The sequence below is a fragment of the Ruminococcus sp. genome (assembly GCF_024691275.1).
Lineage (GTDB): Bacteria > Bacillota > Clostridia > Oscillospirales > Ruminococcaceae > Ruminococcus.
On the sequence record NZ_JAILNU010000039.1, the window covers coordinates 1 to 43552 of the forward strand.

Annotated in this window: 33 protein-coding genes and 1 pseudogene; 16 read left to right on the plus strand and 18 right to left on the minus strand. The window is 43.6% G+C overall.

Annotation, left to right across the window (positions count from 1 at the left end; genetic code table 11):
• The 4 genes and pseudogenes from K6G33_RS04660 to K6G33_RS04675 all read right to left on the minus strand — a co-directional run.
• A pseudogene (locus K6G33_RS04660) lies at positions 1-4181 on the minus strand (hypothetical protein); the annotation flags it as partial.
• A gap of 16 nt (positions 4182-4197) precedes the next feature.
• Positions 4198-4668 carry an SMI1/KNR4 family protein gene (locus K6G33_RS04665; RefSeq protein ID WP_296776786.1) on the minus strand — a complete coding sequence of 157 codons (471 nt, stop codon included), beginning with the start codon at positions 4666-4668 and terminating at the stop codon, positions 4198-4200.
• 415 nt (positions 4669-5083) lie between these two features.
• Entirely contained in the window at positions 5084-5275 is a 192-nt protein-coding gene (locus tag K6G33_RS04670; RefSeq protein WP_296776787.1) for a hypothetical protein, read from the minus strand.
• Between the two features lie 70 nt (positions 5276-5345).
• Positions 5346-6569 carry an MFS transporter gene (locus K6G33_RS04675; RefSeq protein ID WP_296776790.1) on the minus strand — a complete coding sequence of 408 codons (1224 nt, stop codon included), beginning with the start codon at positions 6567-6569 and terminating at the stop codon, positions 5346-5348.
• A gap of 480 nt (positions 6570-7049) precedes the next feature.
• Between K6G33_RS04675 and K6G33_RS04680 the strand changes: the two genes are divergently transcribed.
• A complete protein-coding gene (locus K6G33_RS04680) occupies positions 7050-8117 on the plus strand; it encodes an NAD-dependent epimerase/dehydratase family protein (RefSeq protein ID WP_296776792.1) in 1068 nt (355 codons plus the stop codon).
• A gap of 69 nt (positions 8118-8186) precedes the next feature.
• On the opposite strand, the gene K6G33_RS04685 is transcribed toward K6G33_RS04680, so the two are convergent.
• From K6G33_RS04685 to K6G33_RS04720, 8 genes are all read right to left on the minus strand, one after another.
• Positions 8187-9941 (minus strand): bifunctional diguanylate cyclase/phosphodiesterase, encoded by a 1755-nt coding sequence (locus K6G33_RS04685; RefSeq protein ID WP_296776795.1) that lies wholly within the window; start codon positions 9939-9941, stop codon positions 8187-8189.
• 628 nt (positions 9942-10569) lie between these two features.
• Positions 10570-10881, minus strand: coding sequence for a hypothetical protein (locus K6G33_RS04690; RefSeq protein WP_296776797.1), 312 nt, complete (start codon positions 10879-10881; stop codon positions 10570-10572).
• On the minus strand, positions 10878-11264 hold the full coding sequence (locus tag K6G33_RS04695; RefSeq protein WP_173450029.1) for a hypothetical protein: 387 nt from the start codon (positions 11262-11264) through the stop codon (positions 10878-10880). Before K6G33_RS04695 ends, K6G33_RS04690 begins: the two co-directional genes overlap by 4 nt.
• Before the next feature lie 15 nt (positions 11265-11279).
• Positions 11280-13412: an anaerobic carbon-monoxide dehydrogenase catalytic subunit gene (cooS, locus tag K6G33_RS04700; protein ID WP_296776801.1), complete on the minus strand. Its 2133-nt coding sequence runs from the start codon at positions 13410-13412 to the stop codon at positions 11280-11282.
• 164 nt (positions 13413-13576) lie between these two features.
• Positions 13577-14347, minus strand: coding sequence for an ABC transporter ATP-binding protein (locus K6G33_RS04705; protein WP_296776803.1), 771 nt, complete (start codon positions 14345-14347; stop codon positions 13577-13579).
• Complete coding sequence (locus tag K6G33_RS04710) at positions 14347-15108, minus strand: ABC transporter permease (protein WP_296776806.1); 762 nt, start codon at positions 15106-15108, stop codon at positions 14347-14349. Before K6G33_RS04710 ends, K6G33_RS04705 begins: the two co-directional genes overlap by 1 nt.
• A 15-nt stretch (positions 15109-15123) precedes the next feature.
• On the minus strand, positions 15124-16047 hold the full coding sequence (locus K6G33_RS04715) for an ABC transporter substrate-binding protein (RefSeq protein WP_296776809.1): 924 nt from the start codon (positions 16045-16047) through the stop codon (positions 15124-15126).
• A gap of 447 nt (positions 16048-16494) precedes the next feature.
• A complete protein-coding gene (locus K6G33_RS04720) occupies positions 16495-22068 on the minus strand; it encodes a lectin-like protein (protein WP_296776812.1) in 5574 nt (1857 codons plus the stop codon).
• Positions 22069-22688: 620 nt separating this feature from the next.
• On the opposite strand from K6G33_RS04720, the gene K6G33_RS04725 reads away from it, so the two are divergent.
• From K6G33_RS04725 to K6G33_RS04745, 5 genes are all read left to right on the plus strand, one after another.
• Complete coding sequence (locus K6G33_RS04725) at positions 22689-26501, plus strand: glycoside hydrolase family 11 protein (RefSeq protein WP_296776814.1); 3813 nt, start codon at positions 22689-22691, stop codon at positions 26499-26501.
• Positions 26502-26810: 309 nt separating this feature from the next.
• On the plus strand, positions 26811-27329 hold the full coding sequence (locus K6G33_RS04730) for a cysteine hydrolase family protein (protein ID WP_296776817.1): 519 nt from the start codon (positions 26811-26813) through the stop codon (positions 27327-27329).
• A gap of 66 nt (positions 27330-27395) precedes the next feature.
• On the plus strand, positions 27396-28376 hold the full coding sequence (locus tag K6G33_RS04735; protein WP_296776819.1) for a 2-hydroxyacid dehydrogenase: 981 nt from the start codon (positions 27396-27398) through the stop codon (positions 28374-28376).
• 10 nt (positions 28377-28386) lie between these two features.
• On the plus strand, positions 28387-29580 hold the full coding sequence (coaBC, locus tag K6G33_RS04740; RefSeq protein ID WP_296776860.1) for a bifunctional phosphopantothenoylcysteine decarboxylase/phosphopantothenate--cysteine ligase CoaBC: 1194 nt from the start codon (positions 28387-28389) through the stop codon (positions 29578-29580).
• A gap of 2 nt (positions 29581-29582) precedes the next feature.
• Positions 29583-30077 (plus strand): DUF3592 domain-containing protein, encoded by a 495-nt coding sequence (locus K6G33_RS04745; protein ID WP_296776820.1) that lies wholly within the window; start codon positions 29583-29585, stop codon positions 30075-30077.
• Positions 30078-30128: 51 nt separating this feature from the next.
• Here K6G33_RS04745 and K6G33_RS04750 read toward each other — a convergent pair whose 3' ends face one another.
• The 5 genes from K6G33_RS04750 to K6G33_RS04770 all read right to left on the minus strand — a co-directional run bounded on the left by K6G33_RS04750 (position 30129) and on the right by K6G33_RS04770 (position 34548).
• The gene (locus tag K6G33_RS04750; RefSeq protein ID WP_296776822.1) at positions 30129-31166 is read right to left on the minus strand and encodes a dockerin type I domain-containing protein; all 1038 of its coding nucleotides are present in this window, start codon (positions 31164-31166) and stop codon (positions 30129-30131) included.
• Positions 31167-31415: 249 nt separating this feature from the next.
• The gene (locus K6G33_RS04755) at positions 31416-33047 is read right to left on the minus strand and encodes a recombinase family protein (protein WP_296776824.1); all 1632 of its coding nucleotides are present in this window, start codon (positions 33045-33047) and stop codon (positions 31416-31418) included.
• An 89-nt stretch (positions 33048-33136) separates the two neighbouring features.
• Entirely contained in the window at positions 33137-33349 is a 213-nt protein-coding gene (locus tag K6G33_RS04760; protein ID WP_296776827.1) for a hypothetical protein, read from the minus strand.
• A 270-nt stretch (positions 33350-33619) separates the two neighbouring features.
• Entirely contained in the window at positions 33620-34114 is a 495-nt protein-coding gene (locus K6G33_RS04765) for a methylated-DNA--[protein]-cysteine S-methyltransferase (RefSeq protein ID WP_296776830.1), read from the minus strand.
• A 29-nt stretch (positions 34115-34143) separates the two neighbouring features.
• The gene (locus K6G33_RS04770) at positions 34144-34548 is read right to left on the minus strand and encodes a hypothetical protein (RefSeq protein WP_296776832.1); all 405 of its coding nucleotides are present in this window, start codon (positions 34546-34548) and stop codon (positions 34144-34146) included.
• A 697-nt stretch (positions 34549-35245) separates the two neighbouring features.
• Here K6G33_RS04770 and K6G33_RS04775 point away from each other — a divergent pair.
• Positions 35246-35935 carry a flavodoxin family protein gene (locus K6G33_RS04775; protein ID WP_296776834.1) on the plus strand — a complete coding sequence of 230 codons (690 nt, stop codon included), beginning with the start codon at positions 35246-35248 and terminating at the stop codon, positions 35933-35935.
• Between the two features lie 57 nt (positions 35936-35992).
• Here the strand turns inward: K6G33_RS04775 and K6G33_RS04780 are convergent, their stop codons facing one another.
• Positions 35993-36850 (minus strand): GNAT family N-acetyltransferase, encoded by an 858-nt coding sequence (locus K6G33_RS04780; RefSeq protein ID WP_296776836.1) that lies wholly within the window; start codon positions 36848-36850, stop codon positions 35993-35995.
• 207 nt (positions 36851-37057) lie between these two features.
• On the opposite strand from K6G33_RS04780, the gene K6G33_RS04785 reads away from it, so the two are divergent.
• The 9 genes from K6G33_RS04785 (at position 37058) to K6G33_RS04825 (ending at position 43456) form a co-directional block, all read left to right on the plus strand.
• Positions 37058-37267, plus strand: coding sequence for a hypothetical protein (locus tag K6G33_RS04785; RefSeq protein WP_296776838.1), 210 nt, complete (start codon positions 37058-37060; stop codon positions 37265-37267).
• 12 nt (positions 37268-37279) lie between these two features.
• Positions 37280-37609, plus strand: a complete 330-nt coding sequence (locus tag K6G33_RS04790) for a single-stranded DNA-binding protein (RefSeq protein WP_296776839.1) — start codon at positions 37280-37282, stop codon at positions 37607-37609.
• A 13-nt stretch (positions 37610-37622) separates the two neighbouring features.
• Positions 37623-37757 carry a hypothetical protein gene (locus K6G33_RS04795; RefSeq protein ID WP_296776842.1) on the plus strand — a complete coding sequence of 45 codons (135 nt, stop codon included), beginning with the start codon at positions 37623-37625 and terminating at the stop codon, positions 37755-37757.
• Between the two features lie 297 nt (positions 37758-38054).
• Entirely contained in the window at positions 38055-38555 is a 501-nt protein-coding gene (locus K6G33_RS04800) for an N-terminal phage integrase SAM-like domain-containing protein (protein WP_296776844.1), read from the plus strand.
• A gap of 53 nt (positions 38556-38608) precedes the next feature.
• Positions 38609-39142, plus strand: coding sequence for a site-specific integrase (locus K6G33_RS04805; protein WP_296776847.1), 534 nt, complete (start codon positions 38609-38611; stop codon positions 39140-39142).
• A gap of 186 nt (positions 39143-39328) precedes the next feature.
• A complete protein-coding gene (locus K6G33_RS04810; protein WP_296776850.1) occupies positions 39329-40888 on the plus strand; it encodes an SNF2-related protein in 1560 nt (519 codons plus the stop codon).
• Positions 40889-40963: 75 nt separating this feature from the next.
• Positions 40964-42424, plus strand: a complete 1461-nt coding sequence (locus tag K6G33_RS04815; protein WP_296776852.1) for a C-terminal helicase domain-containing protein — start codon at positions 40964-40966, stop codon at positions 42422-42424.
• Positions 42425-42436: 12 nt separating this feature from the next.
• Entirely contained in the window at positions 42437-42697 is a 261-nt protein-coding gene (locus tag K6G33_RS04820; RefSeq protein WP_296776855.1) for a hypothetical protein, read from the plus strand.
• A 162-nt stretch (positions 42698-42859) separates the two neighbouring features.
• The gene (locus K6G33_RS04825) at positions 42860-43456 is read left to right on the plus strand and encodes a hypothetical protein (protein WP_296776858.1); all 597 of its coding nucleotides are present in this window, start codon (positions 42860-42862) and stop codon (positions 43454-43456) included.
• Positions 43457-43552 lie beyond the last annotated feature (96 nt).

Below are 43552 nucleotides of genomic sequence, written 5' to 3' on the forward strand. Positions count from 1 at the left end.
AAGAGCACGTCCTTACCGTAATCCTTGCCGTAGATATATGTATCGTTGCCTGCTCCGCCATAGAGGCCGTCATTGCCTGTGCCGCCGTCGATTGTATCAGCACCGCCGTTGCCGTTGAGGGTATCATTTCCTGTACCGCCGCTGATATAATCGTTGCCGCCTGTACCGTGGATAATATCATCACCCTTATAGCCGTATGCTGAACCGCCGCCAAAGAACATCGGGATAGTCTCTTTCTCATCTGTTCCTCTGATATCAAGGAATGGACTGCCTTCCTCTGCAACGTCAACGACCTTATCCTCAAATATGAGTTTAAAGTCTCTGTAGCTTGACGAGTATCTGAAGTCCTGGATAGTGAGTGTCTCGCCTGTCTCGATAACGTGAAGTATAGCATCATAGCCTGAGCTTGGATATACTACATATACATCTGTGCTCTTGAGATCCTTGAATACGATCCTGTTCTTGCCTGAATTATCAAAGAGAACATCGTTGCCGTAGCCCTTGCCATAGATATATGTATTGTTGCCTGCTCCTCCGTTAAGACTGTCGCTGCCTATACTGCCGTCGAGAGTATCATCTCCGCCGTTGCCGTTGAGAGTGTCGTCTCCTGCACCGCCGTAAATATTATCATTTCCGCCTGTGCCGTTAATAATATCGTCACCCTCATAACCATTTGCAGTACCGCCGCCGAAGAACATCGGGATAGTCTCATCAGCATCTGTTCCTCTTACATCAAGGAATGGGCTTCCTGCTTCTGCAACACCAACAGTCTTGTCTTCAAATACAAGAGTAAAGTTCCTGTAGCTTGAAGAGTATCTGAAGTCCTGGATAGTGATAGTCTCACCTGTCTCGATAACGTGAAGTACAGCATCATAGCCTGAGCTTGGGTATACTACATATACATCTGAGGTTCTGAGATCCTTGAATACGATCTTGTTAACTCCTGAATTATCAAAGATGACATCGTTGCCGTCGCCCTTAGTATAAACATAGGCATCATTTCCTGCTTTACCGTAAAGAACGTCGTCGCCCTTGCCGCCTTCAATATAGTCACTTCCGCTGTTACCGTTGAGAGTATCATTCTCATCACCGCCGATAATAACGTTGGTATTAACTATCATATCCTTTAAGTTGCTATACTGTTCATATTTTTCAGAAAGATCAGCTTCATACTTTGATAACGCATCATAAGAATTTGTATAGTCATAAGTTTGCAACCATGAGCCAACACCTATAACAATGTCGTCAACATCTTCTCCCTGAGCTATCTGATTGTCTATAACAAATCTAAACAATGAGAAGTCTAATGTCTTATTTCCTTCTTCATCTTCTTTTACATAAATAAATCTAAGGTAATCACCGACAGCTGTTTCCTTATTAAGAAGATTAAAGTAAGTAGTCTCAATATTATTATATAATCTCTTTAATATAGATGCTGCACTGCTGTTAGGAGTTGAACTGCCTTCTGTACCGATAAAGCCACGTCCCATGAACTGCTCGACAACATTCAGTTCACGCGCATCAATATTACCGCCTCGGCTGTCAGGTAATATCTCCTCGGAATTAGTCATACGGAACAGGATCTTCTTTATGATAACACGCTTTTCCAAATAACTGTTTGAAGTCTGGAATTCATCTACAAGTTTTCCAAGCAGACCTGTTTCATCATCTTTAATAGCAGAAGCAAGATTTCTTACATTACCAAATGATTCTATTGAATCACTATGGATCGTCTGTCCGTTACCATCTCTTTCCACCGTATCATATGTTTTTGCTTCAAACCAGTGTTCACTGATATCACGCTGTGAACCGTCCTTAAAGCTGACATTAGCTGATTCGGTAACCATTGTTCTTGTTTCTTCATCAACGATGTTCTTATCCGAGTGATCCAGACTAATGGAAGTAATTCCGAGCTCATCAAGAGTTTTCAGTTCATTCTCTTCAGAAATACCATTCTGGTTTTCATCTATCCATACTCTCAGATTTTCAAACTCAGAATCATTTGCGTCAATAACTCCATCACCGACTTTTCCTGTTTCTTCGTCAACATTATCATCGAGCTCGGCAAGTGCCTCAAATCCTGACTTAGACACCTCGCCGTTCTTTAATGCTACCTGATCGCTGAACAGTTCGCCGCCGTCATCAATGAATCCATTTTCATTTCTGTCAAGTGCAAGGAATCCGTCTTCTTTTCCGATCCATCCGGTCTTTTCTGCAAAGCCGTTTTTATCAAGGTCGAAGTGGACACCGTTAACTACAGAATTGAGCTCTATGCCAACAGCACCAAGGTCAACTACAAGCGGATCACGAGGTGGGTTTGCTTCGCAGGCATCTCCGAACAGACTATCAAGCCAGCCGCCGAGCTTCTGGATCAGTTTATCTGCTGCTCCGCCAATCAAACCTGCAACACCATAGCCGATAACACCTGCAAGTAATCCACCTACAAGAGCACCTACAGGGCCGCCTACAGCCATACCAAGGCCCATTAAGTACGGTGCGATCGCTCCTGTCAATGCTTCTCCGCCAATGAATGTTATAGCCATATTAGCACCTGCACCGACTATATAAGATCCGGCAGTAAATGGCTTTCCTTCATCTAAAGCCTTAGCAGCATTATAGATAGCGATACCTGACTGAACAGCAATTGTTACACCCATAGCAACATTGCCGATCTTTGAAGCAGCTGAAGAAAACTTAGCAAGCTTTCCTGATTTCTGTGCTGCTTCCAGGAATCCGTTTGCTTTTTTTACAAATCCCAGATCTGCGACCTTTCCAAGATTTGCATTAGCACAGAAATTGATAAGAGCCTTATCTACAGCATTTAATGACTCCGCTGTTTTTCCTGAACCTTCAATGTACTTAGCTGCAGCTTCCAGAACCTTAGCTTCATTCTTGCATTCGTTGAGTGAACCGCTGAGATAGTTTAGCTCCTTAAAATCCAGTTTTTCTCTTGGTGATGCATTCTTATACTCATCACCATACCTCATGATCATCTCAAGCTCATCAGCGTGTTTATCTAAATTATAATTCTTGGCTTCTGCTTGACTTAGTTTAAATTCATATTCACCAGGTACTTCCGATTCAATATACTTTCCAAGTTTAGTGCCTTCATAAGACTGACCGACTTTATTTCCCTTTGAATCAAAAAATGTAAACGCTTTTTCTTCTTCGCCCAAATCAGCCAGAAGCTTTTCTGAATTATTACGTGCATATTCTGATACAATCTTTTGTCCGCTTTCTGACATTTCATTCATCAGCTTAGATGATGCTTTTTCGCCATATCCATCTGAAGATTTAAATTTCTTGCCAGCATCACTTTCAATCAAGTAATCCATGAAGTTATCAGGAATATCAGAATTACCTTTTCCTTGTTGTGCACGCACATATTCCATTCTTTGTGCTATAATTTTACCCTCATCGTCCAAAGAATCATAAAACGGAATTTTCTCAGAAAAATTCGTATGTTCCGCATTTTTAAAAGACTCCATTGTTTTAACTTCTTTACAAGGGTCAGTAAGTTCAATTTTCGGTGGATAACCATCATCAAGATTTGACGTAGAAAAATCAGTCATACTTTTCAAAGCATCATCATAGTAACCTTTTGTTGTATTAGAAGGATTACCACCATGTGCAGCATAATGAGATGAGGTTTTTGTAAGTGCATCTCCGTCAACCGGCTGTATATTCCTATAATCACCTGCATACTCAGGAAAATCATGTGCATCAAGCATATGATGACCTTGGAAAGTTTCTCCTGTAGTCAGATTTTTAGGTCTGCCCGCATTTGGCTGCTCAACGCCATCAACTATATTAAGAATTTCTCTTTGCTGGTCGGGAGTCCAATTATATGTTCCTTTTCCCTGCTTAATTAGCTCCCTTTCATTATTCCAAAAGTCTTCAACTGCATAATCTCTGATACTATTTCTAAATGTCTTAACAGCCTCTTCGCTTCCCAGTGAATTAATATACTCTCTTCTTACTTTAACATCAGCAGCAGTAAACAAATTATTCTGAGCTCTTGCCGTTAAAACATCTTTGTTCATTATATCTGCTCTTTGAGTAGGAGTAAGATTTTCAAAAATACTTTTTCTTTCTGCTTCACTTAAAGAGTTTACATAATCACTTTTCTTCTTTTTAGATGATAATTTATCTAATTCCTCAATAAATTCTTCAACCGTCATGTTAACACCTCTTAAATTAATCTTCTAACAAATAATCTTCTTCAATAACTTTTATATGATCTATTATGTTTACTAATGCATCTTTAAAAGTATTGAACTCTGTCTCTTCGCCACCATAATAGCGTATAAATTTTCCTGTTTTACTTGATATGCACAAAACTTCACCATCACCAATTAAAAACGCTAATACAATATAGTCGCTTGGAAAACTATCTGCCTTTTCCCTATCATAGAAATCAATTACTTCTTTTGTGCTAAAAAACTCAGCTGTAAATCCATTAAGAGTCATTCCATTAGAAAACTTCAAAAAATCCTTATATTCTTCTGGCAATGTATATTTTAGATGCTCTTCAAGTGCATCTATTTCAACATTTGTTGCTGGTGGATTGAATTCATATTTTTTTATGCTCTCTAATTTTTTTGTAATTTCCATAATTTCAATAAACTCTTTTTTTAAGCTATTATCTGGTATATCTGGAATATACATATTACACTCTCCTTTTATTGTTTAAGTAAACTGATATTGTATATCTGCAACTTTGCATCAACTCTCTATTATTGATGCTTGCATTATACAAAATGCTCGAAACAAAAAATGAACTAATTACTTTATTTTTTCTGACCTCTTCTTCCATCGTTATTTGATTAAACAAAAGATGCGTTCAACCAAAATACATTATACAATAAATATTCTAAAGAATCAATACCCTTATTTACATTTCTTGACCATTTTTTGCCATATTCAATGCACTTATACTATATATCTTAAAGAAGCAATTAGAATAATGAAATAAAAAAACAGCTCCTGAGAGCTGTCTCTTTCAAACATATAGAACAAAAGCAAATGCTGGTATATAGCCGATAAACGCCTCTATTACGTCATTTCAAGGATCAGAAACAAACTATGTTTTAGTTGACGCACCATGTCCTGCGTCCAGAACAATTATAGGCTTTTCATTATCGAGATCACTCAGCGATACAGGAAGAGCTCCTTTCTCACTTTTCTCCGCAACAGTAGATGCACCATACAGCGCAAACAGCGAACAGCCGCACAAAAGTGCTCCGCTGATGATCTTTCTGTATACCTTTTTCATATTATCTTCTCCCTCCGAACTGGAATTTCCTACTGAATGATATTCGGAGGAACAAACATTTATTACACCGTCATGCAGCGTTATTCGTTGCCTTTGCGCGGCTGTCAGACTTCTGCAAAAATGAAAATACGACCGCAAATCCAAACATGAACATTATTGTCATGAGCTTGACAGGGATAACATCTGTGTGATTCCTGATGCAGATCCAGCTTATAACAGCTGTGACAGTAAATCCGAACAGTGTACCGATAGTCATTATCTTGTTATATTTAGCGACAAGACCGCGTTCAGCTCCTGCTGAACTAACATAATAACGGCTTCCGGAAAGGAACACACCGTTCCCGAAACCACAGAGAATAGCATAAAGTGCAAGTGCAGGCGCACTGCTGCTCCTGATAGTCATTATAAAAATTATTGCCAATATAAACGAAACAGGCGCAAGTACACGTATTTTCCACTGGTTTACCGCAGGTATCATTACGATCACTATGACCGATACAAGAACCGTTCCTGCAAGGAAATAGCTGCTCTTTGTGGTGAAATTTTCGACCATGAGGTAATCCTTCATAAGATAAGCAATGGAAGGCGTAAGTGAATTTGTAGCGCAGAACATCATAAAGCTGTACATAAGAGCTATTTTATCAGCATTCCGCGTAGCTTCATCTGCTGCATGAACGCCCGACGCAGGCTTCTTTTTTTCGGAAAGCTTGTTTACTTTGTTCATTGACATCAATATATATTCGCGGCTTGCAGGGAAAAAGCATATAAAGAGCAGTACTATTGATACGCCTATAAACATGATTATCTGCTTGGAAAAGAACGAATACAGCAGGGGTCCGACTATATAGCCCAACATCTGATACGCTACGAGTATTCGTACATTCTTCTCTTTTTCCTCATGCGGAACATTTCCGCTTATGAACACATCGAAAATATTATATATAAAGTTCAGGAAAAAGCTGAAGATGCTGAAGATAATTATGTAGACCAGATAGTTCTTAACACAGAAAAGTGCGGTAAATGACACGCTTATCGCAAGAACTACGCCGATAGTCATCAGGAACTTGCTGGTTTTTGTCATTTCCGATTCCATATTTTTCCTCATCAGCTTTGTCGAAGCCATTATTCCAAACATTGTAAATAACGTACTGAAAAACAGCGCAAAAGCCACAAGTGTTTCTTTTTTATCAGGATAATAGTCATCGAAGAATGCCTGTGTCACAAGATTCCTCATTTCTGCAAGGAATACCGCTTGGTACAGATACATCAGGTCGCGTATGAGGTGTTTTGTCATTATAATCTCCCTTCCTTTTTCAATCGTGAAAACATCGCTTATTCCTACTGCAATACAAAGGCTGCTCATGCTTCTGTATCCGAGCCGACCGATCTTCCCCCGATCCTCTATTATCAAAAGCGCATCATTGTTAAGTATGTTGCGTTTAATAATGAGAACAATTTACCACGTAACAGTATAACATAATTTTTACCGAAGTGTCAATATACTGCTATACGGAGAACTACACGCTGTTTCGAGCTAAACTGCTATTTTTCGGCATTGTAGCTTATTGAATACTTTGTAAATTTTGCCTGTATTTGTATATTTTTTCAAAAAATAAATAAAAGCAGTCGATATACGCTTTCCCGCTGCTCCGCAATCCCCTTAAAACGTACAAATATTGACTTTCCATGCCGCTTATGCTATAATGTTTTTGTAATAATTTCAAACGTATATCCGCAAAGGGTTACATAAAGAACTGTTCAAGAGGAACTGCACATGAAAAAAGTAAAGATCGACCTTAATGGAAAAAAAATACTCGTTACGGGGTCTCCCGGATTTATTGGTGCAAATCTGGTATTAAGGCTGCTTAAAGAGATGAACTGCGGCACGATAGTATCTCTTGACAATATGAGTGCCTATTACAACCCGAAATTAAAAGAATACAGGCTTTCACTCATAGAAAAAGCGGCGGAGAAAGCGAATACTGAGCATATCTTTGTGAAGGGCTCGATAGCTGACAAAGCATTGCTGACACAGCTTTTTGAAGAGTATCGCTTCGATATCGTTGTCCACCTCGCTGCACAGGGAGGCGTGAGGTATTCCATAGACCACCCCGACGTATATATCGAGAGCAATATCATAGGCTTCTACAATATCCTCGAAGCCTGCCGACAATATCCCGTCGAGCACCTTGTGTATGCAAGTTCAAGCTCAGTATACGGCGGAAATAAGAAAGTTCCGTTCAGCGTAGATGATAAAGTCGATAACCCTGTATCACTTTATGCTGCTACGAAAAAATCCGATGAGCTGCTCGCTCATGCCTACTCAAAGCTATACAATATCCCTGCTACAGGACTGCGCTTCTTCACGGTATACGGCCCCGCAGGCAGGCCCGATATGTTCTATTTTTCTGCAACAAACACACTCGCAAAAGACGGGATCATCAAAATATTCAATTACGGCAACTGCGAGCGCGATTTCACGTATATCGACGATATAATTGAAGGCGTTTACCGCGTGATGCAGGGAGCTCCCGAAAAAGCCAACGGCGAGGACGGTCTGCCGCTGCCGCCATATGCTGTGTACAATATCGGCGGAGGCACCCCCGAGAATCTTCTCGATTTTATCAACACTCTACAGGAGGAGCTTGTCAACGCCAAGGTTCTTCCCGCTGATTATGATTTTGAAAAGCACCGCGAGCTCACTGCGATGCAGCCGGGCGATGTCCCTGTGACCTTTGCAGACAGCAAAGCACTTGAAGACGACTACGGTTTCAAGCCTCATATCGGCATCAGAGAAGGACTTAGGAACTTTGCTGAATGGTACAGCCAATATTATAAGTAATGTTAATTGAAATGGGCAATAAAAAACCTCGGTAATACCGAGGTTTTTTCATATTCTTTTCATTATGTATCATACAGTCGTCAGATTACATTCTTCCATAGCAAGCTTTTCTGCTTCCTCAGCAGACATAGGCTTGCCCCAGAAGAAGCCCTGTATGTAATCACAGCCGATCTCCCTGAGAGTATCTACCTGAGCCTGCTGCTCAACTCCCTCGGATACAACGCTATATCCCATAACGTGACCCATAGAGATGATAGCTGCAACATACTGCTTTGAAGAATCGCTTATATTCATCTTATCAATGAAGGATTTGTCGATCTTCAGCAGATCAGCAGGGAAATTATTAAGGTAGCTCAGTGACGAGTAACCTGTTCCGAAATCGTCTATCGCTATCTTTATGCCCATTTTCTTGATATCTTCAATGCATTTCAGAGCCTTGTCCGCCGAATCTATCATTATTGATTCGGTTATCTCGATCTCAAGCTGATTTGCTGGTATATCCCTGTTTTCAAGCACTTCCCTCAGCTCATCGAGGAACCCGTTTTTCATAAGATGCTTTACAGAGACATTAACGCTGAGTGTTATATCGGTATCTATCTTCTTGATAAGCTCTCCGAAGAATTCCGTGGACTTTCTTATTACAGCGTCGTCCACCTTGTCAACAATGCCGACCTTTTCGGCAACAGGAATGAAATCTCCAGGGCTGACTACATTGCCGTTCTCATCTTTCATACGTGCCAGAGCTTCAAATCCGCGAAGCTTATGGTTTATATCATACTGCGGCTGAAGATTGAAGTACATGGTATCCTTTTGCAGCGCCAGTTTAAGCTTGCGTTCAATGTCGATTATTCGCTCTTTTTTGAGGAGATCAGGTGTAAAGCGAATAATATTGTTGCATGAACCAAGTTTTTTTCCTGATGCAAGTGCCGCATCTGCATAAGAGAACAGATTATCTGTCGTTTTTGCGTCATTCGGATATTTCGCGTATCCGAAGGAAGCTGTGATGTAAAGGTCACAGCCGTCGATAGTAAGTCTGCTTCCGAGAGCTGCTTCGTACTGTTTAATCGTATTCAGAACGTCTTCATTTGAATGATACTTTCTTATTATCAGTGCAAATTCATCGCCGCCCAGACGAGCGATAAAGTCATGGGTCGAAGTAAGATCCGAATCCGCAACGTTCCTCCAGCGTGATGCGATCTCTATAAGCACTTCATTTCCCACGTTAAAGCCCATCGTATCGTTTATGCTCTTGAAATTCCTGAGGTTGATGAAGACGATCGCAAATTTTTCACTGCGTTTGATGAGGTTTTCAATAAGCTCTGTACAGGCAAACCTGTTCGGCAGACCTGTCAGAGTATCCGTCAGAGCCTGCTCCTGTAGTCTTTCCTGATATCTGCGCACTCCCTCACCGTTCTTAAACAGCATCGTAATGGCAACTATCGTAAAGACATCGGTAAACAGACCCGGGATATTTGTAAGAGTTTTATGATTTACAACAGTCAGGATTATCACGGGCATCTGGACAACAAGTGCAAGAAGCGCGGTAAAATAGCCCAGTCTCTTATAATATACGACCATAAAAATAACGCACATATTATTTAATGATGCCAGAACGCCTGCAAAAGAACTAAAAGGCAATATTGAGCCCGAAATATTAAATACCTTATCCGATCTTGATAACGTATTTACGATAACACAAGCAGCAACATAGACCAGCACTAAAATTATGTACCCACACATTGACCCTTTTGTATTTTCGGAAAGACCATCTATCGTTTTCTCGATGATCTTCTTTTTCCCGACCTCGGCTTTGCTTTTTTTCATAATATTTCTCCTCTTAATTTAATGCATAACATTCCCCCGTTATGCTATTGCTCTTAACACTCTGAATCGCGCAGCCGTATGAAATTTCAAAGCCACCGCAAGGGTATAACAGCGCTTGAGCTTACATTCATACGACGACGTATAAAATCATTCTCTTAATACTATCTCTCCGATAATTATCGGTTCCCACCTTTAATGTTTTTTCTTTAACGCACATTATTTTAATTATACTTGATAACGACTCAAAATGCAATAGACAAAATATGAAATATCATTAATATATCATTGAAAATCCTTGAACATAAAAAACAATTCGACATACAGTCTTGTTATATTTAACAAAATCACCGAATATAGCCGTAAACCCGATATTTTAAGCTCAAATGCCGAAAAATCAGTATACTTTAACCTCCTTTCAGTGCGATTCACAGTTGTTATTTCTTTTTACCAATCTGCAAAAGTGATAATATAATAAAATTATATAATATTCTGCGCCAAAAATCAAGCTTTTAATCATTATTTCCGAGAAAAAATAAAAAAATCTACTTACTTTATACCTCTCCACGAAAAAAAGACGGCTGCACCGATATTTGGTGTGCCGTCTTCTGAAAACCGCCGATCTCAGCGTTCATTTTTTTCTTATGCTTTCTCTTACAGTATGCTTCGGGTCTTTTATAAGCACATATACCACCCATACTACCAGAGCAAGCGCAACCACAGATACTCCGAGAAATGCATCATTGAGCATATCTTCTGCCGCAGGTGTGAAGTATTCAGCGCCTACCTCGATATATTCAACAACTGCGTCAACGAGCCACATAAGTGAAGCTCCCCAGAACATATAGAGAAGTACTCCCACTTTAAGCTCACGGGCGTTGGCATTGGTATACCAAACAACAGTAGATATCACAGCCGCAATAATAGTTATAAGCAATGTCATGTCGTTACACCTGCTTTCTTTTCATTTGCAGGCTGCGAAGCCTCTATCCTGCTTGTAACAAAGACCACTCCCAGCCATGCCAGCGTTACCAGCACAGCCATAGCTGTTCCTGATGTTGCCATTTCGTGCAGCATCTCGGCTCTGTCCGCAGGATCGCTTGCAGCTGTGAGGAACGGGAAGAACGGTGTTACCTCGCCGTGCCAGAGATGCTCGAAAGCAAGAAGTCCCGAGCCGCCCCAGAGCATTCCGTTGAGCCACTTGAGCTTATCGGAAAAACGAAGCTTTGTCTCGCCTTCTTTTTTTTCGCCTTCCTTCTTCTTGACTACCTTCTGCACAACTGTTGTAACTATAGCTTCAGTTGTTGGTACTAAAAAACAAGCCATTTTTACTCCTCCTAATTATTTATCCCAGCCAAGAGCTTTTCTCTTAGCTTTCATATCAGCAACTATCTTCTCGCCCAGCTTAACGGGATCGGTGTCCACGTTCATTGACGAGCCGAGTGTTTCAAGTGTACCGTATTTCAGAAACTCGATAACATTCTTTGAACCGTATATCTGTGCTTCAACACAGTGATATGAGCTAATACCGTTAAGTCTGAATCCAAGTGCGGCATCTATGCCCTTTTCATTGCCCCATTCAGGCGATGAAAATGCAAACGGCATTTCATATATCTTATGTCCGAGAGCTCCTGCAATGCCTGCGAATATTCCCGAAGAACGGGTGTTGTCGATACATTCGCCGACGTGCCATACAGGCGGCAGATCAGGCTCTAAGAACTCTCTCAGGCTGTCCCCTGCCTTTTCCTTGCCCGATACAGCACAGTATCCCAGCTTCATCAGCGGGAAGGAAGCACAGCCGTTGGACAGGATAAGCACATTGTTTTTGAGGAGCACGTCCACAACATCAACTATACATTTCTCATACAGCACCTTCGGATTGTTGCAGCCAACCATATTTACTACGCCCAGTATCCTGCCGTCCTTGATAGCCTCGGCAATGGGCTTGAAGCTGCCGAAGCGCTTGCAAAGGTACTCAACGGAGAAGCCCACCTCCGCTTCCACCTCATAAGGCGGTATGTATACAGGTATGCCCTTTCGAGCTTCAAAGCTCTCGATAGCACGGCGTACTATCTTCTCGGCAAGAGCCTTTGTCTCGCCTATATTTGCATGGTGATGATCGTACTCATAGCGCTCGGCACCGGGAAGCCTTGCGGATTCGCTGGTGGTGACAACTGTGGTCTTGAAGCAGTGTGCGACCTCCATGATGGACGGGAATACGTCCTGAACGTCGGCTACCCATAAGTCCAGTGCTCCTGTTCCGAGAACAAGCTCGGCAGATACGGCATTTGAAAGCGGTATAACGCCTGCATAGCGGTACATTGCCGAAAGTCCCGAGCAGCATATGCCGTAGAATCTTATGCCCTTTGCGCCCTTTGACTTTGCAAGCTCGATAAGGTCTTCCCTCTTGCCTGCTTCAACTATCTGACTTACGAGCAGCGGCAGATGTCCGTGAACTGCTATATTTACGTAGCCCTTTTCAAGAGCGCCTATATTCACCTTTGAGGTAACTCTGTCACCAACGCCGAAAAGGCTGTCCGTAGCAATAGAAGCGCCCACAACTCCCGAAAAAGTAAATGCAAGTCCGCATCTGAGGAACTGCTGCATTATCGACTTCCAGTCGCCGTCAGTAGCGCAGCCCGACTTGTGGTAAGCCTCAAAAACTTCGTGATATGCGCTTATGGGCAAGATATCGAGCTCCTTCCACACCTTCTGTCTCTCGGGAACAGCACAGGCTGATATCGTCTTGTACTCGCCCGGAACAGTTCTCGACAGATCCTCAAGGAGAGCGTCCGCAAGGTCACGGGCAACATTTTTCAGCCGGCGGTTCTTCTGCTTGATGCCGAAAGCTTCTGCTGTAGCGCGGATCTTCTGCTCGCCGAGAATAGGCACATCGAGCTTGCCCTCAGCTGCCCATTTAAGCGCAAGCATTACCTCTCTTGCGTGCATACCGTGCTGTGCAGCACCTGCCGCAGCCGAACGGAGAAGATTTCTTGCAACTATAAGATCGGCATCAGCTCCGCAGATGCCCTTAGGTGCCTTTGCCGTGATACGGCAGGGTCCCATGTTGCATATCTTGCAGCATATACCTGCAAGTCCGAAATTGCACTGAGGCTTCTGCTTGTCAAAGCGGTCAAAAGCAGTATCTATCCCAAGCTGCTCCATACGAAGAAGCATTTCCCTTACGGCAGGGTCGGGAGTCTGCTCGATAACGTCCTGCTTAGTGGGGAAAGTCTTTCTGTACTCGGAAACAGCGTTCATATAGTCCTTTATGAATGCCTGCGGATCGTCCTGTTCTCCCTCACCGTGACTTGCTTTCAGTATGACCGTGGGGATACCGTGCTCGTCAAAGCCTATGATATTTCTGTGTGAATGGATATGCGCAGGTGAATCACCGTGCGAATGATGATGTCCGTGAGTATGCTCATGCTCATGTTCATGCTCATGACAGTGTTCATTATCTTTTTTGCTCATAGTATCAGCTCCTAAACGATAATATGTACAAATTATATCACATTACTATGAAAACTTCAATACCTGAATAAAATATGCCCTGTTTTTTCAGGTCAGAAATAATGCCCCCAAACCGAAACGGGAGCGTTTACAGGCGTATTCAGAGCGAAATCCGCTCCTATAGATCAGATAATGTATTCGATATATTCGTTCGACTTCATATTGAAAAGATCAAATATCTTGTCGCGGACATACAGAAAATTCTCGCTTGTTCTGTCACGGTGATCTCCGAGCGGGACTTTTACCACGCTCTTTATCCTTCCCGGGTCAGCCATCATTACCACTATCCTGTCAGCAAGAAAAACTGCTTCTTCAATATCATGGGTAACAAAAATTATGGTCTTTTTCTCCTCGCGTGATATCCTGAGTATATCCTCCTGAAGCTTCATACGTGTGATAGCGTCGAGAGCACCGAAGGGTTCGTCCATGAAGATGATATCGGGGTCGACCGCAAGTCCTCTTGCGATAGCCACTCTCTGCTGCTGACCGCCTGAAAGCTGCTTGGGATAGCGCTTCTCATAGCCGCTCAGACCTACAAGCTCAAGATATTTCTTTGCGATCTCAGCACGTTTCTCTTTCGGAACTTTTTTCGACTCAAGCCCCAGCTCCACGTTCCTGAGCACGTTTCTCCACGGCAGAAGTCCGTAATTCTGGAAAATAGTGATATTGTTTATGGAAGGAGCTGTTACCTCTTTGCCGTCTATCTTTACGCTTCCGCTGTTGACTCTTTCAAAGCCTGCCAGTGCGTTGAGCAGTGTACTTTTTCCGCAGCCCGACGGTCCGAGAAGGCATATGAACTCGCCTTTTTCAATATTAAGGGAAACATGGTCGAGAGCTGTGAACTCCTTGCCGTCCTGAACATAGTTCTTGCAGGCATCTTTTATCTCGATATACATTACACTGCACCTCCCCACGACTTCATTACAGCCTTTTCTATTAGTTTAAGGATACCGTCCAGCAGTATTCCTATGACACCGATAACAAGTATAGTTGCAAGAAGTATATCCGCACGGATATTGTTTCTTGCGTCGATTATCTGATAGCCCAGTCCCGACTGTGCGCCGACCATTTCGCCTGCAACGAGGAATATCCACGCCGTACCCAGTGCAAGATGGATACCGTTTGCTATCTGAGGGAAAGCCGCCGGAAAGATGACCTTCCATGTCAGTGACGGCTGCTTTATGCCGAAATTCTTTGATACTTTCAGGTAGATAGGGTCGATATTTCCCACTGCCGACACAGTCGAGAGCAGCACAGGAAAAAATGCAGCGATGAATATGATAACGATAGCGGGCACATCGCCTATGCCGAATAACAGTACAATAAACGGCATCCATGCTGTCGGCGAGATAGGTCTCAGGAGCTGAACGGCAGGATTTACATACTGGAACACCTTCGGTATCCTGCCCAGAATAAGTCCAAGAACTACAGCCACTATGACAGAACTAAGGTATCCTATGCCGAATCGGTACATACTTGTTTTGATATTTTCAAACAGCCTGCCGTTGTCTATCATCTCCAACAGGGCATCGAACGCCATTTTCGGCGACGGGAACAGTGCCTTATTGTAACTGCTCACGGAAAAGAGTATCTGCCATATGAGTATAAGTATTGCGATCGAGATCACAACATTTTTTAATGAAAGTAGCTTTTTCATAGATATCACGCCTTATCAGAAATCATTTTTTACAAATTCCGCATAGGTGGGAGGATTATCGGAAAGACCGTACTCCTTGACCTTTTCTGCGAGGGTGTTGTATTCTTCTTCTGTTATTTCGAGATCGTTGTATGATATCCACTGAAGGGATATATCAAGCACTTCGTCGCTCTGGGTGAAGTATTTCTTTGCAGTCGCCTTTGCCTTGTCCTTATCAAGGGAATTTCCTGCCTTTTTGTAATTCTCGACAAATGACTTTGCATCATCGTGACGCTCGTCAATGAACTTATCTGTGAGCACAAGTCCGCAGCAGAGGGAATTCTCCCACAGTTCCTCGGAAGTGAAAAGAACCTTTCCTGCGCCAAGATTTACTCCCATTGCACCGAATGGTTCAGCCACACAGTAGCCGTCTATCTGACCGCTTGCAAGTGCAGAAGGCATCTCTGTGGGAGCAAGCTCCGTAACATTCACATCATTTATGGTAAGTCCTGCTGTAGCCAGCGCATCATTGAGCAGGATATTGTGCGACGACTGTCTGTGAGGTATCGCAAAGGTCTTGCCTTTGAGATCGGCTGCTGTATCAATATCATTAGATACTATGATAACATTTCCGTCATGATGTCCGAGAGCAACTGCCTTTATGCCGATACCCTCCTGCTTTGACTTCATTGCCAGCTCGATGAGTACAGATGCTCCGTCAACTCTGTTGGAGTTGAGCGCGTCCAGCAGTTCGTTCCATGAACCGTACTTTACAAGCTCTACCTTCAGTCCCGACTCCTTCTCAAGTTCTTCAGCTTCCTCAAGAACAGCAAGCGAATGAGTTATGGGGAGATATGCTATTTTAACAGTATTTGCGCTGCCTTCATCTTTTTTGCCGCATGAAACTGCGGAAACACCTAAACCAAATGCCAGTACAGCCGATAATATTCTTTTTTTCATATTTATTCTTCCTTTCACAAAAAAATCGGAGATCATACCTGTCTCCGATACCTTACTGTCTGTTCATAGAGCATAACAAATCTATGATACGGCAAGTTCGGAGCTCTGCATCGTGTACATCATATTCATTTCATAACATCTGTCATATTTGCAAAGCATATCCGTACCTCCATGCAGATTATTCATATCGTTTTACTATGATTTCATTCTACAACATTGAACCTCATTTGTCAACCCATAATTCACCAATCTCGCCAAAATCGGATTATTAACCACAACTGCAAGCGCATTGCTAATAGAGTTTGTATATAATGTCACATTAAACCTATAGATTTTATATATATGTCTCTATAGGCTCATATCTTATTATCTGAAGCGCATCTCCTCAGATCCACTCATTGGCAAAATGAAAGCGCCGATCAGTGAGATCGGCGCTTTAACAGTCAATTATTCATCTTCTTTTTTGTTTTTTACTGCGATAACTGCACCGGCAGCTGTCATAAGAACTGCAAATCCAGCAATTGCCTTATATGGTACAGGATAACCTGTATCAGGAAGTGTTTTGCCGTTGTTTGCATCAGAAGTTGTGGAAGATGTTATGGTAGATGTATTTGTTGATGTAGTTGTTGTGTTTGTTGATGTTGATGTAGAGGAGGTCGTTGAAGATGAAGTAGATGAAGCAGCAGATGATGTAGTAGTTGTTACGGTTGTAGTTGATGTTGTTGTGCTTGTAGTTGCAGCAGTTGTTACAACGATAGGACCGTTGCCGCTGAGGTCGTAGTTATAGCCGCTGAAGTCCTTTACATCGCCCTTTGCAATGAGCTTGAAGCCCTTGTTTACCTTGATAACTGTATCAGGAGCGATGAGAACGTCGATATAATCAGGGATAGTAACGTCTTCTCTTACTTCAACTTTTCCGAAGAGAGTGATCTCAGTCTTTTCGCCTGCCTCAACAGCTTTTTTAACTGCATATTCGATGCTGTCAGATGTCATTCCGTTGCTGAGCATTACAACAGCCTGTTCGCTGATATTTTTGCTGTCAAATACCTCACCGCAGGTATCGCATACCTTTACAGCAAGACCCTTCTGTCCTTCTCCGGGAGCTGCAACAAGTGTGTATCCGACTGCTGAGCTGCACTCATGCTCATCAATGCTGGTAATATTCTGCTCATACTTTGTGCCGTCAGAATACTCAATGTGGAGGATACCGCTTCTGCCTGCTTCCTTTGGAGTTACCATGATGACTGTATCTTCTGTTACGGTTATCTTTCCGTCAGCATCAGGCTCAACGCCGTTCATCTCAGTGATCTCAAATGCCTTGCCTTGATCCTCAGCCTGTAATTCTGCACCTGTTTCCGAAGGAGCAGGTCTCCTTCTTGTACCGTCAGGTTCTTCAACATATACAGTTGCAGTAACTCCTGCTGCTGGTCTGTTTACTGTTATCAGCGTTGCGGAATGGATCAATATTGTATTGCTGCTTTGTGGAAATCTGCTTGTAACATAAGGTATGTAACCTGATGTCATGTATCTTGAAGAGTTGTTAAAGGGGTATACCGTCATGTAAGGTGATAAGATATAATTATTTCTGAAACGGGTATATGTTGCTCGGGAATCATATCTGTCTCTGTAAAATGCATTTCTGAGCGTATCTACTGCTGTAGTTGTACGGATCACTCTGTATGGTGATTCATTGCCTGTACCATTGTCAACTATCTTTACTTCATAGGGAACTGTCATTTCAGAACCTGCAAAGTTTACGGATACTGAATTGAGGATATGCTCAACAGGAAGCTCACCTAACTCTTCCGAATAAAGATCGTTCAGGAAGTAATAGCCATACAGCCAAGGTCTTCCCGATGCTGCAATAATAGCATTATATCTGCGTAAATTTCTTGTCTCTCTCTCAATGTACTGTTCGTATACAGACTTCCAGAGATCCTTGACTTTCAGCTCGATAACAGCTGATTCGCCCGGAGCAAGCTCATCAACGCTGATGCTTCCCGGATTATTCTTGCTGAAAATCTCCATATGCTTGCCTGCTACAGGCTTTAATTTTGATTCATCAGCTCCTTGTGTCATATAAAGTGTAGCATTTGAACCCTGCTCAACTCTTGTTATAACATTTTCAAGATCGTAGATAGGCTTGTCAGAAACGTTATTAAGCTTTACCTTTATCGTATAGAATTCATTAAAGTATGAATACTTAGGAAGCTCAATTATCATTTTCAGTGCCGAAGAAGAATAAACATGGATCGAATCCTTTGATTTGAAGGTATATTTAAACTCTTCGCCCCTGTTCTTGCCGATAAAATCAGCCGTGAGATTGTAATCGCCCTGCTTATCGCCGCGGACATTCCAGTCTGCTGTCTTTACTTCCTGCGGTGCAAGATCGCCGAGTTCCTGTGTCTCATCGCCCTTTACAAGTGTAAGACCGTCGGGAACATTGAGCTTAGCTGTGCAATCGGTAAGAGTCTGTTTATCATTGTTTACGACAATGAGCTGAACATCATAAAATTCCTTGAGCCACTTGCTCTTGCCGTAGATAATCATGTACATCTCTTCTTCAACTTTTTCAGTACGAACACGTTCAACATAAGCTCCGATACCCGGAACATATGTCGGAGTGTTTGTCTGTGGGATAACAACACCTGTGTTTCCTGCAACGTTGATAACTACACGGTCGTGAACAGGAACACCGTCGCCGTCATACGATACAACCTTTTCGATAACAACGCCTGATGTATTGAAATCAGCTTCGATAGAATACTTGAAGCTGTTGAAATTGTCATCATCTTCAAGGTCGATACCTGCATCAATTACCTGCTGCTTAGTCATTGGAGTTACCTTGAGTTCGCCGTCTATCTTCAGACGAGTAGGCTCTCCGTCGGACAAGTCATCAGGTCTGTCTGATACCTTTTCCCATTCGCAAATGAACCACTTGTTGCCGCTTCCCGGTTCGTCGTTCCATCTGCCTGTTGTGTATGTATGGATACAATCCTCACGGCCGCCACTGTTATTTGGCTCACCTTTATTCCAGTTGAGGAATGACATAGGCTCACCTGTGATCCATGTGAAGTTTCCGTTTTCATCGCGTATGCCGCCGATCCAGCAATCGCCTACACTGCCTTCCCTGATAACATTATCTACCTGGATCTGTTCCTCAGGTGAAGTGATCGTTACCAGATGTCCGTTGAGGCTTCGGCAGTAAGCTTCCGCATCATACCATGACATTGATTCGTTGATAACTGCATACTTTCTGATGTCTGGAAGTATTAAAGTTGTTGTGGTCGTTGATGTAGTAGTATCGGTAGTTGTTTTGGAAGTAGCCTTAGTTGTAGTCTTAGTTGTGGCTTTAGTAGTTGCTTTAGTTGTAGCTTTAGTAGTTGTGGTGGTAGTTGTAGTTGTTGTAGTTGTGGTAGAAGAAGTCGTTGTAGCAGTAAGACCGTCATTCTCACAGATGAAGAATTTTTTGAGGTCAGTAACTGCATTGTTCCATCTTCCGTTACCATAATCCCAGTAGTACATCTCTATGCCCTTTTCATCATAGAGATTAGGCTCGCCTGCATTCCAGTTGGTATATGTCATAGGCTCGCCCGTTACCCAATGGAATTCACCGTCTTCTCCGCGAAGGCCACCTATCCAGAAGCTTATCTGCTCGCTTGTTCCCTTGATGAATTCGTTGAGTATATTCTGTTCCTCTTCCGAATTTACAGTAACAAGATGACCGTTGAGAACGTTATTACAGTAATCATTAGCCTCTTCCCATGTCATTTCCTGCTTAACAACAGTATAGTTTCCAGAAGGAGGAGCTACATAGTCCTCGTCAGAAACTACCTCGATACAGCCCTGCTGGATACCATGAGTGAACACCCATGCTTCCATAAGCTTGCCCTCTTCATCGCGTGCAGCATTTGAAAACATATCTTTAGCGGTTGCATTTTCACGGTACTCTATCTCTATCGGGAATTTATCGCCCGGCTGAACATCAGAAGGCAACTGAACGTCGAATGTAGCGCATATACCGTCTTTACCATAATCGCCATTAGCCATTGCAGCTAAAAATAAGCTGCTATTACTTATAAGACTATCCGATTTCGCCATCCCCTGCCATGCATCACCGTATTTAACAACACTATTACCATTTTTTACAATCGTAAGTCTTGGATCGCACTGAATGTGGAAGCCTGTACCTGAATACTTTCCATCAGCCCCTGAAACACTGAGTGTTACCTTGCGAACAGAATTGCTTCTTGCTTCAGTCAACGAAACACGTTCTCTGCTGAGCGCAAGTATTGGCTTAACGGCTGCCTTTGTAGGATCAAGACCTTTGGTATTGTATTCCATACCTGCCGCAGGACCTATCTGAACAACTGGAACTGCAGTTGTTGCCGTAGTAGTGGTAGTTGTTGGTGCAGGAGTTGTCTGAGTAGCAGTTGTAGTTGTTTCAGCAACAGGTTCCTTTGCTACCTCGATAAAGCCCTGTCGGATACCACGAGTAAATACCCATGCTTCCATAAGCCTGCCCTCTTCATCATGTGCAGTATTTGTAAACATGGACTGAGAGTTTGCTTTATTAGCGTAAGCTATCTCTATAGGGAATTTATCGCCGGACTGTACATCAGCAGGCAGCTGAAGGTCGAATGAAGCGTATATGCCATTTCCACCGCCATCGTTATTAGATGCTGTAGCAAACACTAAGCTGTTATCGCTTGCTTTATTGAAATAACTTGACATTCTGCTGCACGCATTGCCGAATTGAACTGTTTTTTGGTCATCTCCGACTAATGACAGCCTTGAATCCCACTGAACCATAAAGCTTGTAGCTGAATACTTTTTATCAGCACCAGAAACGGCAATTGTTACCCTGCGAACAGGATTGCTTCTTGCTTCATTTAACGTAACAGTTTCCTGGCTAACTGAAAGTGTCGGCTTAACAGTTGCCTTTGTTACAGCAAGTCCAGAGGTATTGTATTCCTGACCTGCCGCAGAACCTGCCGCAGTAGTTGCAGCGCCATCTCTAACATTCAAAGTGCAGTACGGCGGAACGATATTCTTGTCGTCTGAAACAGCACTGATAATGTGGCTGCCCGGCTCAGTGAACTTGACAGATACAACGCCGTTATCATTTGTAACAAAATCAGTTTCCTTGCCGTCTATGGTTATCTTAGCGCCTTTCAAAGGATTATACACCAAATTATACGCTGCATCAAATGATGCATATGAAATCTTGAGCTTCACCTGTGAATCAACGCGGATATCATCGCCACTTCTGAGGTCAAAGCAGGTGTAAGCATCAGAATACGCCTTCATATCACTGTAAACAAACGCATCTATGTAATCTCCGGTCTTGATCTCATAATCAAGGCTGCTTGCGAGCTCGTTATTTACATAATAGCCGTATCCGTACCCATTTTCAACTCCCCAGAGCTTCTTTATCGCACGTCCGTAATCATTCACTACCGACTCATAAGTATGCTCTGTACCGCCAAACTTGTCATGGGCGATAACAAGAGCATCATCAACGGTGAGCTTGCCATCATTATTTATATCCGTAACATGGATACTCTCCTGAACGAGACCTGCCTGCTTGTTATCATCAGTAATAGTAACATAGACATTAGCATCTATGTAAGGGAACGTAAGACCTTTCCCACCTGTTGCAAGCAGCGCGTAATGATTCAGGATAAGCGAAGCATCGCGTACAGTGATATTACCATCACCATCAACATCAGCAGCTTTAGCATCAACTTCATCAGACTGTATTTCTCCGACAACAATCTTCATTACAAGCGATGCATCTTTTGAATCAATCATACCGTCACGGTTTACATCGCCGTAAGTAACAGTAGCTGCCCCCTCCCACCACAGTGAATTGTTCGGTGTTACGCTGCTTGGAAGTGAAACATCAGCCGCTGTTGCACTCAACGGCATTGCCGACAGCATCTGACTACTTGCTATCGCAGATGCCGCAACAGCTGAAAGTACACGTTTGCTGAGCTTTTTGTGTTTGTTTTTCCACATAAAAAAAACCTCCTCTTTCTTGATCGTATGATTATGTCATAAACGATCTGAAACCTCTATGACATAATAATTATATCAATTTCCATAATAGAAATCAATATAATCTAAAAAAACCGCAAAAATTGTTAAATAAAACTTTCACGTCTGCTTTTCTTCATATTTTGCTTCTTTTTACTTAAAAGAAGTACCTTTCATATCAAAATAGCAACTTGAATATAGAGGTAATAGGCAAGCCATTCTGTGAGATCTATCAGTTTTCTTCCCAATTTCGCTATATACAAAGTTATTGTCAAATCTCACCAAGCAATTAATGGCAACGTGAAATAAGAATAATTTTCAAAAAATAGTAATATTCTGCACTTAAAAAGAATATTTACCTATTATTCAGCTTAAATCTTGCTGATCACCCAAAGCACGGTAATGCGTTGATAAAGGCTATTTCAAGCCATTTTTTCAGTAGTTCTCTGCCGCAACATTTGGTCAGCCAGCGTGTCAGTAACAATTTTTGACTTGTGTTTTATTTTGTTAATATATTACAATTAGTACAGAAAGAGAAACAAGCTCGAGCACTTTCGGATTACTTAACCAACTAATATCTAAAACTCAAAGGAGTGATCTAAGTGAAGCTAACAAAACTCAAAAAGATCATCAGCGGTACTGTTTCTGCTTTGATGATCGCGTCAAGCATTCCTTTTGTTGCTTCTGCCGCTGATCAGCGGACTACAGGCAACATAGGCGGCTACGACTATGAGATGTGGAACCAGGACTACAAAGGTACAGTATCAATGAACCCCGGTGCAGGCAACTTCACCTGTTCATGGAGCGGTATCGAGAACTTCCTTGCAAGAATGGGCAAGAATTTCGACAGCCAGAAGAAAAATTACAAGGATTTCGGAAACATCACACTGACTTATGACGTTGAATATACACCAAGAGGCAACTCCTATATGTGTGTATACGGCTGGACAAGAAATCCGCTCGTGGAGTACTATATCGTTGAAGGCTGGGGCGACTGGAGACCACCCGGAAACGAGGGAGAAAGAAAGGGTTCTGTTACCATCAACGGAAACACATATGATATCGCTAAGACAACGCGCTATAATCAGCCGTCTATAGATGGCTCGCAGACCTTCCCGCAGTACTGGAGCATTCGCCAGACAAGCGGCTCGGCTAACAATCAGACAAACTATATGAAGGGCACTGTTGATGTATCCAAGCACTTTGACGCATGGGCTGAAAAGGGTCTTGATATGTCAGGCTCTCTCTACGAAGTTTCCCTCAACATCGAGGGCTTCAGATCAAACGGCTCTGCAAACGTAAAGAGCATCACAGTTACAACAGGAGGAAGCTCAACAACTAACGAGCTGCCTCAGCAGAACAATGGCTGGAACAACTGGAATAATCAGCAGCCTCAGCAGAACAACGACTGGAACAGCTGGAATAATCAGCAGCCTCAGCAGAATAACGACTGGAACAACTGGAATAATCAGCAGCCTGCCAACACTCAGGATAAAGGTACTGCTATGGACAGCTCTGCTACCATGTCAGATGACTTCAGAAACGGCTCTTCAAAGCACTTTATCGCTTCAGACGGCTGGACAAACGGAGATCCATTCGACTGCGGCTGGTACAAAGCTCAGACAGGCTTCCAGAACGGTGCGCTGACACTTTCAATAGACAAGGACTACTCAGGCAAGTACAACTACGCAGGCGCTGAGTACAGATCAAACGACTTCTACCACTATGGATATTACGAGACCTCCATGCAGGCTATAAAGAATAAGGGCGTTGTTTCTTCGTTCTTCACCTACACAGGAGAATCCGACGGAAATCCATGGGACGAAATAGATATCGAGATACTCGGTAAGAACACAAATCAGGTTCAGTTCAATTACTATACCAACGGACAGGGCAAACATGAGAAGCTCTATGACCTCGGCTTCGATTCATCAGAGGCTTATCATACCTACGGCTTTGACTGGCAGCCTGACCACATCACATGGTATGTGGACGGCAAGCCTGTTTACACAGCTACCGAAAATATCCCAAAGACCGCAGGCAAGATCATGATGAACGCTTGGCCCGGCAAAGATGTTGACGACTGGCTCGACCGCTATGACGGAAAAACTCCGCTCACAGCACGTTATCAGTGGGTAACATACAAGAACAGCGGCAACTCAAATAATAACAATCAGCAGCCGCAGCAGAATAACGACTGGAACAACCAGTGGAATAATCAGCAGCCGCAGCAGAACAATGACTGGAACAACCAGTGGAATAATCAGCAGCCGCAGCAGAACAATGACTGGAACAACCAGTGGAACAATCAGCAGCCGCAGCAGAACAATGACTGGAACAACCAGTGGAATAATCAGCAGCCGCAGCAGAACAATGACTGGAACAACCAGTGGAATAATCAGCAGCCGCAGCAGAACAATGACTGGAACAACCAGTGGAATAATCAGCAGCCGCAGCAGAATAACGACTGGAACAACCAGTGGAATAATCAGCAGCCGCAGCAGAACAATGACTGGAACAACCAGTGGAACAATCAGCAGCCGCAGCAGAACAATGACTGGAACAACCAGTGGAACAATCAGCAGCCGCAGCAGAACAATGACTGGAACAACTGGAATTTTGACTGGACAAACAACGTAACTAAATGGGGCGACGCAAACAATGATAAGTCCGTTGACATGGGCGATACAGTTTCTATCATGCAGTCGCTTGCTAATCCAAACAATCACCAGCTGTCTGAGCAGGGTATGTGGAACGCAGACGTTTATCAGCCGGGCGGCGGTATAACAAACAGTGACGCTGCTTCACTCCAGAGCTATCTCCTCGGCTTCATTCCGAATCTTCCTGACCAGAACAACTGGAATCAGAGCGATGCATGGAATAACTGGAACAACCAGCAGCAGAACAACAACTGGAACAATAACAACCAGCAGCCGCAGCAGAACAATGACTGGAACAACCAGTGGAATAATCAGCAGAACAACAACTGGAACAACCAGCAGAATAATAATTCTGCTCCTATATCAGGCGGTCAGACATTCAGCGTCGGCAACGGTCAGAACAGATTTGCTAATGATAACGTTGACGGCTACAGCTACGAGATATGGCTTGACAATACAGGCGGAAGCGGTTCAATGACTCTCGGAAGCGGCGGAACATTCAGCACAGAATGGAGTGCTCAGGTCAATGCAGGTAACTTCCTCGCTCGCCGCGGCAGAAATTATGACGCTTCCAAAAAAGCAACTCAGTACGGTCCTATCGTAATGGACTATGCAGCTGACTATTCTGCAAGCTCACAGGGCAACTCTCGTCTTTGCGTTTACGGCTGGATGAAGGATCCTCTTGTAGAATACTACATCATCGAGGACTGGGTAAACTGGTGCCCATCAGCTCAGGGCGGCAGCAAGACCGTTACTATCGACGGAGCTGAATACGAGATATTCCAACTCGACCATACAGGTCCTACTATCCTCGGCGATACACGTACCTTCAAGCAGTATTTCAGCGTTCGCAAGTCTAAGAGAACATCAGGCACTATCACAGTATCCGACCACTTCAAGGCTTGGGCAGACGCAGGCTGGAACATCGGCAACCTCACAGAAGTTGCACTCAACGTTGAAGGCTGGGAGAGCAGCGGCAAGGCTAACGTTACAAAGCTCACTATCAGCGAAGGCAGCGGCGGAAACAACAACTCTCAGCCGCAGCAGAACAACCAGTGGAACAATCAGCAGCAGAATAACGGCTGGAACAATAATGCTCAGCCCGCTAACAACGGTCAGAGCAACAGCGGCAAGAAGCTCGTTGCTATCTCCTTCGATGACGGCGCAAGTGCAACAAGCAGACAGTCACCTGCATACAGGATAATGGACGCGCTCATAAAGAATAATATGTCCGCAACTTTCTTCTATGTAGGCGACTGGATCCGTTCAAACGAGCAGGTACAGTTCGCATATCAGAACGGTATGGAAGTTGCTAACCATACAAAGTCACACCAGTCACTTGGCTCGCTCGGTTCACAGCAGATACGCAGTGAGTGGGAGCAGTGCAACAGCAAGCTCAGAAGCATCATCGGTGCTGAACCTTCACACCTTATGAGACTTCCTTACCTTGACGGCGGCGGACAGGTAAAGTCTGCGCTCTATGATATCCCGCTCATATCATGCGGTATCGACACAAAGGACTGGGATAATGCGTCAAAGGATCAGATCGTAAATACCATCAAGCAGGCTGCTCAGAATGGTTCGCTCGAAGGCAAGATCGTACTCTGCCACGAGAACTATGAAACAACTGCTGCTGCTATGGAAGAAGTCCTCCCATGGCTCGCACAGAACGGATACGCTAACGTAACTATTTCTGAGATGTTCGCAGCAAAGGGCAAGACTCTTCAGGGCGGTCAGATCTACACACAGGCATAACGGAATACTATCCGCAAAAAGACAGACGAGCAAATTCGTCTGTCTTTTTATATATTATAATAGGAAGGAAGGACAAAAACGCCTGTCGCACACTCACTCTCCCGACTTTTAACCATTCCCTGTAATTCGCAGTCTGTCACATTTTTTATTCTCTTTTCACCTTAGATTTCGTTATAATGACAATGTGCAAAATGATTGACATATATAACTGATTGTGGTATACTTAAAAAAAACTTTTTTATATCTGATAACTTAGGGTATTTGTAAAAAAGGAAGTTATCAGATCGCGCAAAAATGGAGATATGTATTATGAAAGAAGCTTTAATTATCATCGACGTACAGAACGACTACTTTGAAGGCGGCGCTTGCGAACTTCATAAGGCTCGTGAAGCCGAAGCACACATCGCTGAACTTATTGAGGAGAGCCGCAAGATCGGAAGACATATCATTTATGTCAAACATATAAATCCCGACGACGACCAGTTCTTCAACGAGGGTACATACGGCTGTGAGATCTCAGACCGCATAAAGCCGCTCCCAACTGATACAGTTATCGTTAAATACTGCCCTAACAGCTTTCTCGGCACAGAGCTCAATGACTGCCTGCGCAGTCTTGGCGTTGAAAAGCTCATAGTATGCGGCATGATGACACATATGTGCGTCGATACAACAGTCCGTGCTGCCATGGATCACGGCTATGACGTCACTCTCGTAGCCAATGCCTGCGCAACTATGGATCTTGAGATAAATGGTGAGGTAATACCTGCCGAAATCGTCCAGAAGACGTACATAGCTTCTCTGGCAGGAATATTCGCAAAAATAGTCTGATATCTGCTGGATTTCTTCGCATAATAAGACTGAGAGCCATAGGCTCAAAAAGGAGGATGTTCCGTCATGAAGGTAGCTTTTTTCGACACTAAGCTTTATGATATGCCGTCTTTTGAAAAATTCGGCAAGGAAAATGATATATGCTTCAAATTCTATGAGACAAAGCTGAATGAGGACACCGCCGAGCTTGCAAAAGACTGTGAGGCTGCCTGCGTTTTCGTAAATGATACCGTCAACGCAGCCGTTATCGACAAACTTTGCGGTCTTGGTGTAAAGGTGCTGGCTCTGCGCTGTGCAGGCTATAATAACGTGGATATCAACTATGCAATGGGCAAACTCAGGGTCGTAAGCGTTCCCGCGTACTCCCCTTACGCTGTTGCCGAACACGCTATGGCACTCCTTCTCACATCTATACGCCGTATCCACAAGGGATATATCCGCACAAGGGACTTCAACTTCTCGCTGAACGGTCTCATCGGTTTCGACCTCCACGGCAAGACCGTGGGCGTTGTGGGAACAGGAAGGATCGGCAGAATATTCATCAATATATGCCGCGGCTTCGGTATGAACGTCATTGCATACGATAAATTCCCTGCAAAGGACAGCGATATAAAATATGTTGAGCTCGATGAGCTTTTCAGCCGCAGCGATATCATCTCATTCCACTGCCCTCTCACAGACGAGAGCTATCATATGATAGACGCTGATTCAGTGGAAAAGCTCAAAAAGGGCGTTGTCATTATAAATACTTCAAGAGGCGCTCTTATCGACGCAGAAGCTCTGCTCGAAGGAATAAAGGCACGTAAAATAGGCGCTGCTTGCCTCGATGTATACGAAGAAGAAGCAGACGTGTTCTTTCAGGATTTCTCGGGACATATCATCGCTGATGATACCCTCGCACGTCTTATCTCGATGCCCAACGTCATCGTAACTTCACACCAGGCTTTCCTCACCGAAGAAGCTCTCAGCAACATCGCTGAGACAACAGTAAACAATCTCATCGCCTGCCATAAGGGCGAGGAGTGCGCTAATGAATTACACATCTGAGGAGTTCGCCATGCTTAAAGGAAAAACCGTATTGCTCGGAGTCAGCGGCTCTATTGCCGTATACAAGATCTGCAACCTCGCACGTATGCTCACAAAGCTGGGAGCAGATGTTCACGTTGCAATGACCCCGAATTCACTTAACTTCGTTCACCCGCTGACTTTCGAGACCCTTACTCAGCACAAGTGCCTTATCGACACATTCGACCGCAATTTCGAGTACAGCGTTGAACACGTATCTATCGCTAAAAAGGCAGATGTTGTCATGATAGCGCCTGCCTCCGCAAATGTTATCGGCAAGATAGCAAACGGTATCGCGGACGATATGCTCACTACAACTGTCATGGCGTGTACCTGCAAGAAGATAATCGCTCCCGCCATGAACCATAATATGTTCCACAACCCTATCGTTCAGGACAACATCGAAAAGCTGAAAAAATTCGGCTACGAGATAGTTGAGCCTGTCCGCGGTATGCTCGCTAACCGTGATATCGGCGATGGAAAGCTCCCCGACGAGGAGACCCTGCTGGAGTACATCGTCCGTGAGGCTGCTTTCGAGAAAGACCTCGCAGGCAAACGTGTACTCGTTACCGCAGGCGCTACCCGTGAGAGCATTGACCCCGTTCGCTTTATCACAAACCATTCCAGCGGCAAAATGGGCTTCGCACTTGCAAGAGCTGCAATGCTCCGCGGTGCTGATGTAACTGTGGTAGCAGCTCATACCGATGTCGAGCCGCCAATGTTCGTGAATGTTGTTCCCGTTCAGTCTGCCGAGGATATGTTCAATGCAGTAAAGGAACGCCTCAGCGAGACTGATATCATCATAAAAGCTGCTGCTGTTGCGGATTATACTCCCGAAACTACTGCCGACAGCAAGATAAAGAAGTCCGATGACGATATGAGCATACCTTTGAAGCGCACTACCGATATCCTTAAATATATCGGTGAGAACCGCCGCGAAGGACAGGTTATCTGCGGCTTCTCAATGGAGACCGATAACGTTATCGAGAACTCACGCAAGAAGCTCACTAAGAAGAACTGCGACATGATTTGTGCAAACTCTCTCCGCAAGGCAGGTTCGGGCTTCGGTACTGACACCAATATCATCACCATGATAACCAAGGACGGCGATGAGGAGCTTGAACTTATGAGCAAATTCGATGCTGCAAATGTTATACTCACAAAACTGAAAGGACTATCAGAATAATAATGGAAGATAATAGTTTTTGGGGCGGATTTGCTTCAAAGATAAAAATATACCATATTGTAGCAACCTTTACGATCTCTGCGTTTGTATTAATTATATCTTTTGTGAGTTCTGAAAACGCACTGTCCAAAATAGAAAAATGCACTGCCAAAGTTAACGGTATTGTCACCCAAGTTGATAAAAAGACAGAGCATAAAACGAGAATAAGCAATGGTAAAAGAATACACTATACCAAAACAATTACCATTGCTTACATATCGGTCGAAACAGACAATGTATTTACCATAGAATCTATTTCAAAATATACTACTGAATTTACCAAGGGAGAAATAGTGACTATTCACTACGATCCCAACAACCCGAACAGCTACTACATCAATGATGATGCTGAAGAACATGAGGGATTTGCTGTATATGGCATATTTTTCTTTATATTAGGATCTGTACTTACCATATTATATCGAGTCAACAAAAGGCAGCAGGACTTTTACTACTGATAAACAGCAAAAGAGCGCACAGTGTGCGCTCTTTTTATTTCTCCTGTCAGATCATGTGGAAACATTTGAATAGTATGCAAGTATCTTCGATGCGTCATTTGCGTTGACCTCTCCGTCCATGTCAATATCAGCTGCCGCAAGCTGCTCAGCGCTGAGCTCGTCCTCCTGATCTGTCGAAACAAGAGCATAGTGCGCTAAGACCTTCGATGCGTCAACAGAATCCACCCTATTGTCACTGTTAACATCACCGCGGATAGCTCCATTTTCCAGCAAAGGCGAAGCAAGTCCGTTCAGAGTGAACACCACTCTCACCGACTCAGCCGCACTGAATCCAGCTGTATCCCCTTTCCTCAGCAGAACTTCCGAATTCAGGATATTTCCATTGTGCGAGCCGTAGTCTGAAGCACGGTACACAGGCGCTTCTGCAATATCGCCCTCATACTTCACACCGTCCAGCCATATCTCCTCGACTGCCATGCCGAATTTATCCTTGACGCCAAGATCGAACGGCTCGTAATTGTCTACAAGAAGGCTTATGTCTGCCGCACTGATATAGTCTGTATACCCACTTATATCCCATGTAACATCATATCTTCCGTCTGCTGTAATGCAATCGCCCTTTATCTGTCTGTAATAGCTGTTTGTCTTGAGTGCCAGATAAGATGCGCCTATTGCGGTAACTGATTTCTGCTCAACGACGTTGATCTCAATAGTATCCTCTTTGACTGCGCCCGAAAGGTAATTGGTGTGTCGTACAGTGATATTAGTTTTTCCTACAGCTGCACCCTCGGCACATCTGATAGTTATTGTATTGTAATCGTTGTTTTTAAGCTGCGGCTCTTTCATATAGTCGGGCTCTACAGTGATACTCGGATCATCAGGTATGAATGTCATCGTGCCGATCTGTGATACCCAGAGCACAACATCTACAGAACCGCCCGGGACTACCTCGATATCGCCGCTTTTCACACTGAAACTGCCCGGGATCACAGGAATATCAAAAGCATTTGCGTATGAACTTATGTAAGGCAAAGATGTCACTCCCATTGAAAGGGAAAGAAAAGCTGACAATAACTTAGTATTTTTCATAATGATACCTCCTTCAAGGTAAAGACCGCCTCGCGGTACACACCTCAATGTACACGCAAAGCATTGTTTATTGCCTTCACTTATTAGACGTTCTTCACTGACACTTCTCTCATACTCCCTCTATATTATATATATATCCATATCAAATCCATATATCAATATATAGTCAATAAAAAACTCGGGAACATATAGACGGGTACTAATAAAGAAGTTTTATTACTTTGAAGATAAGGTTGCGTAACCAAGCGGTTACGCAGCCTTTCTCTTTTTGTCGTACTTCATACTGTCAGCAACGGCAGTAGCTACGGCAACGTCAAAACGATAATGAATCTCGATCTGCTGAGTGCGATGACCACTGCTTTTATCAGGGGCGTGAATGACGATCTTCTCGATAAGCTCCTGCATGATCTCAGGGGTAAGCTCCGTGATATGCCCATACTTCCGTACAGCCTGAATGAAGGCATTCACATCGGCTGACTTCTGCTCCGCTGTTTCAATGTAGGCGGTCAGCTCGGCAACACTTATCCGCAACTTCTTCTGTTCGTCCTCATAACCTGCCGACATCATAGCAAAACGCTCATCGGAAATCTTCCCCGAAACATTATCCTCATAGAGCCTTGTGAACAGCCTGTCCAGTTCTGCAATGCGCTTATCCGCTTCTTTCAATTTCTTCTTGGACTTGGTAAGCTCAGAGGACTGCTTCTGAACGGAGTTGTCCATAGCTGCCTGAATAAATTCGTCCTCATTCTCTTTGACGAAGGAAATCATCTTGTTCAGTTCACCGAGTATGATCTCTTTCAGCACGATTGTCCTGATAAAGTGAATTGTACAACCGTTCTTGTCTTTTGCATAGGTACCGCATTTCAAATGCTCCTGGTCGGCAGTCATGGTTGTCGCACGGCAGAGATACAACTTCTTTCCGCAGTCGGCACAGTAACAGATGCCTGAAAACGGATTAACTTCTTCGTGCTTTGTCGGACGGCGTTTATTCTTGCGAAGCTCCTGCACCAAGTCAAACTCCTGCTGCGTGATGATAGGCTCATGGGTATTCTCAAAGATAAGCCAGTCCTCTTTCGGGTTATCCACACGCTTCTTGTTTTTGTAAGATTTCACATGAGTACGAAAATTCACAGTATGACCTGCGTATTCGGGCTTTTCAAGGATGCCCGAAATAGTTTCCATTCCCCAGCGATTGAGGTTGGCATTCTTATGACCGTTATCCCTTCCCTGCGACAATGCGTAAGCCGTTGGTGTAGGGATTCCTTCTTCCGTCAAAATGCGTGCTATCTGCGCTGGACCGTATCCGTCAATACAAAGGCGGAAGATTTTCCGAACTACCTCTGCGGCATCTTCGTCGATCACCCACAGGTTTTTATCCGTTTCCGAGCGTTTATACCCGTAGATCGGATTGGAAAGATGCTTGCCTGACTGACCTTTCGCCTTGAAAACGGCTCTGATCTTCTTCGACGTATCCCTTGCGTACCAGTCATTAAAAATGTTCTTGAAAGCCATCAGCTCGTTCTCGGATTTGAATGTATCCACGCCGTCATTGATCGCAATGTAGCGGACATCATAATCAGGGAATATAATCTCGATGTATTCGCCTGTTTTCAGATAGTCACGCCCTAAACGGCTCAAATCCTTAGTAATCACTGTTGCGACCTTGCCAGCCTCTACATCTGCCATCATAGCCTTGAAGCCTTCACGGTCGAAGGTCGTACCTGAAACACCGTCATCAACATAATAGACAGGATTACCAAAGCCGTTTTCATCGGCGTACTTTTTGAGGATTGCCTTCTGATTGGTGATGCTGTTGCTCTCACCCTGTAACATATCGTCCTGGCTCAGACGACAATACAATGCTGTGATCTTGTCTGTCATAATAAACCTCTCTTTCCGACAGATACAGCAAGCTATGTTATCATTATAGCGCGCATCGGAAAATGATTCAATGCGCCGATATTCCAAAGTTACACAGCCTGCTTCTCAGGTTCTTGTCCGGATTCACCGAGGAGTTTTTCGCTCTCACGGATGATAAGCCTTTTCATGATTTCCGAAAGGCTTTCCTTTGAAGCAGAGTTGAACACGGTGGTCACCGTGTAAACAGTATGCCCGATCTTGTATTCGGACGTTGCGTTAAAAGTTGTCTCTGCCTTTTCTACGGCAGTAGTGTTGTTGTTCATAGCGATCTTTCCTTTGCATTTATATCTCTAAGCATTGGTGAGGGCATCGCTTTATCTATCTTACCCTCTATGCAGTCACAAGGTCGGTATTTCTTCCTTTCAGCCGACCGAGTATTTTGCGACTATAACAATTATAGCGCGCACTGATACTAAAAGTCCAGATTCATTGCGCATGAACTTTGGGTTGGATTTTAGTTTTCCCCAGTGCAATTTATACTGGAAATATGAAAAAAGCACCAAGTTCATAACACTTGATGCTTGAATAGTTTTTTATAATGCGTTCTCCAGTTTCAGCAGCTCGATCTTTTTATCAAGACCTCCTTCGTATCCAGTCAGGCTGCCGTCTGCTCCGACTACTCTGTGACACGGGACAATGATCAAAATGGGATTATGACCAACAGCGCCGCCAACTGCCTGGGCTGACATTCGCTCAATGCCTTTCTGCTCTGCGATGATATTTGCGATCTCGCCGTAGGTCATGGTCTGCCCGTATGGTATCGAAAGCAGTATCTCATAAACCGCCTTGCGGAACGGAGTTGTGTTCAGATGTATATGTGGAGTGAAGTTTGGAACTTTGCCGCTGAAATATGTATCAAGCCAATTAATAGTCTGCGTGAATATCGGCAGCTTTGCTTTGGTGCTTTCAGATATGAGCTTATGGGGGAAGTTTTTCTGTCCGTCGAACCATAAGCCGGTGATTGATTCGCCGTTACTGGTGAGGGTTATGCTGCCGAGCTGAGAAATATAATGATGTTTGAAAACCATATTCTTATGAATTCCTTAGTTCTGTCTTATTACACGTTATAACTGCAAATATCAGGAAGAACACCATTTAACTGATAATCATGAAAAATCATCCTGCACAGACTAACAGCTATATAATCAAAGCCTTGAAGTGTCTTCCATGTATTCTTACTGTTTTCAATCTGTAATTGTCCTTGTTCTATCATTGCGGAAATATCAATGTTTTTAAGAATTCGTTTTACAATAAGTTTCTTTCTGCCGCTTGGCATTCTTTTCATCTTCTCATGTATCTCAGGTTCAATTAAACAAGACTTGTTGATGGTAATAGTGCCGTCATAGATCCTATCAGGATTTCTGAATTGTTCTTCGTTCAGATTATAAGAAGAATAGGAATAAATAACCATATTCTCATCTTCAAGTTCTTTTTTGCAAGTACCCCCGTATCCTAAACTCATGATCTCACTCCCTGCCATGACATTTTTGCTTGATGTTAGAATTATTATATAGCATAGTTTTGAAAAAGTCAACGACATATCACTTGATATAAAGAAAAATATCGCTGAAAAAGTCTCAGCTGCGACCTCTCTACACAAGAGCGAAAGCTTTTCCAGCAAGCTCGGTATCCCCGCATTACAATTTTGGAAAATTGAATGCTGTGATACATAGCTTGACAGGAGCTTTGCCCCTATGACCCCAACTGAGAAATTATACAAGAACTTATGCTATCCCTTGAACCACAAGTGAGCAAAAATACCGAGCCTGATGGCTCGGAAACAGAGATGCCACAAAGGAGCATAATTCAACCTCAGCAAGCACGGCAATTCGTTCCCACGGAAACCCGTGATAACGCCTCGCATTGCTTGCTGAGGGATGCTCCCCCAAGCCCCCGAATCATGAAACAAACAACTTGAAAACTGAATGCTAAAAAAGAGAGAAAAAACCAATCCAGCAAGCACGGTATATCGTTCCCACAAGTTTCGTGAGAAACGACATACAATGCTTGCTGAGGGATGCCCCCAATCCCCCGAATCTGAGCTGAGAAAAATGCATCGAAAAGACCACTCTACGGAGCGTGGATTGACGTGACTTCCGCACTGATTTATAATAAAAATATCAGAAGAAAAACTGATAGACGGAAGGAGAAAAATCACTATGAAAATACTTGTTCTGAACGGCAGTCCCAAGCGTGAGAAAAGCGACACTATGCACATCACACGAGCGTTCCTTGACGGCATGAAAGAAGCCGCTCCACAGGAGGTTCACATCGTCAATATTATCGACAAGCATATCGAATATTGCACAGGCTGTTTTATCTGCAAGCGCAACGGTGGTGAGTGTATCCATAATGATGATATGAGAGAGCTTCTCGGCGAAGTTCTGGAGAGCGATCTTTTGCTGTTCAGCTATCCGCTTTACTGCTACGGAATGCCTGCGCCCATGAAGGCTTTTGCAGACCGCACAATGCCGCTTTCAAGTATGACGATGAAGAAGCAGGGCGACAGGTATGTTCACATCGGACAGGCGGACTTTTCACACCTAAAATACATGATGATATGCGGCTGCGGATTTCCAAACAGCAAGCAGAACTTTGAGCCTGCGGTGATGCAGTTCAAGCTGATGTTTCCGAATGATCATACTATCATTACCGTTCCCGAAAGTCCGATGTTCAATGCTCCCGAAGCGGCAGAGGTGACTATGCCGAGACTGGAGCTTGTAAAGCAGGCAGGAAAGCAGTATGCGGAGACAGGAAAAATTGATGATGATCTGCTTACGGAGATATGCTCGCCGATGATACCGGAAGATGTGTATGCGAGCATCTGCAATGGGGAAATAAAGGTATAAAATCAAGGCGCAGATGTTGGTTATCTGCGCCTTGATTCTATAATATAGTGATTTTAATTAGATATCATCCAAATTATACCCTATTCCTTTCAGATAAGAGTATAAATCACCTACCCTATCAAGATAATCATAGTGAGAATCAAGTGCTTGTGGAAGATCATCGTCAGGGTAGAGCTTTAACAGCTTATGCAACTTCCATCCGTCACCATACTTGTCAGTGAGTGCAATAAACATTACTTGAGCTGGCATATCAAGGGCTTCATATAAAATCTTTTTTTCGTCACTGACTTTGAAATTAGTCAAACGATCATAGAAATAGTTCAGCAGCTCATCTTCTTTGTTGTGTTTATGAAATTCATCAAGCTCACATTCGATATCATAGTAGCCATATTTATCTTCCAGTATTCTAAATACTTCATAGAGCGTCAAAGATGACAGATCATTTTCGATATTACCCTCGCTGTTAAGTTTAAATGTGAACCGAAAAACTAATTCTCTGTGCGCTCCTATTGAAACATACCTGCACTTATCAAATATCTCCTTAAAAGCTTCAAATCGTTCATTTGTCAAAGTGTTTGGTATTGCAGCAAGTTCCTGATGAACTACCCAATCTGCAAAAGCTTCAACTGCTTCATTCGCATATCCCTGTTCGTCATAGAAGGAATCAATACCGCAACCTATTTCAAGGATTCCTTCCGAAGAAAGTCTGTTGATACACAGTTCCCCGATATGATCATTATTTTTGAGATCAATCATCCATATCGTATAGTTATCCCATTGTTCTGAATGTTTAAGAGCATCGTTCAATATTTGACTGTATGCCAATTTACAGTTGCCAACAGTCTGTGTTTCGATAAACTCCTTCATCTGCTCTTGTGAGGCAGGATAAATCTTTAATCGTTCTGTTTCAATCATAGTATCCTCCTGACACACTCTTTGTTAAGCATATCATAGCATAAATACCCGAAAAAGTCAATCTGTGTAACAGCGCAATGCACTGGGGAAAATCCACATTTTGCTGCGCCTTTCACAAGAATTATTACAATCATTCCGATATGCTGGACTCCGGTAGTTTTATCGGATATAATGGATTCACAATAAAACTTATGGAGGTATACAGCTATGTTGAAAACACCTGAATTGGCGATGTCAAGAACAAACGAAGTCACCACCGTATGCAACGGTAAGAAAGAGGTCTGGGACGATTATGAAGAAGCAAAGGCATACTTTCTTGAACTCATGATGTCCACGGACGGCGAGGAGCATGACCGAGCAGAATGTGTATATATTCAGCTTATGCACGGGCTTGATGAGTGTTCGGACGATGATTGAAAGGAGTGGACTATGTTGAACAAGATCATGATGTCAGGCAGGCTTCTGACTGAGCCTGCTGTTACCACCAAGGACGACCTCCGATACTGCAAATTCAGTATCGCCGTTGACCAGCCTAAACAGAAAGGCATTGATGCTGTCGAGACAGACACGTTCACCTGTCTTGCCTTTGATGACAATGCAAATGCCGTGAGCTTTCTTTATTCCAAAGGCGGTACGATCACCTTTGTGGGTTCGCTCAGGAACGCTCCCGATAATACGGCAGTCATCATTGTAGAAGAACTGCACTTTCAGAACAGGTTTGCTGTTAAGGTAGACGTTAATTCGGAGCAGATTTTCTGACAGTGCAGGCGTTATGCTTTCAGGCGAACGGAAATGGTCTGTAATGGCTTTCGGATATGGTTTCCGTTCTGTTATCCATAAATATGAAACAAGGCTCTCAGAGTGGTTCTGGGAGCCTTATCTTTTTATGAAGCTCTCTGCAAGATAGTATAGAGCTTTTTTCACATATTCGGCGCGCAAGTAGCGCAATACTGGCGCGCGTATCACATTGATTCGGCGCAGTACCATTCTATAATTACAATAGCCAATTTCTCAAAACAGATACTTTAACGAAATCCGCTATTATGGCAGGTATCGCCGCTAAATGACATACTATCCCATATTGAAATTATACAGTATTTTTAGAGGATTTTCAAGTATCGAGCCGAAAATTGGCAGTTTGTATACAACAGGGGCAACGCAGATGTGCAGATTGCTCATCTGTGAGCGTATGGAGGGTTACTGAATGGAAAATGCAGGTATTTGTATTACAATGCGTAAAGACGGACGATACATGGGAAAGTTCGTCACTGGATACGGAGATGATCACAAGGCTCAGTATCAGTATGTCTACGGAAAGACCTACGAAGAAGCAGAAAACAAGGCTTTGATTGGGCATGAAATAGCGTCTCGCTTTCTGTCGGGCAGATATATTACTGTCAGCAATGTGTATGTGGAATGGCTGAATGCCGTGGTTAACCGTGTCAAGGAATCAACACTTGCCAACTACAAAAACAAGTTTGAAAAGCATATTCTCCCCGAATTCAGGGATGTGCCGTGTGCAGACCTGACCACAGGCAGGATAAATGCCTTCATAAACAAAAAGCTCGCAGACGGGTTATCTGCAAGCTATGTTCGTGATATATTTACTGTTTTCAAAACGATGCTGAAATATGCACAGGAAGAATACGGATTCAGGCTGTCGCTGAAAACGTCACTCTCCCAAAAGCCGAAAAGAAACAGGTAGAGAGAATCAGCGATGAACAGCAGAAAAAGCTTGTTTCGTATCTGAAAGCGAATATGTCGCTGACTGCTTTCGGTATCCTGCTGTCGCTGTTTATGGGACTGCGTATCGGTGAACTGTGTGGCTTGAAATGGGAAGATGTGGACTTTAAGCATAAGACGCTGTATATCAGGAGAACGGTTCAGCGTATCAGCTCCTCTAACGGCGACAGAAAAACAAAGGTCGTTATCTCCGCTCCGAAGTCGGCGACATCGTTCAGAGAGATCGCTATCCCCGATACGCTCATGAAGTATTTTGAAATGTTCCGAGATGAAGCTGATCATTTCATTTTATCGGGAACGGATAAGCCAATCGAGCCTCGCACTATGCAGTATCGTTACAAGAAGATACTGCGGTCTGCCGATGTTGGTAATCATAATTATCACAAGCTCCGCCACACTTTTGCGACCAATTCCGCAGAGAAAGGCTTTAATGTGAAGGCTCTGTCTACCGTTCTCGGTCACAGCAACGTCACCCTGACACTAAACCGATATATTCACCCCGACCACACCTATGAACGCAGGCTGATGAATATGTGTATGCAGTTGTAAATTGTTGTCAGAACAGTATCTTGAAAATTGAATAATTGCGGTTTTACGCTGTTTTATGGGTCTTATCCTGAATGTATCTGTTTTGAGAAATCTCCCCGATACTCTACATAGTATAACACCGCAATATAAAGGTATACACCGCTGAAAGCATCTGATCCCTATTACGCAACAGTCAGGGGGATTGTAATGGCACACGATACTTTATATATAGTTGACAACAGCAGCGACAAGGCTTCGGTCAAGAATTATCTTTCCGAATGGTGTTCGATTTCCAAGCAGATGGACATCGCAACAGGATACTTTGAGATCGGCGGTCTGCTTACTTTAGGAGAAGACTGGCAGAAACTTGATAAAATACGCATTATCCTCGGCAACGAAGTAACTAAGCGCACCAAAGATGTTATCGAAGAAGTCGCACAGACTATGATAGAGCGTTTCCGTACCAGTATGGAGCGTGAGCAGGAAAAGAATGAGTTCCTGATAGGCGTCCCTGCTATCATCAAAGCTATGAAAGCCGGAAAGATCGATTGCCGTGTATATGACAGCAATAAGTTTCACGCTAAGGCATATATCACATATTTCCGTGATGAATATAGAGATCAGTTCATATCGGCTATGAATATTCCTTCGGGATACGCACTGGTCGGTTCGAGCAATTTTACAAAGGCAGGACTGACTCAGAATATCGAGCTGAATGTTCAGGTAAAAGATGAAGTCGAACAGCTTCAGAAGTGGTTTGATGAGCATTGGCAGAACGGCACGGATATTACCGAGGCTGTATTGAAGGTCATGGAGATGCACTGTCGTGAGTTCAGCCCTTATGATATTTATCTGCGCTCCATGTATGAGTATTTCAAGAGCCATGAAGAGACCGTATCCGAATGGGAAGAAAATGAATCGGTCGTATATAAAGGACTGTCGCAGTATCAGAAGGACGGCTACAACAGCCTTATTCAGATAGCAGAGCGTTACTCCGGCGCCTTTCTTTGTGACGGCGTAGGTCTGGGCAAAACTTTTGTCGGCATGATGCTGATAGAGCGTTTCGTAAAGAAGGAGCGTAAGAATGTCGTGCTTATCGTTCCTGCGTCTGCAAGGGTATCTGTATGGGAAGTAACTATAAAAAGGCTTATTTCTGAGATACTTGAAGGATTCTATCCGTTCAAAATCATCAATCATACTGACCTGCTGCTTGATAAAAATCAGAACCTTATGAATCAGATTGCACAGCAGGCAGAGATCATTATCATAGATGAAGCTCATCATTTCCGCAACCGCTCCTCTAACAGATACAGAAAGCTGTTTGACATGATGCAGGCTGGCTGTAAAAAGCAGATGTTTATGCTTACAGCCACACCTATAAATAATAGTTTCCTTGACTTACAGCACCTTATCGAGCTTTTTACGCACAGGCAGGAGGACTATTTTTCTTCCGCACCGCTGGGCATACACAGCCTTGCAGGACATTTCAAGAAGATGGAAAAGCAGCTCGATCAGGTATCGGGTACTGCGATAAGTGATTCTCTTGATATATCCGGAGATATTATCCGTGCAGATAAACTTGTGACCGAGCTTGTTGTACAGCGAAGCCGTGCTTATGTCAAGCGCAGCCTGCTGAATGAACAGGGCAACAGCGTTTTATTCTCCAACAGAATGCCGCCTACCGTAGCGAACTACTCTCTTGAAAAATCATACGGCAGGCTGATAAAAGACTTCAAGGAATCCTTTGACCGTAAAGATAAGAACTGAAGGACGATAACCATTCTGTCCCTTGCTATATATTCACCGTACAGCGATGATTATTTCATCGGGGACAAGTCCAAGATGGACGAGATGGTAACAGGTCGTCAGCAGCAGGTAGTAAACCTTATCCGTATATTGTTGCTGAAACGCTTTGAAAGCTCTATCGAAGCCTTTAAGGAGACTTGTATCAAAATCTATATTCGCCTGAATAAGTTCCTGAATGACTATAAGGACGTTAATGCCAGCAGCAAGCGCCGTGTAGAGCGTAAACAGGCAGAGCAGGAAGAAATACTGCGGTATGCGGAAGAATATGCCGCTCTGAATCAGACCTCTATTGAAGATATTGAGGACAGCCTGCCCGATTATGTATGGAATACGCAGGAGACCTTTGATGTCAATGATTTTGACATAAACGCCCTGCTTGTTGATACCATGATGGATATGGACACGCTTTCCAAATTCATCGAAGATATGATGGAATTCAAGCCCGAAAACGATGATAAGATACGGGAGCTAAAGCGTATCCTGCATGAAGATACACGCATTCAGAACAAGAAAGTCATCATCTTCACCGAGTACAGGGCAACAGCACAGTATATCTATCGTGAACTGCAAAAGGCAGGATTCACAGATATGTTTGAGATCGACGGTCAGACTTCCGGAGACCGACATGAAATGATACAGCGTTTTGCCCCGTATTATAACGGCTGTTCATCGGCTGAGGTAACAGACGAGATACAGATACTCATAGCTACCGATGTTCTCGCAGAAGGCTTGAACTTGCAGGATTCATCGTGCCTTATCAACTACGAACTGCACTGGAACCCCGTAAGACTTATGCAGAGGATAGGTCGTATCGACCGCCGCCGTGATGCCGATACCGAAGCCCGCCTGCTTGCAGATCACCCTGAACTGAACGCAGACCGTGATAATGCATATTATTGGAACTTCCTGCCTCCGCAGGAGTTGGAACAGCTATTATCGCTGTATAAGACCGTATCAAAGAAAACGCTCCGTATTTCCAAGACATTCGGTATAGAGGGCGAAAAGCTCCTCACACCCGATGATGAATACGAAGCATTGAAAGAGTTCAATTCACATTATGAGGGCAGCACTTCCGCAGAGGAGGAGATCGCCCTTGCATATCAGCAGTTGTTAGCGGATAATCCCGACTATCTTGAACAGGTCAAGGAACTGCCGAGGAAGATGTACAGCGGTAAAGTGGCTTCTACCCGAAAAGGATACTTCTTCTGTTATGAACTGCCTACCAAGAGAGCCGACGGCACATGGTCGGACGGTGACGGCATTTACCGCTGGTATGTTGTTGATCCCGAGACCAAGCAGGTCACGGAAGATATATACGAGATATGGAATGCCGTTAAATGTGAGCGTGACGAGAGCAGAGCCTTTAACGCAAACGAGGAGCAGTTCTCCGAGATACGCAAAGTGATAGAAAACTACATCAAGAAAAAATATCTGAAAGCGATACAGGCGCCTATGGGCAAAAAAGTCAAGCTGGTCACATGGCTTCAGATGTTATAAGGGGTACAGGCTATGGATATCAGAAATATAAAAAGCATTGATGATCTTATCATATACTTCACCGAGGAACTGAATTGGAATATCGACCTTGACGATTTTGATGAGATCGACGATATTACATACGATTTTGACGCTGCCGATATCGGGCTGAAAGAAGAAGCGTTTGCAAAAATATCATCGTTACGGCAGTTGCAGCCGCTCTGCGATGAGCAGAAATGGGGCATATTCTGCGTAGAGTTCGACAGCAACAAGTTTGAAGTGTCGGCACTCTGAAAGATACTGTCGGGACTTATCCCAAAGAGAAGAAACGCCGCAGATCACGCTGTATGGGCGCAGAAAGACCTGCTGTTCCTTTGTTTCTGGGGGACGGATAATAACCGCACCATCGGCATTGCTCACTTCGAGGACAAGGACGCAGGACTTCCGCAGATAAAGATGATCTCATGTGCGCCTGCGGTTGAAGATTTCACGCAGATACGCAATTTTGAGGAGCGAATCGGTCACTTATCATGGGTAAAGAACGAAGCAGATACCGAAGCATGGTATCTGCAGTGGTCGTCTGCATTTGTAACGGCATATCATCAGGTTATCAGGGACTCTGCATCGCTTACAGTCAAACTGGCGGCGGAGGCTCAGGCTATCCGTGACCGTATCCTCGATATATACGCTGTTGAAAACAAAGAGGGCTATGTACACAAGCTGTTTTCTGACTTCAAGGACAACCTTATCCATGATATGACAAAACAGCAGTTTGCCGATATGTACGCTCAGACCGTTGTTTACGGCTTGTTCTCGGCAAGGTGTATGGATAAGACGCAGGGTGATTTCGATGTGCAGGAAGCTATCAAGTGTATTCCGAATACAAACCCGTTCCTGAAAAGGCTCATGGAAGAATGCCTGGGCGAAGGCAGTGAGCGTCACCTGACCTTTGATGAGCTGGAAGTTGCGAATGTTGTGGAGATACTCACGCACACCAATACCGACCTTATTATGTATGCTAAAATAAAACTGAGCCAGTTAGCCTCAAAATGATAATAAAAAAATGAGCCACTAAAATAAAAATCCTGTATAATAAGAGAAAGAGCTTGTGTACAGGAGGAACAAGGAGTGGCAATAGCAATGGAGATC

Excerpts from the sequence above, each read along its gene's own strand:
- K6G33_RS04805 (WP_296776847.1), top strand. The coding sequence starts at position 38,609 with ATGTCGCTGACTGCTTTCGGTATCCTGCTGTCGCTGTTTATGGGACTG.
- K6G33_RS04755 (WP_296776824.1), bottom strand. The coding sequence starts at position 33,047 with ATGACAGACAAGATCACAGCATTGTATTGTCGTCTGAGCCAGGACGAT.
- K6G33_RS04790 (WP_296776839.1), top strand. The coding sequence starts at position 37,280 with ATGTTGAACAAGATCATGATGTCAGGCAGGCTTCTGACTGAGCCTGCT.
- K6G33_RS04780 (WP_296776836.1), bottom strand. The coding sequence starts at position 36,850 with ATGATTGAAACAGAACGATTAAAGATTTATCCTGCCTCACAAGAGCAG.
- K6G33_RS04825 (WP_296776858.1), top strand. The coding sequence starts at position 42,860 with ATGATCTCATGTGCGCCTGCGGTTGAAGATTTCACGCAGATACGCAAT.
- K6G33_RS04715 (WP_296776809.1), bottom strand. The coding sequence starts at position 16,047 with ATGAAAAAAAGAATATTATCGGCTGTACTGGCATTTGGTTTAGGTGTT.
- K6G33_RS04770 (WP_296776832.1), bottom strand. The coding sequence starts at position 34,548 with ATGAGTTTAGGATACGGGGGTACTTGCAAAAAAGAACTTGAAGATGAG.
- K6G33_RS04800 (WP_296776844.1), top strand. The coding sequence starts at position 38,055 with ATGGAAAATGCAGGTATTTGTATTACAATGCGTAAAGACGGACGATAC.
- K6G33_RS04785 (WP_296776838.1), top strand. The coding sequence starts at position 37,058 with ATGTTGAAAACACCTGAATTGGCGATGTCAAGAACAAACGAAGTCACC.
- K6G33_RS04710 (WP_296776806.1), bottom strand. The coding sequence starts at position 15,108 with ATGAAAAAGCTACTTTCATTAAAAAATGTTGTGATCTCGATCGCAATA.
- K6G33_RS04745 (WP_296776820.1), top strand. The coding sequence starts at position 29,583 with ATGGAAGATAATAGTTTTTGGGGCGGATTTGCTTCAAAGATAAAAATA.
- K6G33_RS04810 (WP_296776850.1), top strand. The coding sequence starts at position 39,329 with ATGGCACACGATACTTTATATATAGTTGACAACAGCAGCGACAAGGCT.
- K6G33_RS04685 (WP_296776795.1), bottom strand. The coding sequence starts at position 9,941 with ATGAAAAAAAGCAAAGCCGAGGTCGGGAAAAAGAAGATCATCGAGAAA.
- K6G33_RS04690 (WP_296776797.1), bottom strand. The coding sequence starts at position 10,881 with ATGACATTGCTTATAACTATTATTGCGGCTGTGATATCTACTGTTGTT.
- coaBC (WP_296776860.1), top strand. The coding sequence starts at position 28,387 with ATGCTTAAAGGAAAAACCGTATTGCTCGGAGTCAGCGGCTCTATTGCC.
- K6G33_RS04750 (WP_296776822.1), bottom strand. The coding sequence starts at position 31,166 with ATGAAAAATACTAAGTTATTGTCAGCTTTTCTTTCCCTTTCAATGGGA.
- K6G33_RS04730 (WP_296776817.1), top strand. The coding sequence starts at position 26,811 with ATGAAAGAAGCTTTAATTATCATCGACGTACAGAACGACTACTTTGAA.
- K6G33_RS04705 (WP_296776803.1), bottom strand. The coding sequence starts at position 14,347 with ATGTATATCGAGATAAAAGATGCCTGCAAGAACTATGTTCAGGACGGC.
- K6G33_RS04675 (WP_296776790.1), bottom strand. The coding sequence starts at position 6,569 with ATGACAAAACACCTCATACGCGACCTGATGTATCTGTACCAAGCGGTA.
- K6G33_RS04765 (WP_296776830.1), bottom strand. The coding sequence starts at position 34,114 with ATGGTTTTCAAACATCATTATATTTCTCAGCTCGGCAGCATAACCCTC.
- K6G33_RS04735 (WP_296776819.1), top strand. The coding sequence starts at position 27,396 with ATGAAGGTAGCTTTTTTCGACACTAAGCTTTATGATATGCCGTCTTTT.
- K6G33_RS04775 (WP_296776834.1), top strand. The coding sequence starts at position 35,246 with ATGAAAATACTTGTTCTGAACGGCAGTCCCAAGCGTGAGAAAAGCGAC.
- K6G33_RS04820 (WP_296776855.1), top strand. The coding sequence starts at position 42,437 with ATGGATATCAGAAATATAAAAAGCATTGATGATCTTATCATATACTTC.
- K6G33_RS04680 (WP_296776792.1), top strand. The coding sequence starts at position 7,050 with ATGAAAAAAGTAAAGATCGACCTTAATGGAAAAAAAATACTCGTTACG.
- K6G33_RS04815 (WP_296776852.1), top strand. The coding sequence starts at position 40,964 with ATGGACGAGATGGTAACAGGTCGTCAGCAGCAGGTAGTAAACCTTATC.
- K6G33_RS04720 (WP_296776812.1), bottom strand. The coding sequence starts at position 22,068 with ATGTGGAAAAACAAACACAAAAAGCTCAGCAAACGTGTACTTTCAGCT.
- K6G33_RS04760 (WP_296776827.1), bottom strand. The coding sequence starts at position 33,349 with ATGAACAACAACACTACTGCCGTAGAAAAGGCAGAGACAACTTTTAAC.
- cooS (WP_296776801.1), bottom strand. The coding sequence starts at position 13,412 with ATGAGCAAAAAAGATAATGAACACTGTCATGAGCATGAACATGAGCAT.
- K6G33_RS04665 (WP_296776786.1), bottom strand. The coding sequence starts at position 4,668 with ATGTATATTCCAGATATACCAGATAATAGCTTAAAAAAAGAGTTTATT.
- K6G33_RS04695 (WP_173450029.1), bottom strand. The coding sequence starts at position 11,264 with ATGGCTTGTTTTTTAGTACCAACAACTGAAGCTATAGTTACAACAGTT.
- K6G33_RS04795 (WP_296776842.1), top strand. The coding sequence starts at position 37,623 with ATGCTTTCAGGCGAACGGAAATGGTCTGTAATGGCTTTCGGATATGGT.
- K6G33_RS04670 (WP_296776787.1), bottom strand. The coding sequence starts at position 5,275 with ATGAAAAAGGTATACAGAAAGATCATCAGCGGAGCACTTTTGTGCGGC.